The organism is Pseudomonas sp. NPDC087697, from assembly GCF_044743155.1.
Classification (GTDB): domain Bacteria; phylum Pseudomonadota; class Gammaproteobacteria; order Pseudomonadales; family Pseudomonadaceae; genus Aquipseudomonas.
Genome location: NZ_JBIUVW010000007.1, coordinates 99,001 through 156,671, shown reverse-complemented (window position 1 = coordinate 156,671; position 57,671 = coordinate 99,001). Strand labels below are relative to the sequence as shown.

38 protein-coding genes, 2 rRNA genes and 2 pseudogenes (1 of these 42 running past the window's edge) are annotated in these 57,671 nt (G+C 57.4%); 21 read left to right on the top strand and 21 right to left on the bottom strand.

Annotation, left to right across the window (positions count from 1 at the left end; genetic code table 11):
* The 8 genes and pseudogenes from ACIPIN_RS08025 to ACIPIN_RS07990 all read left to right on the top strand — a co-directional run.
* A pseudogene (locus ACIPIN_RS08025) lies at window positions 1-815 on the top strand (methyl-accepting chemotaxis protein) (its annotated part extends 247 nt beyond the left edge of the window); the annotation flags it as partial.
* Window positions 810-1,673: a methyl-accepting chemotaxis protein gene (locus ACIPIN_RS08020; RefSeq protein ID WP_401117352.1), complete on the top strand. Its 864-nt coding sequence runs from the start codon at window positions 810-812 to the stop codon at window positions 1,671-1,673. The pseudogene ACIPIN_RS08025 and the gene ACIPIN_RS08020, both read left to right, overlap by 6 nt.
* Window positions 1,674-1,887: 214 nt before the next feature.
* Window positions 1,888-3,429: a Tc toxin subunit A gene (locus ACIPIN_RS08015; RefSeq protein WP_401117289.1), complete on the top strand. Its 1,542-nt coding sequence runs from the start codon at window positions 1,888-1,890 to the stop codon at window positions 3,427-3,429.
* Complete coding sequence (locus ACIPIN_RS08010) at window positions 3,312-4,940, top strand: hypothetical protein (protein WP_401117288.1); 1,629 nt, start codon at window positions 3,312-3,314, stop codon at window positions 4,938-4,940. Before ACIPIN_RS08015 ends, ACIPIN_RS08010 begins: the two co-directional genes overlap by 118 nt.
* A 72-nt stretch (window positions 4,941-5,012) precedes the next feature.
* Entirely contained in the window at window positions 5,013-5,147 is a 135-nt protein-coding gene (locus ACIPIN_RS08005) for a hypothetical protein (RefSeq protein ID WP_401117286.1), read from the top strand.
* A gap of 26 nt (window positions 5,148-5,173) precedes the next feature.
* Window positions 5,174-9,031, top strand: coding sequence for a neuraminidase-like domain-containing protein (locus tag ACIPIN_RS08000; protein WP_401117284.1), 3,858 nt, complete (start codon window positions 5,174-5,176; stop codon window positions 9,029-9,031).
* Window positions 9,028-13,524 carry a SpvB/TcaC N-terminal domain-containing protein gene (locus ACIPIN_RS07995; protein ID WP_401117282.1) on the top strand — a complete coding sequence of 1,499 codons (4,497 nt, stop codon included), beginning with the start codon at window positions 9,028-9,030 and terminating at the stop codon, window positions 13,522-13,524. Before ACIPIN_RS08000 ends, ACIPIN_RS07995 begins: the two co-directional genes overlap by 4 nt.
* Window positions 13,521-16,343, top strand: a complete 2,823-nt coding sequence (locus ACIPIN_RS07990) for an RHS repeat-associated core domain-containing protein (protein WP_401117280.1) — start codon at window positions 13,521-13,523, stop codon at window positions 16,341-16,343. Before ACIPIN_RS07995 ends, ACIPIN_RS07990 begins: the two co-directional genes overlap by 4 nt.
* A gap of 67 nt (window positions 16,344-16,410) precedes the next feature.
* Here ACIPIN_RS07990 and ACIPIN_RS07985 read toward each other — a convergent pair whose 3' ends face one another.
* The 5 genes and pseudogenes from ACIPIN_RS07985 to ACIPIN_RS07965 all read right to left on the bottom strand — a co-directional run bounded on the left by ACIPIN_RS07985 (window position 16,411) and on the right by ACIPIN_RS07965 (window position 20,127).
* The gene (locus ACIPIN_RS07985; RefSeq protein ID WP_401117278.1) at window positions 16,411-16,779 is read right to left on the bottom strand and encodes a glyoxalase superfamily protein; all 369 of its coding nucleotides are present in this window, start codon (window positions 16,777-16,779) and stop codon (window positions 16,411-16,413) included.
* 208 nt (window positions 16,780-16,987) lie between these two features.
* Window positions 16,988-18,445 carry an amidohydrolase family protein gene (locus tag ACIPIN_RS07980; RefSeq protein WP_401117276.1) on the bottom strand — a complete coding sequence of 486 codons (1,458 nt, stop codon included), beginning with the start codon at window positions 18,443-18,445 and terminating at the stop codon, window positions 16,988-16,990.
* 1 nt (window position 18,446) lies between these two features.
* Window positions 18,447-18,524 (bottom strand): annotated as a pseudogene (locus tag ACIPIN_RS07975) (MurR/RpiR family transcriptional regulator); the annotation flags it as partial.
* A gap of 5 nt (window positions 18,525-18,529) precedes the next feature.
* Window positions 18,530-19,441, bottom strand: a complete 912-nt coding sequence (locus ACIPIN_RS07970) for a LysR substrate-binding domain-containing protein (RefSeq protein WP_401117275.1) — start codon at window positions 19,439-19,441, stop codon at window positions 18,530-18,532.
* Window positions 19,442-19,536: 95 nt separating this feature from the next.
* The gene (locus tag ACIPIN_RS07965) at window positions 19,537-20,127 is read right to left on the bottom strand and encodes an NAD(P)H-dependent oxidoreductase (protein WP_401117273.1); all 591 of its coding nucleotides are present in this window, start codon (window positions 20,125-20,127) and stop codon (window positions 19,537-19,539) included.
* A gap of 204 nt (window positions 20,128-20,331) precedes the next feature.
* Here ACIPIN_RS07965 and ACIPIN_RS07960 point away from each other — a divergent pair, with 204 nt between their 5' ends.
* Window positions 20,332-20,646 (top strand): putative quinol monooxygenase, encoded by a 315-nt coding sequence (locus ACIPIN_RS07960; RefSeq protein ID WP_401117271.1) that lies wholly within the window; start codon window positions 20,332-20,334, stop codon window positions 20,644-20,646.
* Here the strand turns inward: ACIPIN_RS07960 and ACIPIN_RS07955 are convergent.
* On the bottom strand, window positions 20,636-21,400 hold the full coding sequence (locus ACIPIN_RS07955) for a sulfite exporter TauE/SafE family protein (RefSeq protein ID WP_401117269.1): 765 nt from the start codon (window positions 21,398-21,400) through the stop codon (window positions 20,636-20,638). The two genes, ACIPIN_RS07960 and ACIPIN_RS07955, sit on opposite strands and share 11 nt — an antisense overlap.
* A 128-nt stretch (window positions 21,401-21,528) precedes the next feature.
* On the opposite strand from ACIPIN_RS07955, the gene ACIPIN_RS07950 reads away from it, so the two are divergent.
* Entirely contained in the window at window positions 21,529-22,428 is a 900-nt protein-coding gene (locus ACIPIN_RS07950; RefSeq protein WP_401117267.1) for a LysR substrate-binding domain-containing protein, read from the top strand.
* An 84-nt stretch (window positions 22,429-22,512) separates the two neighbouring features.
* Here the strand turns inward: ACIPIN_RS07950 and ACIPIN_RS07945 are convergent, their stop codons facing one another.
* Window positions 22,513-23,925, bottom strand: a complete 1,413-nt coding sequence (locus ACIPIN_RS07945; protein WP_401117265.1) for an amino acid permease — start codon at window positions 23,923-23,925, stop codon at window positions 22,513-22,515.
* 136 nt (window positions 23,926-24,061) lie between these two features.
* The gene (gene kynU, locus ACIPIN_RS07940; RefSeq protein WP_401117263.1) at window positions 24,062-25,312 is read right to left on the bottom strand and encodes a kynureninase; all 1,251 of its coding nucleotides are present in this window, start codon (window positions 25,310-25,312) and stop codon (window positions 24,062-24,064) included.
* 177 nt (window positions 25,313-25,489) lie between these two features.
* Between kynU and ACIPIN_RS07935 the strand changes: the two genes are divergently transcribed.
* On the top strand, window positions 25,490-25,963 hold the full coding sequence (locus ACIPIN_RS07935; RefSeq protein ID WP_401117261.1) for an Lrp/AsnC family transcriptional regulator: 474 nt from the start codon (window positions 25,490-25,492) through the stop codon (window positions 25,961-25,963).
* A gap of 34 nt (window positions 25,964-25,997) precedes the next feature.
* On the opposite strand, the gene ACIPIN_RS07930 is transcribed toward ACIPIN_RS07935, so the two are convergent.
* Window positions 25,998-27,011, bottom strand: a complete 1,014-nt coding sequence (locus ACIPIN_RS07930) for an AraC family transcriptional regulator (RefSeq protein ID WP_401117260.1) — start codon at window positions 27,009-27,011, stop codon at window positions 25,998-26,000.
* Between the two features lie 472 nt (window positions 27,012-27,483).
* Here ACIPIN_RS07930 and antA point away from each other — a divergent pair, with 472 nt between their 5' ends.
* From antA to ACIPIN_RS07910, 4 genes are all read left to right on the top strand, one after another.
* The gene (antA, locus tag ACIPIN_RS07925) at window positions 27,484-28,872 is read left to right on the top strand and encodes an anthranilate 1,2-dioxygenase large subunit (RefSeq protein ID WP_401117258.1); all 1,389 of its coding nucleotides are present in this window, start codon (window positions 27,484-27,486) and stop codon (window positions 28,870-28,872) included.
* A gap of 2 nt (window positions 28,873-28,874) precedes the next feature.
* Entirely contained in the window at window positions 28,875-29,366 is a 492-nt protein-coding gene (antB, locus tag ACIPIN_RS07920; protein WP_401117256.1) for an anthranilate 1,2-dioxygenase small subunit, read from the top strand.
* A gap of 18 nt (window positions 29,367-29,384) precedes the next feature.
* Window positions 29,385-30,407 (top strand): anthranilate 1,2-dioxygenase electron transfer component AntC, encoded by a 1,023-nt coding sequence (gene antC, locus ACIPIN_RS07915; RefSeq protein ID WP_401117254.1) that lies wholly within the window; start codon window positions 29,385-29,387, stop codon window positions 30,405-30,407.
* A 77-nt stretch (window positions 30,408-30,484) separates the two neighbouring features.
* On the top strand, window positions 30,485-31,888 hold the full coding sequence (locus ACIPIN_RS07910) for an amino acid permease (protein ID WP_401117252.1): 1,404 nt from the start codon (window positions 30,485-30,487) through the stop codon (window positions 31,886-31,888).
* Between the two features lie 225 nt (window positions 31,889-32,113).
* Here ACIPIN_RS07910 and kynA read toward each other — a convergent pair whose 3' ends face one another.
* Window positions 32,114-32,968 (bottom strand): tryptophan 2,3-dioxygenase, encoded by an 855-nt coding sequence (kynA, locus tag ACIPIN_RS07905; protein WP_401117250.1) that lies wholly within the window; start codon window positions 32,966-32,968, stop codon window positions 32,114-32,116.
* Window positions 32,965-33,630 (bottom strand): arylformamidase, encoded by a 666-nt coding sequence (gene kynB, locus ACIPIN_RS07900; RefSeq protein WP_401117248.1) that lies wholly within the window; start codon window positions 33,628-33,630, stop codon window positions 32,965-32,967. Before kynB ends, kynA begins: the two co-directional genes overlap by 4 nt.
* Before the next feature lie 293 nt (window positions 33,631-33,923).
* Between kynB and ACIPIN_RS07895 the strand changes: the two genes are divergently transcribed.
* Complete coding sequence (locus tag ACIPIN_RS07895; RefSeq protein ID WP_071551926.1) at window positions 33,924-34,268, top strand: cupin domain-containing protein; 345 nt, start codon at window positions 33,924-33,926, stop codon at window positions 34,266-34,268.
* A gap of 96 nt (window positions 34,269-34,364) precedes the next feature.
* On the opposite strand, the gene mmsB is transcribed toward ACIPIN_RS07895, so the two are convergent.
* Window positions 34,365-35,252, bottom strand: coding sequence for a 3-hydroxyisobutyrate dehydrogenase (gene mmsB, locus ACIPIN_RS07890; RefSeq protein WP_401117246.1), 888 nt, complete (start codon window positions 35,250-35,252; stop codon window positions 34,365-34,367).
* Between the two features lie 10 nt (window positions 35,253-35,262).
* Window positions 35,263-36,786 carry a CoA-acylating methylmalonate-semialdehyde dehydrogenase gene (locus ACIPIN_RS07885; protein WP_401117245.1) on the bottom strand — a complete coding sequence of 508 codons (1,524 nt, stop codon included), beginning with the start codon at window positions 36,784-36,786 and terminating at the stop codon, window positions 35,263-35,265.
* Window positions 36,787-36,951: 165 nt separating this feature from the next.
* Here ACIPIN_RS07885 and ACIPIN_RS07880 point away from each other — a divergent pair, with 165 nt between their 5' ends.
* Complete coding sequence (locus ACIPIN_RS07880; RefSeq protein ID WP_262115475.1) at window positions 36,952-37,899, top strand: LysR family transcriptional regulator; 948 nt, start codon at window positions 36,952-36,954, stop codon at window positions 37,897-37,899.
* Here the strand turns inward: ACIPIN_RS07880 and ACIPIN_RS07875 are convergent.
* From ACIPIN_RS07875 to ACIPIN_RS07865, 3 genes are read right to left on the bottom strand one after another with little or no spacing between them, the layout of a single operon-like run.
* Window positions 37,896-38,399, bottom strand: a complete 504-nt coding sequence (locus tag ACIPIN_RS07875; RefSeq protein WP_401117243.1) for an OmpA family protein — start codon at window positions 38,397-38,399, stop codon at window positions 37,896-37,898. The two genes, ACIPIN_RS07880 and ACIPIN_RS07875, sit on opposite strands and share 4 nt — an antisense overlap.
* A gap of 5 nt (window positions 38,400-38,404) precedes the next feature.
* The gene (locus ACIPIN_RS07870) at window positions 38,405-39,673 is read right to left on the bottom strand and encodes a diguanylate cyclase domain-containing protein (protein ID WP_401117241.1); all 1,269 of its coding nucleotides are present in this window, start codon (window positions 39,671-39,673) and stop codon (window positions 38,405-38,407) included.
* Complete coding sequence (locus tag ACIPIN_RS07865) at window positions 39,670-40,245, bottom strand: YfiR family protein (protein ID WP_401117239.1); 576 nt, start codon at window positions 40,243-40,245, stop codon at window positions 39,670-39,672. Before ACIPIN_RS07865 ends, ACIPIN_RS07870 begins: the two co-directional genes overlap by 4 nt.
* 347 nt (window positions 40,246-40,592) lie before the next feature.
* Here ACIPIN_RS07865 and ACIPIN_RS07860 point away from each other — a divergent pair, with 347 nt between their 5' ends.
* From ACIPIN_RS07860 to ACIPIN_RS07845, 4 genes are all read left to right on the top strand, one after another.
* Window positions 40,593-41,444: a sugar phosphate isomerase/epimerase family protein gene (locus ACIPIN_RS07860; RefSeq protein WP_401117237.1), complete on the top strand. Its 852-nt coding sequence runs from the start codon at window positions 40,593-40,595 to the stop codon at window positions 41,442-41,444.
* Window positions 41,445-41,456: 12 nt separating this feature from the next.
* Complete coding sequence (locus ACIPIN_RS07855; RefSeq protein ID WP_401117235.1) at window positions 41,457-42,515, top strand: isopenicillin N synthase family dioxygenase; 1,059 nt, start codon at window positions 41,457-41,459, stop codon at window positions 42,513-42,515.
* Window positions 42,516-42,557: 42 nt separating this feature from the next.
* A complete protein-coding gene (locus tag ACIPIN_RS07850) occupies window positions 42,558-43,358 on the top strand; it encodes an ABC transporter substrate-binding protein (RefSeq protein WP_401117234.1) in 801 nt (266 codons plus the stop codon).
* Between the two features lie 98 nt (window positions 43,359-43,456).
* Window positions 43,457-44,992 carry an amino acid ABC transporter permease/ATP-binding protein gene (locus ACIPIN_RS07845; RefSeq protein ID WP_401117232.1) on the top strand — a complete coding sequence of 512 codons (1,536 nt, stop codon included), beginning with the start codon at window positions 43,457-43,459 and terminating at the stop codon, window positions 44,990-44,992.
* Window positions 44,993-45,061: 69 nt separating this feature from the next.
* On the opposite strand, the gene recD is transcribed toward ACIPIN_RS07845, so the two are convergent.
* The 5 genes from recD to ACIPIN_RS07820 form a co-directional block, all read right to left on the bottom strand.
* Window positions 45,062-47,149: an exodeoxyribonuclease V subunit alpha gene (gene recD, locus ACIPIN_RS07840; RefSeq protein ID WP_401117231.1), complete on the bottom strand. Its 2,088-nt coding sequence runs from the start codon at window positions 47,147-47,149 to the stop codon at window positions 45,062-45,064.
* Entirely contained in the window at window positions 47,146-50,835 is a 3,690-nt protein-coding gene (recB, locus tag ACIPIN_RS07835) for an exodeoxyribonuclease V subunit beta (protein ID WP_401117229.1), read from the bottom strand. The genes recD and recB overlap by 4 nt, the downstream gene beginning before the upstream one ends.
* Window positions 50,832-54,284 carry an exodeoxyribonuclease V subunit gamma gene (gene recC / locus ACIPIN_RS07830; RefSeq protein WP_401117227.1) on the bottom strand — a complete coding sequence of 1,151 codons (3,453 nt, stop codon included), beginning with the start codon at window positions 54,282-54,284 and terminating at the stop codon, window positions 50,832-50,834. Before recC ends, recB begins: the two co-directional genes overlap by 4 nt.
* A gap of 155 nt (window positions 54,285-54,439) precedes the next feature.
* A 5S ribosomal RNA gene (rrf, locus tag ACIPIN_RS07825) occupies window positions 54,440-54,555 on the bottom strand.
* 153 nt (window positions 54,556-54,708) lie between these two features.
* Window positions 54,709-57,600: ribosomal RNA gene (locus tag ACIPIN_RS07820) — 23S ribosomal RNA — on the bottom strand.
* Between the last annotated feature and the right edge of the window lie 71 nt (window positions 57,601-57,671).

The following is a 57,671-nucleotide window of genomic DNA, read 5'->3' as shown; positions in this document are numbered from 1 at the left end:
TCGACGGCTTCAAGGCCCAGCAGCAAAAGCTGCTGTCGAGCCTCAAGAGCCCGGAAAACCTCAAACTGCTCAATGAGCAGGGCACGGTCATCGACGCCTACCAGCAGTCGTTGAACAAAATGCGCAACGCTTATCGGACCGCGGGCGCCGCGCGTCAGGCCATGGGCGAGAACGCCGAAAGCGCCAACACGCTGATCAATGACATCAACACCCGTGTGCGCCAGATGCCCTTGAGCGATCAACGCTTCGAGCAGTTTCAGGCCATTACCGAGGCCAAGGAACAGTTTCAGCTCGCCCGCTATGAAGTACGCGGCTACACCAACGACAGCACGCCGGCCACCGAGCAAAAAGCCGTCGCTCAACTGGACACGGCCATCGCCAGCCTGAAAATACTCAACACGCATTTCGCCGACACCCAGCAAGACGCGTTGCGCCAGCTGCAAAACGCCTTGCTGAATTACCGCAGCGCATTGCAGGCCTATAAAGCGGCCAACAGCGACGCGGTCCTGGCTCGCCAGGAAATGACCGCCCAGGGTAATGACATCGTGGCGCGCAGTGACGCGCTGTATCAGATTCAGCTGGATCGCCGTGACGCCGAAAGCACTCAGGCACGCACCCTGCAACTGATCAGTACATTGCTGGCGTTGCTGGTGGGCGTTCTCGCTGCCGTGATCATCACCCGGCAGATCACCCGCCCACTGCGCGAAACCCTGGCCGTGGTCGAGCGTATCGCCGGCGGCGACCTGACCCAGGATGTCCGCGTGACCCGTCGCGACGAACTTGGCGTGTTGCAGCAAGGCATCGCACGGATGGGTGTCACCCTGCGCGACTTGATCAGCGGTATCCGCGATGGCGTCACGCAGATCGCCAGCGCTGCCGAAGAGCTGTCGGCCGTGACTGAAGAAACCAGTGCGGGGGTCAACAGCCAGAAGATCGAAACCGATCAGGTCGCCACCGCCATGCACGAAATGACGGCCACCGTGCAGGAAGTCGCACGCAATGCCGAACAAGCTTCGCAAGCAGCAGCAGCGGCTGACGGTGAAGCCCGCGAAGGCGATAAAGTGGTCAACGAAGCGATCGCTCAGATCGAACGTCTGGCCAGCGAAGTGGTGCGTTCCACTGAAGCCATGACCGTGCTGCAACAGGAAAGCGACAAGATCGGCAGCGTCATGGACGTGATCAAGGCCGTCGCGGAACAGACCAACCTGCTGGCGCTCAACGCCGCCATTGAAGCCGCACGCGCCGGTGAAGCCGGTCGTGGCTTCGCCGTGGTCGCTGACGAAGTGCGCGGCCTGGCCCAACGCACGCAGAAATCCACCGAGGAAATCGAAGGTCTGGTCGCCGGTTTGCAGAACGGCACCCAGCAAGTGGCCGCGGTGATGAACAACAGCCGCAGCCTGACCGACAGCAGTGTCGAGCTGACCCGCAAGGCCGGTGTGTCACTGGAAAACATCACCCGCACGGTGTCGAACATTCAGTCGATGAACCAGCAGATCGCCGCCGCTGCCGAGCAGCAAAGCGCCGTGGCCGAAGAAATCAGCCGCAGCATCATCAACGTACGCGACGTCTCGGAACAGACCGCCGCCGCCAGCGATGAAACCGCTGCGTCCAGTGTTGAACTGGCGCGGTTGGGTAATCAGTTGCAGATGATGGTCAGCCACTTCCGCGTGTAACTCCCTTCGCGCGTCCTCTGCGCCAGCACCCGTGCTGGCGCAGAGGACTGACCTCGCCTACTCAGAACACGTTATTTCGAAGTCCTACAGATCGACAGGATTCGTCCCCAGCCAAGCTGCGATGTTTCCGTGATCCATAGATTGGAGAGCTGACGGCGCACTGCCTCCCCGCACAGTAATGTCGATAACTCCACTTCACAGGAGACTCATTGGCATGGACGACTATCCACTACTCCAGGCACTGATCAAGGCCAATAGCCCCGACATAACCGTCGAGCAGCAAAGAAGTTTCAAGGACACACTGAGGCTCACATCAGTGTTCGATATCACCCGACTCACCGAAGCCGGTTTCCTGGAAAAGCTCAAAGACTTTCGCCATATCAACGGTAGTGGGCTCTACGACAACGCCAAGTGTTTTGCCGCCCAGATCAGTCATCTCTATCGGGAGCATCAGCTCTCATCGGGGGAAGCCCAACACCACTGGCACCCCCCAGGCATTCGTGCAGTCGACAAAGAAGGCCCCACCTATACCAATCTGTTCAAGGAAAACTGGGACGAATCCTGCAAAATCGATTCGATCGCAGCCGTCGACTCGCCTGCTGCCTACCTTCGAGCCCTGTACCTGTTTGCCAAGCAACTGGAAACCAGCGCCTCACTATCAAATACTGAATCCTCCAATCGAATCCTTCTGGAAAAGCGAAGACCGGATCTCGCGACGCTATCAATTGATCAACAAAACACCTTTACCCCACAACCCATGCTCCAGATCGTCAATGACATCCTGGACAAGAACATTCAGGAGGCGCTGCAGAACACCAATGACAGAGGTAAATCGACGTATGAGGTACTGGCGCAGCGACGTTACCCGTTTGTTCTTCCCTATGAGATGTTCCATCACCAGTGCCTGTTGGGTCTCAGTGAAAAGAAACCATCGCTGGGGGAATTGAACTACCTCATCAGCACCAGCCTCCCCATAGCACAGACAGTCAACATTCAATACGGCCAGGTACTGACAGCCACTGTCGGCGATGCCCAACAGCTGTTGTCCGGACTCGGGCCGCAGCAGCAAACATTGCTGACAAAAGTCCCAAGAGAGGATGAGCAGTCCAAAGATGGATACTGGAAAAGTATCTACGGAACCGATGATTCTTCCAGCCTGAAGAACCTCAACACTTTTCTGGAGCAAACCAAGCTCAACGCAGAGCAGCTCGAAGCGCTGCTGTCACTAGGCAAACATACCCCACGTCAATCCAGTAACTACACCGCGCCAGTTTCACTGTCTGCCCTCTATGGCGCCCGCTATGTAAATGGCCCTAGCACCAGCGTCGTGCGCATGACGCTCACCACCAACCAGGGGATCAAGGAGATCGCCCAGACGACGCCCCAGCGGCTCGAACGTCTGCATCGGATGATCCGCTTGCAACGCTGGCTCGACATTCCTTTCGCCCGGTTGGACACGCTGATCGTCAGCGCCTTTAAGTCGAAAGTGCCAAGTAATCCGCTCATGCAACTCGACACCTACACCGTGCGCACCTTAGGGATCTATCGCTATTTGAACCGTCGGTACTCGATCAATGCCGACGAGTTTGCTGCTTTACTTCATCGAGTCGCCCTTTTGCGATCGGAGACGAAGCGTCCTTGTTCGACCGGGTGTTCAATCAGGTCCGACTGTTCGATACGCCGCTGTTACTCGATGGGCGCCCCTTCAGCACTGACGCTTCCGACCCGGCCTCGCATACCATCCTGCAGCACCTGAGTGCCTGCCTTGGCCTGCCTCTGACCGAAGACTCGCTATTACTGATCGTCAGGAACACGCAGCGGTATGTTGGTCCGCTCAAGTGTGATTTAGACACGCTGTCCTCGATCTACCGGCAGGCGCGAATTGCTCGGATGTTCGGTATCTCGATCACCGACAGCGCAACGCTGACGAACTTGCTGGGTGGGGAAAGCATCTCTAGATGTTTGGCAAAAGGAAAAAACTCAGACATCCGCACAATCCAAATAGAAGCCAGTGAGGGTGACGAGTCTTTCAATCTGGTAGCACGCTTCCATTTACCCGAGCAATTCGATCCCAATAATCCTCCCCTGCTGCTGCAAGGATCAACGCTGATACTCAATACTTCACGGTTCGCCAATACAAATACTCTCAATGAGATTAGCGTCCTTTTCCCCGCCATCTCGAGCAACGACGTCCAGCGAATCAGCATCGGCCTGATCCCGACCGTTTACGCTAATCTAAAGACCTCTCTAACGGATTGTCCAATAACACTGAACGGTGATCTCGATGCACTAATACATCGTGAAAGCCCGTTTGTGAAACTAACTGCGCAGCTCGATAACCGCGATCTAGAGCGTGTCTACACCAGTGTCACGCTCACACAGAGTGAGCCTCAGGGGCTCGACACACTCAACTTGCTTGATGTGCTGATGCAAATGGACTGGATCACTAACTGGCTCAGTGAATCCGCCTACGACATCCCCAAGCTGCGACGCCTCCTGGAGCCCATGGGCAACAACGATCATACGTTTCAGGATTTGCAGCGATACCTCACCAAACTGCATGACGATGCCCTCCAGTGTGTGGTCACTTCAGCGGAGCTGGCAAAGCTGGGGCTTCCAAAACAATTCAACTGGCGCAATTTATTGGCTGCGACGCTGCTTGATGAAAAAGGCCTGGTGAAAGACTTTGCGCCGGCCATCGAAGATGACGTGCCACAGCAACTGGTCATGGCACTGAACAGCGTGATTGACCCACTCCTCCTGGATAACGACGCCGGCGAAAATTCCAGGCTCAAAGACAACTGCAAGCGCAAACTCAAAGACCTGCTGTTGCTTGCCCATGATCGACAGCTACACCTGATCGAGAAGTTCTTGCAGGAAACCTCGCAGCTCCCCATGAACTGCGCAAAGGGAGTGCTGTCATGGGCAAGCACCTCGGCCCACCAGATCCTGGCCGATGCACATTCAACCAGGCTTTCCCAGGTGCTACACCCGGTTATGCGCCATGCCGAAGCTGCCGTTCAGCTGCATCTGAGCAACAGTGCCCTGCGCTTGTTCCTGCAGCATCCTGATTGGCTGGAAACACCCGGCACACAGCTGAAACTGACACTGAGCTGCTTGTATCTGCTGGATCGTTCCAACCATTGCATGACCAGCAATCAGCACCCCGAAGAAAGCCTGCTGAGCTACCTGCGCCTCGCCAATTCGGGCGCTGCCGTGACAGCAATACAGAACAGTTTCCTGGCCAAACTGCTGAACTGGACATAGGCTGAAGTCAGCGTTCTGACCGCAAATCTGCTGCATAGCCAAGCCCGAACAATGAAGGATGTGGATTGGGTAATGCGTTGCCATGCAACCTGCAAGGCCACGGGGCTGAGTGCCACCTCACTCCTCAGCGCAACCGCCCTGAACAACGCAAGCGCGTCAGACGCCTGGAAGAAAGTCTCTGAAGCCGTCATGGCCGCCAGTCATTGATCCCATTACATGCTCAAGGAATGAACATGTCTGCCTCGATTGAAAAGCATCTCAACGAAAGTCTGCGTGATGCTCAGCTCGCGCTCTACCTCTCAGCGATCGTGCCTGATGACGAAACACTGAAGGCACTGAAGATTGCAGAGCATCTCAAGACAGCCAACGACCTCTACCATTACTGGCTGCTCGATGTACTGGTCAGCCAGGACGTGCCCACCAGCCAGGTAGCCTGCGCCACTGCAAGCCTGCAGCAATACATCAACAGCATTCTGGCCAACATGGAGCCTGGATATCAAACCGCGGACATTCCGACGGACCAGGTAGAAACCTGGCGTAGCGCGATGCATCACTATCCGACCTGGGCGGCCAACCAGCGCCTGCATTACTTTCCGGCGATTTATCTGGACCCAACGCTGCGAAAAAACAGTACCGAGAGTTTTCAGCAACTGGAAAACGACCTCAACCAGAACCAGCTCACATCCGGGTCGGTTCAAACAGCAGTGCTGGCCTATCTGACAAAACTCGAAGAAGTTGCCAACCTGAAGACCCTCAATGGATACATCGACGGTAACGACTTCGCCAACAGCACTTATTACTTCATTGCCAAATCCCGCGCCGAGAACACCTACTATTGGCGCTCGCTGGACATGTCTCAGCGCCCGCTGACAGGGACGCCCGATTCAACACCTGGCTCTACCGCCGCAAAATACGATGCCCCCGAACCACAGGCCTGGTCAGACTGGAAACGCGCCAACCTGCCCATTTCCGAAAGCGCCATCGAACACACCATTCGCCCGGTCATGTTCAACAATCGCCTGTATGTGATCTGGGCCGAATGCGTCTTTCAGGACAAGACGGCAGTCACCAAGAGAGCGGACGACAGCAAAATCGAGCCAGAAAGCGCCAACGTCAATCCGCTGTTCCGATTGAACCTTTGCTACAAGAAATACGACGAGAGCTGGAGCACGCCGCAGACCTGTCTACAGGGTTACAGTTCAAATGTGCCGCTTCAAACATTGAAGCTGAGCGATATCAAGCAGAACACACACACCATTACCGTTCATGATCAGGCGTCCCCAGACTCACTGTTCATTGCTCTCTATGTTGCCCAAGAAGAGATGTCGGAAAGGTCTACTAAGTTTGTAATGTCTCAAGTCATCGATAAAGACTCCAATACCGCATCGATGCTTCTCCCGGATGGAGTGTTCGCCGACAAGGAGGATCGTGAACATCACATTCGCGTTAAAGCGCTTGTCGAATCGTTGAGCAAAATCGATACAGCAGCATTTCAATTCAAGCAGACACCTTCCACTTCAGATGAAAAACGACTGCTTTCCCCTCCTAAAATCGCGTCCCGTCTGGACAATTCTTTAGGTACCACCGAGTTCATTGATTTTTCAGGCTCATCAATAGAAAACAGCGACAACGAGACACGTCAGCAACGCCAACCGATCCGCATGAACATCACCTTTGCCCGGCATCTGATCGAGCGTGCCGAAACGAGCATGGAGAGGCTGCTGAGCTGGAGTTCACAACATCTTGAAGAGCCTGCTTTCAGAGAAGCTGATACAGCACAAACGATGGACTTCTATGGCGCCTATGGTCGCTACTTTGTCGAGCTGTTCCTGTACCTTCCATGGCTGGTAGCTCACCGTTTTAACCTGGAGCGTCAATACAGTGAAGCCGAACACTGGCTTAATTACCTGTTCAACCCCGGCCGTAAAAAGCTCTACAACGAGAACCCCGACTACTGGAATACCGTGCCGTTGATCAGCACCACTCCTGCACCAGGCCAACCCACCTACGCCATTCTCGGCCCGCAGGACCCGCATCAGATCGCCCTTAGTCATCCGGTGCACTTTCGCAAAGCCCTGTACATGCTCTACATCGATATTCTGGTCAATCGCGGCGACTTCGCCTACCGCACGTTAGCGCCTGACGGGTTAGCGCAGGCCAAGCTCTGGTACATCCGCGCACTGGACTTGCTTGGCCCGCGTCCGGATCTCAGACAAACCGACCTCTGGAGCGCCGTCACGCTGAAAAAATTCAGCGACGAGACCAATACAGCTCTACGAGTCTTTGAAAATAAACTGGGCAAAGATCTCAAACACAAGGCTCCAAAAGATTCGCCAGAACGTGTACCGCAACTCTGTGTGCGTCCTTATGCAGAGCCACCCTCTGTGCATACGATCGACACACCACATCTGCGCTTGCCGTTCAATCCTGTTCTGATCTCTCGCTGGGAGAAACTCGAAAGTCGCCTGCACAATCTCAGAAACAATCTCGACATTGTCGGCAAACCATTGGGACTTGCCCTTTTCGCAGCCCCCGCAGCACCAGGCGACCTGCTCGGTTCCCATCCCAAACCCGCCGCAGAACCCGGAATTTACCAAAGCCTGGGTTCAGAGATCCCGCCTTACCGCTTCAACACCCTGCATGCCCAGGCCATGAGCGCGGTGGACACTGTCATTCAGTTCGGCACGACTCTACTGTCCTTTATCGAACGCACCGAGCAAGCCATCTATCAGGAGATGCAACAGCAACACCTCTGGGATCTGGCAAACATGGCCGTGGACCTGCAGACCCAGGCGTTGAAAATCGACCAGAAAAACAAGGAAGCCTTGCTTGCCAGCAAAGCGATTGTCCAGGGGCGCATGGATTACTACAGTCAACGGGTGGACGAAATAGTCAATCCAGAAGAAGTGGCGGCCACCGCATCGCATCTAACCGGACGCATCGCGGAAGCCGCTGGTTATGCGGCCCAGGTTGCCGGTCACGGCATGAAGGTCATCCCCAACATTTTTGGCCTTGCGGACGGCGGCCATCGCCTGGAAGGGGTGCCTTTTGCCGTGATGGCCGGCGCTCAAGGCATAGCGGCCGCTGCCCATGGGGTTGGCGAAGCCCTCGAACGTGCAGCGCAATACCGTCGTCGCCATCAGGAATGGACACTCGCGCGTGATCAGGCGCGGCTCGAAATCGCACACCTTGATACACAACTGGCGCTTGAAACCGAACGGGAAACCGCCTCCCTGCTGGTATTACGACAAACTCAAACATCGCTGGCGCAAGCCCGGACTATGTACGCATTCCTGAGCAAGCGTTTCACTAACTCGCACCTTTACCAGTGGTTTACTCAACAACTGTCGAGCTTCTATTACCAGGTGTATGACGCAACCTTGTCGCTATGTCAGCACACTGAACTGTGTTGGCGCTACGAGATGGCCGACTACACCACGCAGCCGTTCTTTCAACCCAAGGCCTGGAACAGCACCTATCGTGGACTGGGACCTGGCGAGATGATGAAAGTGAGCTTGCTGAAGATGAAGAATGCCTACCTTTTGGGCAACGAGCGCGAACTGGAAATTCGCAAGACCGTATCACTGCGACAGCTCAAGGCGAAAACCAGAACCAGCACGATCAACAAAGAGTGGGTGGACATTCGCGCTGACCTGAAAAAGGGAAACTACGAGTTCGAGCTGACCCACGAGTTGTTCGAAGACGACTATAAAGATCAGAAACATTACCTGCGGCGCATCAAAACCGTCAGCGTCTCCTTGCCGGCCATTCTCGGCCCCTATGAAAACATCCGGGCAACACTCACCCAGACCTCCAGCAAGGTGGTCATGTCCGCCAATGACGAGACGCAGATCAAGGAAAGCCTGCGAGCCAATCAGCAAATCGCCCTTTCTACCGGATTCGATGACAACGGTCTGTTCACCCTGAACTTCAACGATGAACGCTACCTGCCCTTCGAATACACCGGTGCCATCTCCACATGGCGTCTGACCTTCCCGAACCCCAAAGCGCAGCAAGCCATGCTGGAGTCACTGACCGACATCATCGTGCACATGAGCTACACGGCCAGAGCAGGCGGAGGTTCGCAATGAGTGAACAAAGCGCATTGCCGGTTAGCGCGCCGTCACTGCCCAAAGGTGGCGGGACCATTCAAAGCATCGGCAAAGGAATGGGCGCAATCGGCTCACACGGAGCCGCTTCGTATGAGCTTGCGTTACCCATTTCGCCAGGCCGTGGCTTCGCACCATCGTTGTCGCTGAACTATGGCAGTTCGCTCGGCAATGGCGTGTTCGGTATCGGCTGGGGAATGGCATTGCCCACCGTCGGTCGACGCGCCAGCCAAGGTGTTCCGGTCTATACCGAGGATGACGAGATTGTCGGCCCCAACGGGGTCGTGTGGATGCCCGAACTCGACTCGAAAGGTGCCATCATTCGAACTCACATCGACAATTACAACGATCTGAAACTGGGGACGACCTATACCGTGGTGCGCCACTTCCCCAGAGTCGAAAGCACCTTCGACCGAATTGAACATTGGTCCTCAGAGAGCGACGAGCCGGGTTTCTGGCTGGTGCACGGCGCCGAGGGCAGCCTTCACTTGTTCGGGAAAAACCCGGCATCGCGTCGGACCGATCCGCAGAATTCGACGCATGTCGGCGAATGGCTTCTGGAGGAAAGTCTCAACGCCCACGGCGAGCACATCCTCTATCAATACACGGCAGAAAATCACAACAATGGCGCCACAGCCCAGCGCTACTTGAGCCGTGTGAGCTACGGCAACTTCAAGGCCGATGCGCACCTCTACCTGTGGCAATCAGACCGACTGAAACCTGTGCAATGGCACTTCGAGTTGGTGTTTGACTACGGCGAACGGGATACAGGGTACGAACAAAAACCGGCGTACACCGGGCAACAGTGGCAAAGCCGCAGCGACGGCTTTTCGAGCTACGCCTATGGCTTTGAACTACGCACGGAACGCCTGTGCCACCAAGTGCTGATGTTTCACTGTTTTCCCGATGAGCTGGGCGTCGCCCCCGTTCTGGTGCGACGCCTGCTGCTCGATTATCGTCAGACGCCTCTGGGCTATCACCACCTGAGCGCGGCCCATGATCAGGCGTATAACAACCGGGCAACTGCCGATAATCATCCGCCCGTTGAATTCAGCTACAGCGAGTTCAAGCTCCCCTCTGATACCCACACCTGGCAGCCGTTTCAGAACATGCCCGGTCTCAACGACGGTCAGCGTTACCAACTGGTAGACCTGTACGGCGAAGGACTTCCAGGGGTGCTGTATTCCAGTGAAAATGCCTGGTATTACCGCGAGCCCATGCGAGCCAACACCAAAAGCAATGAAGTGGCTTACGATCAGTGGCGCGCCTTGCCAACTATCCCGACCGCCGACACTGCCAAACCTGTGCGCCCGTCACTGAGCGATCTCACGGGCGATGGTCGACTGGACTGGGTCATCGCACAGCCGGGGCTGAGTGGTTTTTTCTCTCTCGGCCCCGACCGCAACTGGTCGGATTTCGCCACGTTCGATGCGTTCCCTACGGAGTTTTTCAATCCGCATGGGCAGTTGGCCGATCTGATGGGCGAAGGACTCAGCGACTTGACGCTGATAGGCCCGCGCAGCGTTCGGCTGTACGCCAATCAACGAGAAAAGGGCTTTGGCGCTGCTCGCGAAGTGGCTCGTGAAGAGGACGAAGACGCCCTTCCCGTACTCACTTCTTCACCCTGCGAGCTGGTGGCTTTCAGCGATATCCTGGGCAGCGGTCAACCGCACCTGGTGCGCGTTCGCCACAATGAAGTGAAGTGCTGGCCAAACCTGGGGCATGGACGTTTCGGTAAAGGCATCGTGCTGGGTTCGCCAAACCTTGCGTACGAGACATTCGACGCCTCGCGTATCCGCCTTGCGGATCTGGACGGCTCCGGCGCCACCGACCTGATCTATCTGGAAGCCGAGCAGGCACGGATTTTCATGAACCTCAGCGGCAACGGTTTCGCCCCTTCAGTTGCCCTGCACTGGCCGGAAGGTGTGCGCTACGACCGACTCTGTCAGGTGAGCATCGCCGATCTGCAAGGGCTTGGCTGCTCCAGCCTGATACTCAGCGTGCCGCACATGGCCCCTCAGCATTGGCGCTACGACTTTGTCAGTGAAAAACCGTATTTACTCACGGGTACCAATAACAACATGGGCGCCGCAGGCAGAATCCGCTACCGCAGTTCGGCACAAGAGTGGCTGGATGAGAAAACGGAGAAAATAAAAGCCGGCAGCCCCCTCACCTGTCATGTGCCCTTTGCCCTGCATCTGGTCGAGAAGCAGGCCCAACTCGACGAGATTACCGGCAATCGACTGACCCAGAGCCTTTCCTATCGCCAAGGCTTCTACGACGGAATCGAACGGGAATTTCGCGGCTTTGGCCTGTTACTGCAATCGGACAGTGAAACCAACCCCGGCGATACCGACTCGCCAGGTTTTACGATGCCGTGTCTGAAAAAGAGCTGGTTCCACACCGGGCAAGCAGTCGATGCGTCACGTAGCGGTTATCACCTTGCTGACAAACAAGCCGTAGTGCTGGGCAACGCGTTGTTGTTCCGCTACTCACCCGACACCCAAAGCGACACACTCATCGCCCCGCCAGACGTGGCGACCGCCCTTGAAATGGCTCGTTCCCTCAGCGGTCATTTACTGCGTACCGAGCTCTTCGGATTCGATAAGCATCTGAAAACCCGAACGCTGTATTCGATTGAGGAAAACCGCTACCGGGTACGCCTGCTGCAAGCGCCAAGGGACAACCAGCTCTACGCCCGAATGTTGCCACTGCTACTGGAGTCCATCAGATACCAATACGAAGGCATTATTGATGACCCGCAATGCCAGCACACCTTCAATCTGCAGCACGACACCTACGGTGCACTGACGCATGGCGCGAGCGTCCATTACGCCCGACGTAAAACCGGCAGCGATACTCCACCGTTCAGCGATGCCGACCAACAACAATGGTGGCGCGACGCTCACGATCCAGCGCAGCAGTTCTACTACCTGAACGAAACCCTTGCCGAATTCATTCATCTGGATAGCGCCCAAGGTTGGCGGCTGGGTCTGCCTTACCGTCAGCGCACCAACGCGTTGAGACTTCCCAAAGCACCCGAAGCCTTGGGGCTGTTCACAAAGGACATGACTTACGAAAAGCTCATCGAGCTCGTCAAGGGAACGGACTGGACGACCCAGAGCGTCCTGACTGGCCTGTCCTTGCAGCGCTACAAGAACACCACCGCAGAAACCCTACCGGACGGCGTCGCTCACTTCGAAGCCTTGGCCGACTATCTGGAAACAGCCGAGCTGGACGAAACAGCCCTGAAAGCCTTCAGCGTATTGCCGCAAGACGCTCGCCCCAAGGGAAAATTGCTCGAACGAAGTGGCTATCACCGCATGACCGATTTTCTCCCAGTGTCCACGTCCCCCAGAAAACTCTGGTCCGTCAAAAGCGCTTTCGTGACCTATGCCCTGCAGGAAGGCTTTTACCGGCCACAGACCTTACAGACGAGCAAAAGCCTCGATCCGACCGAGGTCAGCTACGACAACTACCACTGCTTTATCACCGAGTTCAAATTGCCCGATGGCTGCGTCACCAAGGCCATCTATGACTACCGCTCACTCCTGCCCCTGAGCGTTACCGATCCCAATGGCAACGTACAAGAAAGCCTCGTTGATGCTTTCGGCCAGGTGCTGGCCACCAGCTTTTACGGCTACAAGAGCGACAAGCTCGTCGGTTTCAAACCTATAGGTGAGTACAAACGGCCGCTATTCAAAAGCCCGGCAGACGCGATCAAACAGCACAAAGAAGCTCTGCAAGACGCCGCCACTGCCACCTATTACGCGCCGTTTAGCTGGATGGGTTGCGTATCGGCCGCAGCACTGAAGGACACAGACTGGCTAACGCGTTGCGTGATCAACCATGACTTGCTGCCGAGCGGGCATATCTGCGCTTCGGCCCGAGCCCGGTTGTCGGGTCTTCAAACCCTCATTGCCGATGAGGTGAAACTGAAAAGCGAACTCGATGCCTCGACACGTGAGCCCGTGCACGTTGCCGTACTGATCGCGGATCGGTTCCCCGATGACAACCAGAGGCAGATCCGTATCAGCGTTACCGACATCGACGGCTTCGGTCGGACGCTGCAACACAAGCAAAAGGTCGAGCCAGGAATCGCCCATGTCGTCAACGACCAGGGACAACTGACACTCGATGGATCATCAGCACGCCAGCAAGTCGCCGCACAGCGCTGGCGTGTCAGTGAACGGGTCGAATACAACAACAAGGGATTGGCGATCCGTACCTACCGCCCCTACTTCGCCGATCAACACCGCTCTATCGATGATGCGTCCTTGCGCACGTTCGGCCACCACGACCAGCAGTTTTACGATCCATTGGGGCGCCCTACCCATGCCCGTCAAGCCAAACAAAACGGTGTCTCCTATCTGCGACGACATACCCGCCACCCTTGGTACACCGTGGACGAGGACGAGAATGACACGCTGGAAGAAATCATGTCCGAATCCTCCACTACCGGAGGTGAGGCATGAACGCACGCCTTCACCGCAAGACCCCCACCATCAGCGCCATCGACAGTCGTGGCCTGCCGGTGCGGCAAGTCGCTTACTGGCGACGCAATGCAGATGACAGCGCTCAAGCGCGCATTACCCATCAGCACTACAACACTGCCGGGCACCTGATTGCGCAGTGGGACCCACGACTGTTTGCCGAAACATCAAAAGCCAATCTGACAACCGCCTACAGCCTGTCTGGCAAAGCGCTGTGGGTGGACAGCGTCGACGCCGGGTGGCGTCTGAATCTGCCAGGGGATGCCGGCCAGACGCTGCGCAACTGGGATCAGCGTGGCAGTCACTGGCAAACGAGCTTCGATAGACAATTGCGGCCGATAGCGATCCAGGAAGAGTCACCAGGGCATCCCTCACGCATCGTCGAACGCTTCAGTTACGGTGACAGCTCCTCGGATTGCGCCGAACTCAATCGGTGTGGCGCATTGATTCGCCACGATGACGGCGCCGGAACCCTGCTTATCAGTGAGTACGCACTCTGCGCCAAGCCCTTGAGCCAGACACGACACTTTCTCTTGAACGCTGAACAACCTGGCTGGCCGGCGGAGGAACAGGACCGGGAGCTATTACATGAGGAGGGAGATGGCCACGAAACGATCTGGCACTACGATGCACTGGGAGAAGTCCTCCGACAAATCGATGCCGGTCAACACCAACAGCGCTTTTCGTTTGACGTCGCCGGCCAGCTCAAAGCCGTGGGTCTGAAACTGAAAAACGCCGCGATCGAAAAAAACATCGTGAAGGATCTCGCCTACAACGCATTTGGCCAGGTTGAATCCCAGACAGCCGGGAACGACGTTATCAGCCGCGCCGTGTTCGATCCGGCCAGCGGTCGGTTGACCTCGCTCACCGCGTCCGTTTCCACCAGCACGTTACAGGCGCTGCACTACACCTATGACGCAGTGGGGAATGTGATGCGAATCGAGGACAAGGCCCAGCCCGTGCAATTCGGCAGTAACCAACGAGTCGAAGCCGTCAGCACATTCACCTATGACAGCCTCTACCAACTGATCAGCGCGACGGGCCGTGAAGCAGCGGGGCCGAACAGCCAACCCCACCTTCCCATCTCCAGCAGGACACCGATTGATGCCCGGCAACTGTTCAACTTTACCCAGCACTACGACTACGACGCTGGCGGCAACCTGACCGAACTGCGCCATGTTCGCGATCGCAACAACTACACCCGAACCCTGAATGTGGATAACGCAAGCAATCGCATCCTGTCCTGGAACCAGGGGGATGCATCGCCCGACGCTACAGCAGCCTTCGATACCAACGGTAACTTGCAATCACTGCAACCCGGCCAGTTGCTGCAATGGAATACTCGCAATCAGCTCAGCAGCGTGGTGCTGGTAAAACGCGAGGATGACCCTGATGACCATGAACGCTATTGCTATGACAGCAGCGGTCAACGCGTACGCAAGATACAAACAACCTATGCAGCGTCGGTGACTCACACCCGAGAAGTCCGTTATCTACCGGGCCTCGAAATCCGTACCCGCACTCATGAGCGCCTGGAAGTCATCACCGTGCAAACCGGGCGCTGCAGCGTTCGCTGCCTGCATTGGACCGAGGGCCAGCCGTCAGGTATCCCGAAAGATCAACTGCGCTATAGCCTTGACGACCATCTGGGCTCCAGCTCACTGGAACTCGACGACCAGGCCTGGCTGATCAGCCAGGAAAGTTATTTCCCTTATGGCGCAACTGCGTGGACGGCGTCTCGTTCGGCGGTGGAAGCCGATTACCGAACCATTCGTTATTCCGGTAAAGAGCGCGATGCCAGTGGCCTTTATTACTACGGGCACCGGTATTACGCACCGTGGTTACAGCGGTGGATCAGTCCTGATCCGGCGGGCGCGATTGACGGGTTGAACCTGTATTGCATGGTCGGAAACAACCCGCTGCGCTACACCGATCAACACGGCAACAACAAAGAAGAATTCAACCTCAAGGAAGAAATAGCGACCTACCCGAATATTTTGTCCGAAGTGCACAACAGGGTCAGTACGTTGAACTACCAGATCTATAACAGCATGCGTAAAAAAGACATCACCAAAAGACTCTTTCAAAGTTACGCCTACAACGCACTCAGGCACTTGATCTCGTTGGGAGCCGGCATACTGGCAGCGCCAGGCGGAGTAGTCGCCTCAGGGGCCGCCATGGTCAGCACCTCTTTAACGACTGACTCGATCGCCAGCAAAATTGATGCAACACGGCATCTGACGGCCGCGATATATCCACAAACTACTCGACTGGCGCCCGACGATATAGAACATGACGGCAGGACAGCCTTCTATGACCTGAACACAAAGTCCCGGAAAGCAATGAAAGATCTGGACCCACGCAACGCCAAAGGGCAAAAAAAACTATCGCTGGCGGTGACCAGTTTTATCCTGACAAAAGTGCTCAGGGTTCAAGGTGCGTGGATTCCCAACTTCGAATCGTCCACCCAGGCAACCAAAGCCTTGAACGGCATACCTGCACAGAAAATCGAACGATTGAACGATGCATTGCTTGTGCTCGATGGATATCTGGAACATGACGCCACTGCCATCAATGCTGCATTTGATACGTTGGGGGTAGAGGAGTTTTATGCCAACGGTGCGAAAGGTTCTCTGAGTCAAACCCTGGACCGGATGACGAATAATGTAGGCACGGCAGACGCCCGCACATTACGCCGCACAGAAATACAACACGAGATAACCAAAACCCGTGCAACGATACAGCGAGGAAGGGAACTGCTGTTCAGGCTTAACGAACACAACAAATCATTCGGCAGATAATCCAAACCCCATTTGAAACCAGTGAGGTCTATCAGGCCGCCGATAGACCTCGCTTTACCGAGCTCAATCAAGCACTGATCGCATTGGTAAACACCAACCGATTGCCGAACGGATCGCTGATGGTCATGTCCTGGCTACCCCAGGGCATGGCCTGAATCTGTGGGTGAGCAAAGCGGTAATTCTTGACCAGTAATTGCTGCTGGAACACTTCCAGTTCATCGGTCTCGATGCGTAGCGCCGAACCCGGCGTAGCGTCGCCGTGGTGCTCGGACAGGTGCAGCACACATTCCCCCCGCGACACCTGCATATAGATCGGGAAGTTCGCCTCGAAACAGTGCTGCCAGTCGAGTGTGAAACCGAGGAAGTCGACGTAGAACTCCAGTGCCTTGGCTTCATCGAAGATCCGCAGGATCGGGGTGGTTTTACCGAAGCTCATTGCACTACTCCCAAACTGAAAGACCCCACTATAGGTGGGTTGCATGACAGCGCTTCGGCTTGGTAATGGCTTTCTTTAATCTCACAGTGCCACTATGAGACTTGGATCAAAAGATCGCAGCCTTCGGCAGCTCCACAGAAGCATGCGTTCGGCGTAGGAGCTGCCGAAGGTTCGGGCCGCGTTCGGACGATCTTTTGATCGTCAACACTCAATGAAAGCCTGTACGCAAATCCCCTTCCCGCGTCAGAAAACGCCCAGCCCTGCCGTCATTCGCCCTGCCTTCGCGGTAACTCAAGACCCCATTGACCCACACCCCATCAATCCCCTCCGCCGCCCGTTGCGGGTCATTGAAGTCGGCCACGTCGCGAATGCTCAGAGGATCGAACAACACCAGATCCGCCCAATGCCCTTCGCGAATTTCACCGCGCTCTTTCAGGCCGAAACGCGCCGCCGACAGCCCGGTCATTTTGTGCACCGCCGTGTGCAGCGGGAACAATCCAAGATCCCGACTGAAGTGCCCAAGCACCCGTGGAAACGCGCCCCACAAACGCGGATGAGGAAACGGGTCTTCCGGTAAGCCGTCGGAACCGATCATCGATAACGGGTGGGCCAGAATACGCCGCACATCCGCCTCGTCCATGCCGTAATACACCGCCCCGGCCGGTTGCAAACGACGGGCCGCGTCCAACAGCGGCACGCCCCACTCGGCGGCAATATCCATCAAGTCGCGCCCGCCCACTTCAGGGTGTGGCGTCGACCAGGTGATGGTGATGCGGAACGCGTCGGTCACCTGCTTGAGGTCCAGGGTCGAGGAACTCGCCGCATAGGGATAACAATCGCAGCCCACCGGGTGGGTTTTCGCCGCCAGCTCCAGTGAGGCGAGCAGCTGCGGACTGCGCCCCCAGTTACCGGCGCCAGCGCATTTGAGATGGGAAATGATCACCGGGCTTTTCGCGTGGCGAGCGATCTGGAATGCCTCATCCATGGCCTCCAGCACCGGTTCGAACTCGCTGCGCAAATGGGTGGTGTAGACCGCGCCGAAGGCCGTCAGCTCTTCAGTCAGTTGCATGACTTCGTCGGTAGACGCCGAGAAAGCGCTGGCGTAGGCCAACCCTGTGGACAAGCCCAACGCACCGGCCTCCAGGCTCTCGCGCAGTTGCTCGCGCATCGCCGCAATTTCGTTCGGTGTGGCGGTGCGAAACAGATCGTCCAGATGGTTACTGCGCAACGCCGTATGGCCGACCAATGCCGCCACGTTTAACGTCGGGTTGGACGCTTCGACCGCGGCGCGGTAATCGCTGAAGCGTGGATAGACAAAGGCTGCGGACGTGCCGAGCAGATTCATCGGGTCCGGTGGATCGCCGCGCAAACTCACCGGCGAGGCGCTGATCCCGCAGTTGCCGACGATCACCGTGGTCACGCCCTGGCTGAGTTTGGGCAGCATCTGCGGTTGGCGGATCACCACCGTATCGTCGTGGGTGTGTACGTCAATGAAACCTGGCGCGAGCACTCGCCCGGCCGCATCGATTTCTTCATCGGCGCTGGCATCCTGCAAGTCACCGATGCGCTCGATACGCCCGTTCATAATCGCCACGTCGGCGGGATAACCCGGCGTGTTGCTGCCGTCGATGATCACGGCGTTGCGGATCAGCGTGTGGTAGTGCATGTCAGTCTCCCAGCGGCAGATGATCATCGCCGCCACGGTAGTCGTCGAGGGCGAGTTTGATCCGCCGCAAACGTTTTTGAAGGATCAGCCTTCGAACACCTCGCTCGCGTAACCGGCCAACTTGCTCTGGATAAAGTCCAGGAAGCATTGAATGCGCAAGGCCAGTTGCGAGTTGCGGTAGTACACCGCGTTGATCGGCTGGCGATAACCGCTGTTGGCCTGCGCCAAGAGCAACTTCAGCCGTCCGGCCTTGATGTCATCGATGGTCATGAAGTGCGACAGGCACGCAATGCCCTGCCCCTCCAGCGCCAGATGACGCAGGGTTTCACCGCTGGAGGCGCTGAGGCTCGGCTGAATCTGCCAGCGGTCGCCATGCACATGGCGCAGCGGCCAGTGGTTGAGGCTTTCAGTCTGGGTGAAGCCCAGCAGCGAGTGGTTGGTCAGGTCGGCAACAGTGGTCGGGGTGCCGTGTTTTTCCAGATACGCAGGACTGGCGAGGATGTGCAGCGGGCTGCATCCCAGCGAGCGCGCATGCAGGGTCGAATCCGCCAACGGCCCGATGCGGATCGCGATGTCGGTGCTTTGCTCAAGCAAGTCGATGATCAGGTCGTTGCTGTTGAGTTCCAGCTGGATGTCCGGGTACAGACGGCGGAACTCATCGATGTACGGCACGATTGCGTGCAGCATGAACGGCGACGCCGCATTGATCCGCAGTCGTCCGGAAGGTGTTTTATGACGCGAGGACAGACGCTCTTCGAGCTCGTCCATCTGGTCGAGAATCAGCTTGGCCTGTTCGAAGAAGTACTTGCCCTCTTCGGTCAGGTCCATGCGCCGCGTGGTGCGGTTGATCAGCGTGGTGTCGAGCTTGGCCTCCAGACGCGACAGCGTGCGGCTGACCGCCGAGGGCGTTTGCCCGACCTGTTCGGCCGCCGCAGAAATCGAACCGCACTCGATCACGCAGACGAAAATCTGCAACTCATCGGATCTGGCTTTCACGTATGTCCTCGTTTTCGGGGGCTTTGAAAAGATCGCAGGTTCATACGGTTTTGCAGCGTAGGAGCCTGCGATCTTCCCCCGATACTAGCTCATGCCTATGCCTTAAGATCGAACACCTGCTTGAGGTGCTGCTCGTAGCGCACGACGTCGGCCTCAACGTTCGGCCGCTTCATCACATCAACGCACAGGAAGGTCGGCAGGCCGCTCATGCCGAGGAAGGTATTGGCCTTGTGGAACGGGAAGTACACCGCGTCCACGCCCTTGGCTTCGAAGAAGTCGGTCGGGTCGTCGAAGGCTTGCTGCGGTGCGTTCCAGGTCAGCGACAGCATGTACTGCTTACCCTGCAACAGACCGCCGCTGCCGTATTTTTGCGAAGCATCGGAACGGGTCCGGCCGTCGCTGGCATAGAGGCTGCCGTGGCCTTTGGTGAAGACCTCGTCGATGTACTTTTTCACGGTCCATGGCGCGCCCATCCACCAGCCTGGCATCTGGTAAATAATCACGTCAGCCCAGAGGTACTTGGCGACTTCTTCAGCGATGTCATAGCCCTCGTCGATGTGGGTCACTTTCACGTCGACACCGCCACGATCCAGCACGCTCAATGCGGCTTCGTGCAGGGTGGCGTTATAGCGACCGTCGGAGTGAGCGAATTTCTTGCCACCGTTGAGCAACAGAACTTTTTTCATGGGAAGCCTCATCATCAGGGTCCGATGCGCCACGCTGTGGATAAGTCGCGGGATCGAGAAGTTTTAAAGTTGATGACGGCAGGGTATCGATGACCCTTCCCATGAATAAGCCCGAAGTCGGCAAAATACATTTGACCAAAACGCACGAATCACTAGCTGATTGTTGCCGTAGAGTTTTCTCAACCCTGACTTGAGGAGTTCTAAATGAGCGAACAACACGGTTTCATCCTGCACGCCAAAACCCGTCCGGAAAAAGCCGAAACCTTCGAAGCCCTGTTCCGCGCCTACGTCGAACCCAGTCGTGCCGAACCTGGCTGCATCGAGTACCACATGCTGCGCGATCAGCAGGACCCGACGCTGTTTATCTTCTACGAGATCTGGCAATCCCGGACTCATCTGGACGTGCACTCGAACCTGCCGCACATGCAGCAGTTTTTCGAGAACCGCATGGATTACCTGGAACGCGACTTCGATATCCGCCGCATCGACATGCTCAGCCCGTCTTCCGCTAGCCGCTGATCAGCAGATGGCCACCGAGCAATCCAACGCCAACGAAGAACACTCGCTTGAACAGCACGGCGCTGATCCGCTCTCGTAGCCATTGTCCCAGCAGCATGCCGAGCAGCGCCGGGATCAGCGCCAGCAGCGACGCACTCAGCGCGCCACCACCCAGCGCACCGCGCCACATCAGGCCGGCGGCCAGCGCCAGGGTCGACGCAGTGAATGACAGGCCGAGCGCCTGCACCAGTTGATCCTTGTTCAACCCCAACGCTTGCAGATAGGGCACCGCCGGAATCATAAAGACCCCGGTGGCCGAGGTGATGATGCCGGTCAACACGCCACAGAGCGGGGCGAGCCAGCGTTCGGTTGTGCTGCCAACCTGCAAGGTCGGCAGCAACAATCCGCTCAAGGCATAGAGCAACAACACCGCGCCAAGTCCCCGCACCACCCACTGCCCGCCGTCGACTCCCAGCCACAACGTGCCTGCGCCGGTGCCGATGACGATCGCCAACAGCATCGGCCACAGCCGTTTGACCAATGGACGCAAGTGCCCACCGAAGACCAGTTGCCAGACGTTGGTTAGCGTCGCCGGAATGATCAGCAGCGCCGCAGCCTGCGTCGGAGCCATAGCCAGACCAAGCAGGCCCATGGCAACGGTCGGCAATCCCATGCCGATCACCCCTTTGATCATGCCGGCCATCAGAAAGGTGACAACCACCAACAAAGACAAGGCCAGCCCGAGGTTTTGATAGAACGCGAGAAGTGTATTCATGGCGTTATCCTGAGCGTTCCGGGCCCCCGTGAAAATCTGCCATATACTGAGCCTGCCTCTTGTTTTGACAGAGCCTTGGTATCTGATCGTTCCCACGCAGAGCGTGGGAACGTTCTTTAGGAACTCCCATGCACTTCGACCTGATCGATCTCAAGCTTTACCTGAACATCCTCGACGCCGGCAACATCACCGCCGGCGCTGCCCGCAGCCATCTGTCACTGGCGGCGGCGAGTGCGCGAATCCGTGCGATGGAGGCTTCGCTGGGCACCGCGTTTTTCGAGCGCGGGCGCCGGGGCATCAGCCCTACACCGGCTGGAAAGGCGCTGGCGCAACATGCCCGGGTATTGCTGCAACAGGCCGAGCGCCTGCAACAGGATCTGGCGGAATACGCCAAAGGTGTCAAAGGTCAGGTGCGGTTGCTGTGCAACACCACAGCGATCACTGAATACCTGCCCGAGTTGCTGGCGGACTTTCTGTGCGAACACCCCAACCTCGACATCGACCTGCAAGAACTGCCGAGCCTGCGCATCACCCATGCCTTGCGTCAGGGGGCGGCCGACCTCGGTATCGTTTCCGATGCGGTGGACACTCACGACCTCGACACCCGAGCATTCCGCGATGATCCTCTGGTGCTGATCATGCCGAGCGATCATCCGTTGGCCGAGCATGAACCGCCGACGTTCAGCGAGACCCTGTCTCACGATTACGTCGGGCTGAATGCCAACAGCGCATTGGCGATCTATCTGGAGGAACAAGCGCTGCACGCCGGGTTGCGCATGCAGATCCGCATTCGTGCCGATGGCTTCGACGGGGTGATTCGCATGGTCACCCATGGCGCGGGATTGGCGATTGTGCCGTTGGCGGCGGTCGAGCGCTGGGCGGGTGGACAAGCGTTCAAACGCCTCGCGCTGAACGAGCCATGGGCCCAGCGAAAACTGCTGCTGTGCGCACGCTCGTTCGACGCCCTGCCCCGCTATGCCAAAGCCCTGCTGGACGCCCTATCAAAGGCGCCTGACACAACTCCGTAGGAGCTGCCGAAGGCTGCGATCTTTTGATCTGGCGCTTGCCGGCGATGGCGATTTTGCGGGTGCCATCGCGGGCTAGCCTTGCTCCTACGGTGCCGGGACGTTGTCGAAAGTGCCGGCTGATGCTTTGGCCTTTCGAAAGAACACTCCGTAGACCAACGAAAGGATCAGCAGAAAAGGCACACCAAACACCAAGGTCATCTTGAAGGCTTCGGTGAAGTAGGTGGTGATCATCACCGCGCCCATCAGCACCAGCCCCAACAGCGTGGTGTAAGGAAACAGACGCACGCGGAACGACAACTTCCGCTCGCCGTGACGCTGGTGATAGCGACGGAAACAGTAGTGCGTGAGGAAGATCATGAACCAGGTGAAGATCGCGCCGAACATGGAAATCGCCATCATCAAGGTGAAGGAGCTTTCCGGGTACATCACGTTCAACAGCGTCGCCAGCGCAATGCCCGAGCTCGACAGCAGCAAGGCGTTAAGCGGAATCCCGCTCTTGCTCAACGCGCCCATCGCCTTCGGTGCGTAACCGCCACGGGACAGGCTGAACATCATCCGCGTGGTGATGTAGAGCTGGCTGTTCATCGCTGACAAGGCGGCAATCAGGATCACGAAATTCATCACCCCGGTGGCACCGGGAATGCCGATGGTTTGCATGACCGTGACGAACGGACTCTGCGCATGACCTGCCTGAACCCATGGCACGATCGCCAACATCAGGGCCAGGGTCAGCAGGTAAAACACCACCAGCCGAACGATGGTCGCGCGAAAGGCTTTCTTCACTGCACGCTCCGGATCTTCTGCTTCACCGGCCGCTACCGCGATCATTTCCACGCTCAGGTAACTGAAGATCGACACGATGACCGCCACCCACATCCCTTGCAGGCCATTGGGGAAAAACCCGCCGTGGCTGGTGTAGTTATGCACGCCGTAATCCGGGTTGCCGGAACCAAACACCACGTACACCGCGAGAATGATGAAGCCAACAATCGCGCCGATCTTGATGGTCGAAAACCAGTACTCGAAGGTGCCAAAGGTCTTCACGCTGATGGCGTTGAGCACGATCAGAATGCTCGAGAACGAGACGATCCAGATCCATTCAGACACATTGGCGAACCAGTACTTCATGTACATCGCAACCGCCGTCACCTCAGTGCCGACCGCCAACACAATCGCCGCCCAATAGGCGTAGCGCACCAGAAACCCGGCCAGCGGGCTGATATAGAATTCGGCATACGCGCCGAACGAACCCGAGGTCGAGTGGGCCACGGTCATCTCCGCCAGACAGCCCATCAACAGCAGCGTGATGATCGCGCCAATCGCATAGCTGAGCAGCACGCTCGGCCCGGCATAGCCAATCGCATAGGCGCTGCCCATGAACAGGCCAGTGCCTATCGCACCGCCAATCGCGATCATGCTCATCTGCCCCGAAGTGAGCTGACGCCTAAGGCCATGCTCACGCTTGGAGATGGTTTCAAAACCGATGGTGTCGGTCATTTCTCTGTCCTCTGAATATTGTCTTTTTTGAAGAGAGCACATGGTTCGTAAACCGGGGGACCGTAAAAGATCGCAGCCTGCGGCAGCTCCTACACACACATTGCGTAGGAGCTGCCGCAGGCTGCGATCTTTTGTATCAGGTGACGCTGTGGCGAACCTGGAACTGCGCTTGCGCCCAAGTTTTCTGATCGAGAATCTCGCCAAGGATCTGCACCGCATCAAAGACTTCGGTAAAGCTGGTGTACAGCGGCGTAAAACCGAAGCGCATGATTCGCGGCTCGCGGTAATCACCGATCACGCCTCGGGCGATCAAGGCCTGAATCACTGCGTAACCTTCCGGGTGTTCGAAGCTGACATGACTGCCACGCTTGGCGTGTTCGCGCGGGGTGATCAGTTTCAGATCGTGAGCGGCGCAGCGCTGCTCGACCAACTGGATAAACAGGTCGGTCAGTGCCAGGGATTTGCGGCGCAGGCTGACCATGTCGGTCTGGGCAAAAATCTCCAGACCGCACTCGACCATGGCCAATGAAGTGATCGGTTGCGTGCCGCACAAGTAGCGAGCGATACCGCTGCTCGGCTCGTAGCCAGACGCCATGTCGAACTGTCGGGAATGACCGAACCAACCGGACAGCGGTTGCGTGACCAGATCGCACAGCTGTGGCGAAACCCAGACAAACGCTTGCGAACCGGGGCCGCCATTGAGGTACTTGTAGGTGCAACCGATGGCGTAGTCCGCGCCGGCCTGACGCAAATCGACCGGAACCGCACCGGCGGAATGCGCCAGGTCCCAGATCGCCAGCGCACCACATTCGTGGGTCAGCGCGGTCATGGCCTGCATGTCGTGCATGTAGCCGGTCTTGTAGTTGACGTGGGTGAGCATCACCACGGCGGTGTCCTGGTCAATCGCCTGCGCCAGTTCTTGCGGGCTGTCGACCAGACGCAAGCTGTAACCCTGTTGCAGCAAATCCATCAGCCCTTCGGCGATGTACAGGTCGGTGGGGAAGTTGCTGCTTTCACTGACGATCACCCGCCGCGTCGGCGCTCGCGTGGCCTGCACGCGCAAGGCTGCGCCGAGGACCTTGAACAGGTTGATCGAGGTGGTGTCGGTGACCACCACTTCACCCTCACCGGCACCAATCAGCCCGGCCAGTCGATTGCCCAGACGCTCCGGCAGATCGCGCCAGCCAGCGCTGTTCCAGCTGCGGATCAAACCATTGCCCCACTCCTCGGCGATCACTGCCGAAGCTCGCTCAAGCGCGGCAATCGGACGCGCACCGAGGGAATTGCCGTCGAGGTAGATCACGCCTTTGGGGAGCGCAAACTGGTGACGCAGATGAGCCAGTGAGTCTTGCGCATCGAGCGCCAGGCAATCGTTTCTTGTAGTCATTTCAGGTCCTGTTTTTTTGATGACATGCCGCCGTGTTTTGGGCATTTTTTGCGTCAGCACGATGAGCAGATAATGAACGAAGCTTTGGAGAATTTTCGTGCAAAGTGGACCGTCATATAGTAGTTATCTCGTAGATAATTCGAATCCAACTCCAAAAATCGCGGATTTATTCAAGCCATGACTCTCGACACGACAGACCTGCGGATCCTGCATTACTTGCAGCAGGATGGGCGTATCAGCAATCAGGAACTGGCGGAGAAAGTCGCACTGTCACCGTCGGCTTGCCTGCGCCGTTTGCGCCTGCTGGAAAGTGAAGGAATCATCACCGGCTATCGCGCAGTATTGAGCGCCGAACGGTTGGGCATCGAACTGGAAGCTATCGTCCATGTGTCGTTGCGACAGGACGTCGAGGACTGGCACGAGACGTTTATCAAGAAAGTACAAGGGTGGCCCGAAGTCGCCACCGCGTACGTGATTACCGGGGCCAGCAACTATGTGCTGCGAGTTCAGGCGCGCAACCTGAAGCACTTCTCGGATTTCATCGTCAACAAACTCAACCGCACCGCGGGAGTGACCGATATTCGCTCGGAAATCGTCCTGCAGAAAATCAAGGAACGAGACGAACTGCTCGATCTGGTCGCCCGCAAATAAGCCGTTGCTTAATCCCCCCCGAACACCACCCTCGTCAAAGCCCGCGCATGCGCCGGGCCTCGTTGCGCTGAAGGGTTGTGCTGGGGGATTCGTCGAATAACTTGCGGTACTCCGCGGAAAAACGCCCCATGTGGGTGAACCCCCAGCCCATGGCAATCTCCGAGATATTACGCGCCAGACCATGCTCAAGGATTTCCTGGCGCACCGCGTTCAACCGGTACTTTTTCAGATAGGCCATTGGCGACAAGGCGAAATACTTCCTGAACGCCTCGAACAACTTGAACCGCGAAACCCCCGCCGCCGCTTCGATGTCTTCCAGGTGCAGCGCTTCGCGAGCGTTGTCGTGAATGCACTGCTTGGCCCTGACCAGGTAGTGCGGCAACTTCACGCCCAGCACGTCCCGCAGCTCATCGGAGTAATTGTTCGGCTGGGCGAGGATCAGGCCTTTGATCAACGAGCTTTCAATGTCCCGCGTGAAGACGACCTGCTCAAACAGCGCGCTGCTGCGCTCAAGTTCAGCGATGAAATACCGCGCCATGCGCCACCACGAGGCCGACGCACCGTCCACCGCATCCATCACCGATTCGAAACGCAGTGGTGTATCCAGTGGGCGCTGCAACATCCCCTCCAGGGATTCACTCATGGCCGCGCGGGTGATCACCACCTGGACTTTGCGACAGTCGCCGGAGATCGCCAGCATCTGGTTTTCATTCGGCGAGATGATCACGCCTTGATCGCGATTGGATTTGAGTAGCGTGCCGTTCTTGCTCAGTTCCTGTTCACCGACCAATGGCAGGCTGAGGCTGTAGCTACTGAAGTGCTCGGCGTCTTCGATATCGACGGTCACATCGGTGCCGTATGAGAGAGTGCCCAGGGTCGTGGCCATCGACTTGAATACGTTGGCCGTGTGATGAAAACGGATCCGCTCGGGGGTCGCGGTTTCGAGACGGTGCGGCCCGCAGATACCCGACATCCAGGTCCTCGCGCCCTCAAGGTCATAGCGATCGATACGAATATCGCGAAACTGCGGATCAGTTTTGCTACTCATCACGGCGCACCCACGGCAATATTTTTTCAGCACGCTCTGACGGCGCGCCTGTGGCTTGAGTCGAGCAAGTTCCAGACCACTAAACGGCTATGCCAACTCGATGGATAGCAATCGTCTACTAAGCGGATAAAGCGCTCGCTTTAAAACCGGAGCTCGCCTTCGAACAGCACTCAAGGCTGCCCAAGACAGTACCTCAATGCTGCAAACAGGGGCGGCCGTTCATCGCTTGGTGCATGGGTCTTGAGTATTACCTGCCCACCTTGGTACACGCAGGTGTTACCCGCAAAGATCGCAGCCTTCGGCAGCTCCTACAGGTGTCCGCGTCCGGCGTAGGAGCTGCCATGGGCTGCGATCTTTCATGCCACCCTCGAACTTTGTGGACTGCCTTCGTCGACAAACCGGATAGACCCCTGCCCGCCCCACTCTCTCTAATGAGTGCACCGATTGACCTGAATAAAAAAGGTGCACACCCATGAGTGGCGAAAAAAACGTCGAGCAGTGGAAAGCGTTCATTGAAGGCTGCCTGGACTTCCGTCCGGCAGAAGGCGTGTTCCGCATCGCTCGGGATATTTTTACCGAGCCGCAACTGTTCGATCTGGAGATGGAGCTGATCTTCGAGAAGAACTGGATCTACGCCTGTCACGAAAGCGAGCTGGCCAATAACCACGACTTCATCACGATGCGCGCCGGCCGCCAGCCGATGATCATTACCCGCGATGGCGACGGCCAACTCAACGCACTGATCAACGCCTGTCAGCATCGCGGCACGACATTGACCCGCGTCGGCAAAGGCAACCAATCGACGTTTACCTGCCCGTTCCACGCCTGGTGCTACAAAAGCGACGGACGCCTGGTCAAGGTCAAGGCCCCCGGCGAGTACCCGGAAGGTTTCGACAAAGCCACACGCGGCCTGAAAAAGGCCCGCATCCAGAGCTACAAGGGCTTCGTGTTTATCAGCCTGGATGTTCACGGCGATAACAACCTTGAAGACTTCCTCGGCGATGCCAAAGTGTTCTTCGACATGATGGTCGCCCAATCGCCCACCGGTGAGCTGGAAGTGCTGCCCGGCAAGTCCGCCTACACCTACGACGGCAACTGGAAACTGCAGAACGAGAACGGCCTGGATGGCTATCACGTCAGCACGGTCCACTATAACTACGTGGCCACGGTGCAGCACCGCCAGCAGGTCGACAGCGAGAACGGCACCCGTTCCAGCGGCACGCTCGACTACAGCAAACTGGGGGCTGGCGACGCCGATACCGATGACGGCTGGTTCGCCTTCAACAACGGCCACAGCCTGTTGTTCAGTGACATGCCTAACCCGACGGTGCGCTCCGGCTACGCGACGATCATGCCGCGCCTGATCGAGGAACACGGTCAGGAAAAAGCCGAATGGATGATGCATCGGCTGCGCAACCTGAACATCTATCCCAGCCTGTTTTTCCTCGATCAGATCAGCTCGCAGCTACGGATCATCCGCCCGGTGGCCTGGAACAAGACCGAAATCATCAGCCAGTGCCTGGGCGTGAAAAACGAGTCGGACGCCGATCGCGAGAATCGGATTCGCCAGTTCGAAGACTTCTTCAACGTGTCGGGACTCGGCACCCCGGATGACCTGGTGGAGTTCCGCGAGGCCCAACGCGGTTTCCAGGCACGGCTGGAGCGCTGGAGCGATATCTCTCGCGGCAGCCACCAGTGGGCGACCGGCGCCACGCCTAACAGCGAGTCGATCGGCATCGCGCCGGCCATGACCGGCACCGAATTCACCCACGAAGGGCTTTACGTCAACCAGCACAGCAACTGGCAGAAATTTCTGCTCGACGGTCTGGACGCGAAATCCCTGAAGCTACGTGAGGTGTGAACATGAATCCGCAATTGCAGTACCAGATCGAGCAGTTTTTCTACCGTAAATCCGAACTGTGCGACGCCAAGGACTGGGACGCCTACCTCAAGCTCTTCGACGAGCAGAGTGAGTTTCACCTGCCGCAATGGGATTCCGAGCACGTCTACACTCGCGACCCCAAGCGCGAAATGTCGCTGATCTACTACGCCAACCGCTCAGGCCTGGAAGACCGCGTATTCCGCCTGCGCACCGGCAAAGCCGCGTCGGCCACGCCGATGCCGCGCACCCTGCATCTGATCAACAACGTGCGCATCAGCGAACTCGAAATGGGTGAGCTGGAAGTACGCCTGAACTGGCACACCTTGTTCTATCGCCTGGCCACGTCCGAGCAGTTTTACGGGACCGCGACTTATCGCCTCAAGCCGCACGACAACAGCTGGGTGATTACCCGCAAACACGTGTTGCTGCTCAACGACACCATCAACTCGGTGCTCGATTTCTACCACCTCTGAATCCATGGAGACCGGGGCATGAACCACAAGGTTGCGTTCAGTTTTGCCGACGGAAAAACACTGTTTTTTCCCGTGCAGGCCAACGAAATACTGCTCGATGCCGCACTGCGCAACGGCATCAATATTCCTCTGGATTGCCGCGAGGGTGTCTGTGGAACCTGTCAGGGCCGCTGCGAATCCGGCGATTACAGCCAGGATTATGTAGATGAAGAAGCCCTCACCAGCCTCGACCTGCAGCAACGCAAGATGCTGACTTGTCAGACGCGGGTGAAGTCCGATGCCGCGTTCTATTTCGACTTCGCCTCCAGCCTGTGCAATGCCGCGGGGCCTGCGCAGCTCAGCGGTACGGTCACGCATGTGCGTCAGGTCTCGGCCAGTACCGCGATTCTGCATCTGGATTTGGGGGCGGCCACCCAGCCACTGGATTTCCTGCCGGGGCAATACGCCCGCCTGTTGATTCCGGGGACCACGAACAAACGCTCCTACTCCTTCGCCAACCGCCCGAGCAGCAGCAATCAGCTGCAATTTCTGATTCGCCTGTTACCTGACGGGGTAATGAGCAATTACATTCGTGAACGCTGCCAGGTCGGCGATACAATTGGCCTGGAAGCACCGTTGGGCGCGTTCTATCTTCGCCACATCGCCCGGCCGCTGATTCTGGTGGCCGGTGGCACCGGGCTGTCCGCACTGCTGGGCATGCTCGACGAAATCGTTGCGCGCGGTAGCGAACAGCCTGTGCACCTGTACTACGGCGTACGGGACGCTACCGACCTGTGCGAAAGCGAACGGATCAATGCCTATGCTCAACGCATTCCGGGGTTTCGTTATACGCCAGTGGTGAGCGATCCATCTGCGGACTGGGATGGAAAACGTGGCTACATTGCCGAGCATTTCGATGCCAGCGAACTGCGCGACGCAGCGGTCGACATGTACGTCTGCGGGCCGCCACCGATGGTCGAGTCGATCAAGAGCTGGTTACAGGATCAAACCCTGGACAAGGTGCATCTGTATTACGAAAAGTTCACCGAAAGTAACGTCTGACGCTCACAAACGAGCGGTAATTGAATAAGCTATCGAAGTGAAACCGGGCCTGACCATAACAACTAGAAGGTAACCAGATGGCGGATGAAATACTGCAACAGGGCGTGCTCAAGCGGGGGCTGAAAAACCGGCATATTCAGTTGATCGCACTGGGCGGTGCGATTGGTACAGGGCTGTTTCTCGGCTCCGCCGGCGTGCTCAAGTCGGCAGGCCCTTCGATGATCCTCGGCTATGCGATTGCCGGTTTTATCGCCTTTCTGATCATGCGCCAGTTGGGAGAGATGATTGTCGAAGAGCCGGTCGCCGGCTCCTTCAGCCATTTTGCTCACAACTACTGGGGTGGTTTTGCCGGCTTCCTGTCCGGCTGGAACTACTGGGTGCTGTATGTGCTGGTGGGCATGGCGGAGCTGACTGCCGTGGGTAAGTACGTGCAGTTCTGGTGGCCGGAAGTGCCGACCTGGGTCAGCGCGGCGGTGTTCTTCGTATTGGTCAACCTGATCAACACGATGAACGTCAAAGTCTTCGGTGAAATGGAGTTCTGGTTCGCCATCATCAAGGTCGTGGCAATCATCGGCATGATTGCCCTGGGCTGTTACATGCTGGTCAGCGGTACCGGCGGCCCGCAAGCCTCGGTGAGCAACCTGTGGAGCCACGGCGGTTTCTTCCCCAACGGCACCAACGGTTTGCTGATGGCGATGGCGTTCATCATGTTCTCTTTCGGTGGCCTGGAGCTCGTCGGTATCACCGCCGCTGAAGCCAGCGAACCGAGGAAGGTCATTCCCAAGGCGATCAATCAGGTGGTTTACCGCGTGCTGATCTTCTACGTCGGCGCACTCACCGTGCTGCTGTCGTTGTACCCATGGGACCAACTGCTGCAGACACTGAGCGCTTCCGGCGATGCCTACAGCGGCAGTCCGTTTGTGCAGATTTTCGCCTTGATCGGCAGCAACACCGCGGCGCAAATCCTCAATTTTGTGGTGCTCACCGCGGCGCTCTCGGTCTACAACAGCGGCGTCTACTGCAACAGCCGCATGCTCTACGGCCTGGCGGAACAGGGCGATGCCCCCAAGGCGCTGATGAAGCTGAACAAACAGGGCGTACCGTTACTGGCGCTGGGCGTATCGGCGCTGATCACTATGCTGTGCGTGGTGGTTAACTACGTCGCCCCGAATGAAGCGCTTGAGTTGCTGTTCGCGCTGGTGGTCGCCTCGTTGATGATCAACTGGGCGATGATCAGCCTGACTCACCTGAAGTTTCGCAAGGCCATGGTCCAACGCGGCATCGTGCCGGGCTTCAAGGCATTCTGGTCGCCGTACACCAATTACCTGTGCCTGGCGTTCATGGCCATGATCATCTACGTGATGCTGATGATTCCCGGGGTACGCGCGTCGGTCTATGCCATCCCGGTCTGGGTGCTGATCCTGTTCGTGTTCTACCGGATTCGCTTAGCCAAAACTCGCTCGCTGTCGGTCGCTCAATAACCTTCAGCCAGTCGACAAAAAGCCCCGGCATTCGATGAATGCCGGGGCTTTTGCTTTCTGTAGCAGCTGGCGCAGCCTGCGTTCGAGCGCGCAGCGCTCGTAAATACAAACAACTCGGTGTACCTGATGCACCTCAGTGGATGATTTTACGACTGCTGCGCAGCCGAACGCAGCCTTCGGCAGCTGCTACAGGGTCCGTGCGCCGGGAATCCTCTAGCGCCTGGGTCAGAGCGTTGAACGCACGCGCCACAATTCCGGGAACAGTACGGTATCGAGCATCTTGCGCAGATAACCCACACCTTCAGTGCCGCCGGTGCCCGGTTGGAAACCGATGATCCGTTCGACCGTCGTGACATGCCGGAAGCGCCATTGACGGAACGAGTCCTCAAGGTCGATCAGTTTCTCCGCCAACTGGTAAAGATCCCAATACCGCGAAGGGTCGGTGTAGACCACACGCCAGGCGGCTTCGACCGAGGCGTCATAAGCGGTCGGGCTGGCCGGATCGCGCTCGAAGCGCTGTGGATCAATCGCCAACCCTGCGCTGACCATCAACCGAATGGCTTCGTCATACAGCGACGGTGTGGCGATGGCCTTTTCAAGCTCTGCCAACAGCTCGGGCCGGTGGGCATGCGGACGCAATAGCGTTGCACTCTTGTTGCCCAGAATGAATTCGATCTCGCGGTACTGAAACGACTGGAAGCCCGATGACTGGCCCAGAAACGGCCGGATCGCGTGGTACTCGGTCGGTGTCATGGTCGCCAGCACCGTCCAGGCATGCACCAGTTGATCGAAGATCCGCGAAACCCGCGCCAGCATCTTGAACGCCGGCGGCAACTCTCCCAGCCTGACGTGTTCACGAGCGGCCTTGAGTTCGTGCAGCATCAGCTTCATCCACAGCTCGGACGTCTGATGCTGGATGATGAACAGCATCTCGTTATGATCCGGGGACAAGGGGTGCTGAGCGCTGAGAATCTTCCCCAGGTCCAGGTAGTCGCCGTAGCTCATGGAGTCGGAAAAATTCAGCTCGGCGTTATGCCATTCTTCTGTCTGGTTGTCAGGTGAATAGGGACATTGGCTCATTGAGCAGGCTCCTCAAGTGGCGGTTTGTTCAGTGGACGCAAAATCGCTCTGACCGGACTCGCGTCCAGGTTGGCAAACCGCAGCGGCAGCGCAATCAGTTCATAGTCGCCTTCCGGCACGTCATCGAGCACGATGCCTTCAAGGATCGCCATGCCATGGCGGGCCACTGCGTTGTGCGAATCCATGGTCTTGGACTGTTGAGGGTCCAGGGACGGCGTGTCGATACCAATCAGCCGCACGCCGAGGCTCGACAGCAGGTCGACGGTTTCTTTGGCCACAGCGGTGAAATCCGGATCCCAGGCCGTCAGCGGCGCCTGTCTATAAGTACGCAGCAGGACGCGCTCGGGCAGATCCGCAAGGCGCCCGTCCAGTTGCTCGGGCCGAACCAGTGCGCCACTGTCCAGACAATGCAGTACGCGGCACGGTCCGATGTAGACATCCAGCGACACATCGCCAATAGCCGCACCATCAGCGCTGTAATGCAGCGGCGCATCGACATGGGCACCGGTGTGAGGAGACAGGGTGATGCGGCCGACATTCACCGGGCATTCAGGCCCGAAGGTCCAGACGCGCTCCTCCTGAAACGGCGTATCACCCGGCCACGTCGGCGTTGCGGTGCTCAAGGGCGGGCTGATATCCCACCACGACATTGTTTTTTTCATTGCATAGCTCTCGGCCAACTCACCCGTGGAATGATACGAGTGATGCCTGTGAATATTCTTGCGAAAACCTGCGGGAGCGCCTGAATATTTCGTACAAAGTTCTAAAAAAACGGAATTTATCAGGTGGAAATTTCAATCAGCGAAACAGACTCCTGAACGGCTTCCGAATATCCGCTTGAGCTGATTTGAACGATAGCGCGTTTCTGGATAGCTCAGTGTCGAGCACAGACAACTGACACCATGCCGGGCGCTATAGGGTGCGACTTCAGTCCTGCCTAACGCTCGGAGTCAGCATGTCCAAACCCATTACCGTTCTTCGCGATACCCATCCACTGCCGGTGCTTGACGCCTGCAAATGGGAAAAGCTCGAAGGTGACCCGCACACCGTCAACCTCAACGCCTACACCAGCGAAGACGGCAGCAAGATCATGGGCACCTGGATCTGCACGCCGGGTAAATGGCGAGTCGAGTATGTGAAGTGGGAGTATTGCCATTTCCAGGAAGGCTACTGCGTGATCACGCCAGACGGGATGGAGCCAATCCATCTGCGCGCAGGCGATATTTTCGTCATTGAACCGGGGATGACAGGCACCTGGGAAGTGGTCGAGACCGTGCGCAAGTATTTCGTTTTCGCCTGATAGAACAAAAGATCGCAGCCTACGGTGGCTGCGATCTTTTCTTTTTGCCGAATAAAAAAACGGGAACCCGCCCGACGCGGGTTCCCGGAAAAACCCCTAGTGGGGTTTGCGATAGCTGTTGATGATCGCCGAGAAGTCCTTGCCGCCTTCGCCACGTTGACTCATCGCCTGATACAACTGCTGAGCCACCGCGCCGAGCATCACCGGTTGATGCGCCTGACGCGCGGCTTCAGTGGCCAGCCCCAAGTCCTTGAGCATCAGCTCGGCACCGAAACCGCCGGTATAACCACGCGATGCCGGCGCCGTTTCAACGATGCCCGGCCACGGGTTGTACATCTCCGAACTCCAGCATCGACCCGTCGAACTGTTGATGATCCCCGCCAGCACTTGGGTATCGATACCCAGCGCATCGCCAAGGGCCATGGCTTCGCTGACGCCGACCATGGAAATCGCCAACAACAGGTTGTTGCAGATCTTGGCGATTTGCCCGGTGCCGACTTCACCGCAATGCACGATGTTGCGGCCCATCTGCGCCAATACCGGTTGCAGGGTGGCGAACAACTCCGGCGTGGCGCCGACCATGAAGGTCAGTGTCCCGGCCGCAGCACCACCGGTGCCACCGGAAACCGGCGCATCAGCCATGGCCACACCTTGTTTGGCCGCAGCGGCGGCGACATCGCGGGCGGTTTGCGGGTCGATGGTGCTGCAATCCACGGCGGGAACGCCCTTGGCGATCCCGGCCAGCACGCCGTCCTCACCCAGCCAGACGCTGCGCACATGGACAGCGGCCGGCAGCATGGTGATCACCAGCTCTGCGCCTTGCGCTGCCTCACGCGCAGAAGCGCTGATGCTACCGCCCAGTTGCGCCAGTTCGGCGAGCACGGCTTTGTTCAGGTCGACCAGGTTCAGCGAATGGCCAGCCTTGATCAGATTGCGCGCCATCGGCGCGCCCATGTTGCCGAGACCGATAAAAGCGATTTTCATGTCCGGCTCCTTAACGCAAGTTGATGGTTGTGTTCACACCGTCATTGACGCTGTCATCGTCGAACCAGCGACTGGTGACGGTCTTGGTTTGAGTGTAGAACTGCACCACTTGCTTGCCATACGGACCGAGGTCGCCGAGCTTGGAACCACGGGAGCCGGTGAAGCTGAAGAACGGAACCGGCACCGGAATCGGGATGTTGATGCCGACCTGGCCGACGTCGATTTCGTTTTGGAATTTACGCGCCGCCGCGCCGCTCTGGGTGAACAGGCCAGTGCCGTTACCGAACGGGTTGGCGTTGACCAGGGTAATGGCCTGATCGAGGGTGTCGACTTCCAGCACCACCAGCACCGGGCCGAAGATTTCCTGGGTGTAGATCTGCATGTCGGTGGTCACGCCGGAGAACAGGGTCGGGCCGACAAAGTTGCCTTTTTCGAACCCTGGAACGGTGATGTCACGGCCATCCAGCTCCAGTTTGGCGCCTTCCTTGATGCCGCTTTCGATCAGCTCAAGAATCCGTGCCTTGGCCCGTTTCGAAATCACCGGACCCACATCGGTGCCTGGCTCGCTGCCGGCATTCACTTTGAGTTTTTGCGCCAGTGCCTTGAGGTCTGGCAGCCACTGCTTGGCCGCGCCCACCAGCACCACCACCGAAGTGGCCATGCAGCGTTGACCGGCCGCGCCGAAACCGGCACCGACCAGCGCATTGAGGGCTTGCTCACGATTGGCATCGGCCAGCACCACCGCGTGGTTCTTGGCGCCCATCATCGATTGCACGCGCTTGCCGTGTTTACCGGCCAAGTCGTAGACGTGAGTGCCAACCGCGGTCGAACCGACAAACGAAACTGCCTTGATGTCTTTGTGGGTGCAGAGCGCGTCCACCACATCCTTGCCGCCGTGAACCACGTTGAGCACGCCGGCGGGAACGCCAGCCTCGATAGCCAGTTCCACCAGCAGCATGGTCGACATCGGATCCTGTTCGGATGGCTTGAGCACAAAAGTGTTGCCGCAGGCGATGGCCATCGGGAACATCCACAGCGGAATCATCGCCGGGAAGTTGAACGGCGTGATGCCGGCGCAGACGCCGATGGGTTGGCGCAAGGTGTAGGTATCAACACCGCCCGCCACGTTTTCAGCGAATTCGCCCATTTGCAGGCTGCCGATGGAGCACGCGTGCTCGACCACTTCCAGGCCACGGAAAATATCGCCTTCAGCGTCGGCAATGGTTTTGCCCTGTTCCGCACTGAGGACCACGGCGATGCGCTTGGAGTGCTCGCGAATCAACGCCTGAAGCTTGAGCATGATGCGCATCCGCGCGCCGATCGGTGTCAGCTTCCAGGTCTGGAAGGCACGGTGAGCGGCGCTGATCGCAGCGTCGACTTCCGCAGGCGTAGCGAACGGCACTTTTGCCAGCACTTGCTGGGTCGCCGGGTTGACGATGTCGTGCCACTCGGTGGTCTGGGACTCGACCCATTCACCGTCGATCAACAGCTTGACCTTTTGCACGGTGGTTTCTGGCGTGTGCGATGCGTTCATGTTCGTCTCCTGGCTTCTTGTGACTGAAGCGGTGTTGTTATCTTGGGAGCCAAGGCGAGAAAGTCGCCTTGCGATGAGGCGTGTGCCGTGAATTGGTTGTCGGACTGTTTTTGGAGTATAGATGTGCAAACTTCTAATAAGAACGCACATATAAGCCGGTCCAACATGCAAAAAAACATCACATCGTTAGGCTCATTGAACTGGGACGACCTGAAGTTTTTCCTCGAGGTCGCCCGCACCCGCAAGGCCAGCACTGCCGCCAAACGCCTGGCCGTGGATTACACCACCGTGTCACGGCGGATCAGCTCGCTGGAAGGCGCGCTGGGGACGTTGTTGTTCGAGAAGTCGCGGACCAATGGCTTTGTATTGACCGCCGAAGGCCAGCGTTTACTGGGATATGCCGAGTCCATAGAAAGCACGCTGCACATGGCGTGCGAGCAGGTGTCCGGCTCAGGCGTGGCGTTATCCGGCCACGTACGGATGGGTTGCACCGAGGGTTTTGGCAGCTTCTTCATCACCCCGCAGCTCAGCCACTTCGTCGATGCCTATCCGGCGATTTCGGTGGATATTCTGCCGCTGCCGCACTTCATCAGCCTGTCCAAGCGCGAGGCAGACATTGTCATCGCCCTGGAGCGCCCGGAACACGGCCCTTACGTCTGCTGCAAACTCTGCGACTACCGTTTGCAGCTGTACGCGACCCAGGACTACCTCGACCAACACCCACCCATCCGCCGCCCGGCAGACTTGGGCAAGCATCAATTCATCAGTTATGTCGACGATCTGGCGTTCAGCTCGGAGCTGTTGTACCTGGCCAATGTACTGCCCGGCGCCAGCGCGAACCTGCGCAGTACCAGTGTGATTGCGCAGTTCGTAGCAGCACAGCAGGGGCGCTCGCTGGCGATTCTGCCGTGTTTCCTGGCGGCCCAGGATCCACGGCTGCTGCCGGTGCTGCCGGAGGAAATCAACATCACCCGGCAGTTCTGGATGTACTGCCGCGAGGACCTGCGCAAGCTCAAGCGGATTACCCTGTTGTGGGACTACATCCGCGCCGTGACCGAGCAGAATCAGGCGTTATTGATGGGTGAAACCCGAACGATGCACTTCGCCGACTAGTCGGCGCTCACCACGATCGATACCCGGCGATTCTCGGTGCGCCCAGTAGCCGTATTATTAGGCGCGACCGGCTCGCCGCTGCCAAGACCGCGCAGTTGAATGTTCTCTTCGCGCATGCCAACGCTGGTCAGCACCTTGCTGACACTCTTGGCGCGGCGCAGAGAAAGTTGCTCGTTGTAGGCCTCTTTGCCCGACGCATCGGTGTGACCATCGATCCGCACGCGCTCAATGCCGGCACCGTGCAACGCCTTGCCGATTCGCTCGACGATTTCGGTACTTTGCGCGTTCAGGTGTTCAACGTCGCTGCCAAACAGCACCTTGCCCGACAAACCGAAGGCCCAGCCCTCCTCGGTCAACTCGAAACCCTGCTGTTTGAGCACCGCGATCTGCGCCGGGGAGAGGCCTTTTTGCGGTGCCGTTTGGCATCCGGTCAATGCCAGCACGGCCATGAACAAGGTAAGGGCGAAAAATCGCAGGGAACGTTGAGTCAGTGAAAACAAGGCTGTTAGCTCCTGGTTTGAACGTTAGCGACAAGGTGCTCCGCCCCTGCCATATATTGCCCGCCTCGAGAGAGACGTTTGGCTTGATACATTGCCGCATCGGCGGCATCGAGAAGGGCACTGGGTGTGGCGCCATGATCAGGGTAAATGGCGATGCCTACACTGAGTGAGGTCAAAACCTGGGTATCGCCCGGCAACTGAACCGGCAGTTCCATGCTGGCAATGATCTTTTCGGCAATTCGTTCGGCGTCCTCGGTTTTGTGCAGCGGTGTCAGCAGCACAGCAAACTCATCGCCACCCAGGCGCGCGACCAGATCCTCTTCACGCAGTTGCGCCCGGACCCGGGTTGCCACCGCAACCAGCACCGCATCGCCAGCGGCGTGACCGAAATTGTCATTGATGCCTTTGAACCGGTCACTGTCGAGAAACAGTACGGCAACCCGTTCATCGTGTTTGCTCGCATTACGCAACGCACGGATCAGCCGACCTTCGAAAAACGCCCGGTTCGGCAGACCGGTGAGACTGTCATGGCTGGCTTGGTGAGCCAGCGTTTCGTTTTCGTTTTGCAGGTGGGTTTGCCAGGACTCCAGCTCATCAAGCAAGGCATTGAAGTCGTTGCCCAGGCTGTCCAGCTCAGCGATTCGCGCCGGCGGCACGCGACGATCGAAGGCCCGCTCTCGGCGTGCTGCGTGAGCAACCTCGGCCAGGCTGCGCAGTGGGCCGGTAATCCCTCGTAGTTGACGGCGTGCCAGATATAGCGCGACCCAGGCACTGACCGCTGTACACAAGACAATCCCGGCCAGACCGCTCAGCAAAAAGCGCATCAGGCTGCCACCATGCCCGGTCAGCAAGATGCTGCCGACTTCCTGACCTTGATGAAGGATCGGTATGTTGATGGGCTTTTCCAGAAGTGATCGGGCGATCTGCATTTCCAATTCGGAAACCAGACCGGTTTCCGGTCGCTGCCAACGAGCGAGCAGTTGACCCTTTTCATCGAACACCTGAGCATCGGCCACTTCTTCAGTGGAAGCGATCAGCGCCAGCGCTTCGGTCGCCGCTATGTTGTCGTTGAACACTACCGCGGCTTCCACGGTGTAACTGATCGAACGGGCAATCAGGTGAAGGTTGTGATCGGCATACACCCGCAAGGCCAACACGCCAAGCAGGGTCAGGGACAAACTGGCCATGGCCACCCCAACCAGCGCGACGATCAGGTGTCCGCGACCAATGACCGAACGCAGGGTTGGGCGGTTACCGGACCTGAGAAAACTCATGGGGCCGCCGCTTTACGACGAGAGAGTTGCAAGACGCTGGGGTGAATCCGAACTCCACTGCGGGCCACCGAATCGAGGTTAACCTCGAACGACACTTGATGGTCACTGACCCGCAGGCAGAACAGGCTGCCCACCGTACATTGATCGCCTCCCTCGCTGATGCTCAGCACCGGATGGCCTATCAATGAAGCAAAGAGCGCGCTGCGCTCCTCATTGGTCAGTTTGCCGATGTAGACCGCGTCGCACTCACTGGCGATCGCCGGGTGATTGGCCAACAGTCGTCGAACGACTACGGGGCGACCCGTGGCTTGAGTGGTGCCTTTGAGCAAATCGTCGGTGTACTCGGTGGGACCGACCACACATAAACGCAATTGCGCTGGTTCTACGGGCCAGCGAGCGTAGCTGAGGATTCCCAGCACTACTTGTGTGACCGACTTCGCGCGCTGATCAGCCATGCTCACTGACGCCTCCGGTTGGGCGAAAACAGGGATGCTCAACAAACAGAAAATGCCGACCAGCAGTAGCTGCTTCCAGCCAATAATGCGTTCTGTCGTCCAGACAGCCAGCTTCATGCAGGAACTCTCGTTGATCGTTGGATGATGCCGCAACGATAGCATACCCGGTGAAATGCTCACGAAAACCGCGACCATAGATAGGCACCTAATTGTTTATAAAATCCTGAAGTAACAATTTGGGGTTTCCTATTTTTCTCTGTTTCACGCCATGTCTACCATCGGCGCCAACGTGACCTGTAACCGCACTGCGGTCCTAATAACAATAAAACTGACAGCGACGTAAATGAGAACGGATCCACCGAGATCCGACTCATGAAAACCTTTTGCTACTGCCAAAACAGCTCGACTCGGTCATGCACCGGCGTCGAACCTTGAGTAGTTGAAGGCGTCGCGGAGGTTCACCGATGAAACTGGAAATATTTCGTACCCTCTGGGGCTATAGCGCGAGCAAGGCCCAGGCACTCGATGAATTGCTGGAAGCCGGCTTCGACGGCATGGAGGCCCGCCTGCCGCTTGAGGCCAGTGAGCGAGCCGAGTTCGGTGCCTTTCTAAAGGCCAATCGAGTGGGTTACATCAGCACGGTTTTTACCGCCTACGATGTATTGCCGGAACAATCCGCGCCACCTGCCGAACACCTCCTCGATCTGGACAAAAAACTCGCTTGGGCTGCCGAGCTCAATCCACGCTTCGTCAACGTACTGGCCGGCAATGACCGCTGGCCGTTGGCGCAGCAGGTGGAGTTCTTCGGCCAGGCCATGACGCTTGCACGCAAGCACGGGCAAGTCTGCAGCTTCGAAACCCACCGCTCACGCTCACTGTTCAACCCCTGGCTGACCCTTGAGCTCATCCGGCAGCTACCCGACTTGCTGTTCACCAGCGATATCAGCCATTGGGTCGTCACCTGCGAACGTTTGTTGAATGACCCGGCGGATGACCTGAGTGCCTTCGTCGAGCGCGTGCACCATATTCAGGCCCGAGTCGGTTATGACCAGGGCCCGCAGGTTCCCCATCCTGCTGCTCCGGAATACGCCAGGGAACTGGCCTTCCATCAACAGCACTGGGAAGCCATCTGGCGCTCCCAACAGGCTCGCGGCTATCAGGTCAGCACCCTGACACCAGAGTTCGGTGCCGATGGCTACTTGCATCACCTGCCTTTCACCAATGTACCGGTCGCCGACTTGTGGTCGCTGAATATCTGGATGGCGAAAACAGAACGCGAACACTTCGATCGTTTCAACCACTCAACCCTTGCGTGAGGTGTTTGCAACATGCCTGAGAAGATAAATAACAGTGCGCCCCAAGCGAACTTCAAGAGCATTCCGGTGGTGGATATCGCCGGCCTGTTCAGTATCGAACGGGAACATCGACTAGCCGTTGCTGAACAGCTCGGTGTGGCCGCCAGTGACGTCGGCTTTCTCTACATCACCGGTCACGGCATTGAACCGCAGCTGATCGCCAACTTGCGCCAGGCGGCCAAGGACTACTTCGATCAGCCCTTCGACACCAAGATGCAGCATTACATCGGTACTTCGAAGACTCATAAAGGCTATGTCCCGGAAGGCGAAGAGGTGTACGCCAAGGGCAAACCGGATCACAAGGAAGCCTTCGACATCGGCTTCGAAGTCCCGGAAAACGACCCGCTGGTGCTGGCTAACACTCCGCTGCTCGGGCCGAATGAATGGCCGTCGCTGCCAGGTTTCAAGGAAGCAGTGCAGGCCTACTACGCGGCGATTTTCGCCCTCGGTCGACAGCTGTTTGGTGGCTTCGCTCTGGCCTTGGGCCTGGAGGAAGACTATTTCGACAGCATGGTCACCCGGCCGCCATCGAAGCTGCGTCTGATCCACTACCCGTTCGACGGTGCGGCTCAGGACGCGCCAGGGATTGGTGCACACACCGACTACGAGTGCTTCACCATTTTGCTGGCTGACAAACCCGGACTGGAAGTGATGAACGATCTCGGCCAGTGGATCGATGCACCGCCTGTTCCAGGGGCATTCGTGGTGAACATCGGCGACATGCTCGAAGTGATGACCGCGGGTGCATTCGTTGCGACCGCTCACCGCGTACGCAGCGTCAGCGAAGAGCGCTACTCCTTCCCGCTGTTCTATGCCTGCGATTTCCATACCCAGATAAAACCCCTGCCAAGCTTCGCCAAGGCAGAACACGAGTATGAGCAGATCACCATTGGTGAACACATGTACGGCCAGGCTCTGCAGACTTACCAATACCTGCGCAAGCGGGTGGAAAACGGAGAAATCACGTTGCCGGAAAAGGCGCGTAAGCCTTCGAGTTTCGGGCACCTGAAAAATCAGACACAACCATCCTGATCATTGCTGTCGGCCACTACTTTTCTAATCGGAGTCACCGAAATGCTCAACAAAAATAGCCGTGCTGCCCGTTTGTCCCTGCTTGCCGCCAGTCTGTTCTGCGCAACCGCCAGCATGGCTTCCACCGCCACACAGGGCCAGTTGAAGATCGGTATGGAAATCACTTATCCACCGTTCGAATCCTATGACAGCCAGAAGAATATTGTCGGCTCCGATCCAGAACTGGCTCAGGCCCTGGCCAAGCAGATGCAAGCCAAGGCAGAGTTCGTCGATACCAAGTTCCCTAATCTGATTTCCGGCCTGAATTCCGGGCACTATGACGCGATCATCTCCGGCATGTACATCACGCCCGAGCGTCAGACTCAAGCCATGACCATTGGCTACGCCGTGACTGGGGCGGCGATCATGGCACCGAAAGACAGCGGTTTGAATGCGCAAACCCCTGAGGAACTCTGCGGCCTGAAAGTCGGGCTCGAACAAGGCACCACCTGGGTCGCTCAATTGAAGAAACTCTCGACCGAATATTGCGTGCCGAACAACAAGGGCGCCATCACTGTCAGCGAGTTCCCGTCGGCACCGGAAGTGACCCAGGCCCTGCTGTCGAAAAACATCCAGGCCCAGATGGAAATCGCTGGCGCGGCGAAGATGATCGCCGAGCACACCAACGGCCGTGTAGTGGTCACCTCCCAGCATCTGGTCTATCCGCAAACCCTCGGCATCTTCGTCAAGAAAGGCAACGACGAGACCTATCAGGCGCTGCTCAAAGCGTTTGATGCCGCCAAAAAAAGCGGTGACTACGCAGCTATCCTGAAGAAGTACAACCTGGAAGAAGCGTCCAACTAAGGCTACGCCCCTTCGCGGCCAGCACGCGCCTACAAAAACACCGCTCCCCATGCGGGAGCGGCTTACCCGCGAAGATTTCACTGCGGTTTGAGGTACTTATGCAATTCGATTGGACGTATTTCTTCTCCCTGTTCGCAGATTCTGCCTTCTGGCAAGCCTGTATCACCGTGATCGAGCTCAGCTCCCTGGCCTGGTTCATCGGTATGTTACTGGGGTTTCTCCTGGCCTCGGCCAAGTTGTCTGCTTCCCCCTGGCTTAAATTACCGTCGGCGGTTTACATCTGGTTCTTTCGCAGCATCCCGCTGCTGGTGCTGGTGGTCTTCGTCTACAACCTGCCGCAATTATTTCCGATGACCGGTTCGGTACTGTCCAACCCGTTCTACTCCGGGTTGTTCGCACTGGTGATCACCGAAGCGGCGTATATGGCAGAGATCCATCGCGGAGGCCTTATCTCGGTAGCCAAGGGTCAGAAAGAAGCCGGGCGCGCGCTGGGTATCAGCTTCCTGGGCTTGCAGCGTTTGATCGTGATACCTCAAGCCTTTCGCATTTCCCTGCCCACGTTGATCAACGAATACATCACCGTGGTGAAACTGACTTCGCTGATCTCGGTGATATCCCTGACCGAACTGCTCACCGTCGGCCAGCGCCTGTACGCGCAAAACTTCCTGGTGATGGAAACCCTCGGCGCGGTAGCGGTGTATTACGTGTTTATCGTGAGCGTGTTCGGCTGGTTTTTGCACCGACTGGAACGCTATCTGGATCTGAACCAACGCAAACCACAGACCCTCGACGAAACTGCCGTGGCCCGACTCAAGGCACAAATCCAGCCTCTGACCGCCACGACTGGCCTCCCATCCAGCCACGGCGCTGCACCGGTTCTGCAATTGGAAAAAATCCACAAGCGCTATGGTAATCACGAGGTGCTCAAGGGCATCGACCTTACGGTCGGCAGTGGTCAGGTGATCTCGATCATAGGCCCGTCAGGCTCAGGCAAAACGTCGTTGATCCGAACCATCAACGGCCTGGAAAGTATTGATCAAGGGGAGATCAAGCTGTTCGGCGAAAGCTTCATCAGCCACGACGACACCCCCAACAGCGCCCGGGTTCGCAGTGGCGTGCGGCATATCGGGATGGTTTTCCAGAACTTCAACCTGTTCCCCCATCGCTGCATTCTCGACAACATAACCCTGGCGCCGCGCTACCACGGCAGTGCCAAGCCCTTGAGCGAACAACGCGCCTATGCACTGCTGGACAAGGTCGGACTGCTGGCCCACGCACACAAATACCCGCATCAGCTTTCTGGTGGTCAGCAGCAACGGGTAGCGATTGCCCGAGCATTGGCCATGGAGCCGAAGATCATGCTGTTCGACGAGCCGACTTCAGCCCTCGATCCAGAGCTGGTGGGCGACGTATTGAATGTGATCCGCGATTTGGCAAAAGAAGGTATGACGATGCTGATCGTGACCCACGAGATGGACTTCGCGATGTCGATTTCCGATCGGGTCATTTTCATGGAAAACGGGCATATTCAGCTGGATGCAAGCCCATGCGCCATACGCAATGAACGGGCAGGGGAACGGGTCCGACGCTTCATGGGCCTGCCCTCCCGGGAAATACTGCTGGCGGCGGAGTAGAAGGCGTGGGAGCGGGTCAAGTGTTGGTGACGGGAGGCCAAATCCCCTCGCCACCGTCACTGCACCGGCTCATCCCAGCTCCAGCATTAACCCGCTCAAGCGCTTGACCTTGCGTCGTACGGCTTCTTCAAAAATCCCGGTACGTGGCTCGATCAGGCTGAACCAGTCCTTGGCGCGGGTGATGCCGGTGTAGATCAGCTCTTTGGTCAGCACCGGGTTCAGCGCATCCGGAAGGATCAACGCCGTATGCGCGAATTCGGAACCCTGGGATTTGTGCACGGTCATGGCGTAGACGGTTTCCACGTCGTTGAGCCGACTGGGCAGAACAAACCTCACACCACCCTGACCATCATTACGCGCAAAAGCTACGCGCAGCACCTCGCGTCCTGCTTCCTGGCCATCACGCTCAGGCAATTTCAAAGCGATACCGATGTCGCCATTCATCAGGCCGAGGCCGTAATCGTTGCGCGTCATCAGCACCGGACGCCCTTCGTACCATTGCTGATCACTGTCGATCAGGCGCGCCTTGAGTAGCGCGCCGGTAATACGCTGATTCAACCCCTCGACACCCCACGGTCCCTTGCGCACGGCACACAACAGCTGGAAAGCGTCGAAGGCCTGCAAGACACTGCGCGCCCACTCAACCCAGCAGGAGTCGTCGGGAGGTGAGTTGAAGGACGGTCGCTGGTTTCGCAAAAGACTCAGGTAATGCCGATAACCCTGCGGTCCTTCGCCGTGGCCTTCGAGCAACAACCGCTCCAGTGCCCGGTCCTGCTCACCCTTGAGGGCCAGCGAAAACAGATCGGCATGACTGCGGGCAGCCAGCAACTTGCGAGCCTCATCGGCCTGCTGCTGATTGACCCAGCGCGCCAGTTGACCAATGCCGCTGCCTTCGCCAAATCGCCGCGAGTGACGCAGCATCACCACCTGCTGGGCCAACGGGTGACTGGCATCGACGTCTTCCTGCAGACCGCAGGAGCTGAGGTCTTCACCACTGACGGCCTCCAGCCAGTCGCGGGTCTGTGGACTGTACCAACCGGCCTCGGCATCGCGGCACAGATCACCGAGTACAGCGCCGGCTTCCACCGAGGCCAACTGATCCTTGTCACCGAGCAACACCAACCGGGCATGTATCGGCAATGCATCGAGCAGATTGGCCATCATTTCCAGATCGATCATCGAGGCTTCGTCGACCACCAGCACATCCAGCGGCAGGCGATTACCGGCGTGATGGCGGAAATGCCGGGTACCCGGCCGACTGCCGAGCAGGCGGTGTACCGTGGTCACGTCAGAGGGGATTTTGTCTCTGACATTATCGGCAACTTGCAGCGTGCGAACTTGCTGACTGATGGACTCTGTCAACCTCGCGGCGGCCTTGCCCGTGGGTGCGGCAAGTCGAATGCGCAGTGGCTTGCCCACCTCCACGGCAGGCGCCTGGAGCAGGGCCAGTAAACGCACGACCGTGGTGGTTTTGCCGGTTCCGGGCCCGCCTGTGACGATGCTGAATGCACCCCGGGTGGCCAGGGCACAGGCGAGTTTCTGCCAATCAATCTGCGCACCGGAACTGGCCTGGCCAAACAAGCCACTCAGGCGTTCGGACAGATCATCAGGCGCTGGCTCATGAGCGACAAGACGTTGGCGCAGCGCACTGTCAATGCGCCGTTCATACGTCCAGTAACGGCGCAAATAAAGTCGCTTGCCGGACAACACCAACGGACGCTGCATTGCTTCGTCACCCCCATCGGCAGCCAGCGCCACAAGACTGCTGGACGCCAGGACCTTGCACCAGTGAGCGCCCACCAATGCTTCAAGCAATTGCGACGGCAACAACAGAGTGCCGGTCTGCAGATCGCCTTCCGGCGGCAAGGAAAGCGCAAAGTCCGGCTCCTTGAGCGTCTCGAACAGATCGAGGCACACATGCCCGTGCCCCAGTTGATGGCTGGTCAAGGCTGCCGCCAGCAACACCAGCGGATCACCGTCGGGGGCCAGTTCGTGGAGGAAGGCGACAAAGGCTCTATCCAGCGCCCGCAGCCAGCCACGCTCGACCCAGCGCTCCAGCAGCAGCAACAAGTCGTCGGCACGGCTCAGTGGCGTCAGTAGCGCAAGGCTCTCGGCCGTCAACGGTGTGGGTAACAAATCGGCGAAGGAACGACTCATAGCAATACACCCTGCTCCCAGGCCGGTTCAGGCTTGGGTTCTGGTTTTCCCTGGAACAGCCGGTCCAGACGTTCGATCAATTCCCGTGGCGGACGGGTGAAATACACACCTTGGCTTGCAGCCCGGGTCCCCCGCAGGAACAGGTACAAGGCGCCGCCCATGTGCCGATCGTAATCGTAATCAGCGAGCCGAACCTTGAGCTGGCGATGCAGCGCCAGCAGATACAGCACATATTGCAGGTCGTAACGATGATCGAGAATCGACTGTTCCATTGCTTGCTCGGTATAGGTCGAATCGTCGGCACCAAGCCAGTTGGATTTGTAATCCGCTACGTAGTAACGCCCAGCGTGCTCGAACGTCAGGTCGATAAAACCTTTGAACATGCCGTTGAGCAACACTGACTCGACGAGCACGCGAGGGGCACCGTCGTGGGTGTATTGGCGCACCAGTTCGTCGAGTTTCAACACATCGACTTTGTGGCTGGCAAACCAGAACTCCATCTCGACCCGGTACTCGGTCAGTTGCTCGAACACCACGGGCGGTTGCTCAGCGCCGATGCGTAATGGTGCTTGCAACAAGTGCAGTAGCCAGTCGCTCAGGGTGGTAATCCAGCCCTCCCAACCACGGCGATTGCAGCGACGCGCAATGGCGTTTTCGATGGATTTCGGGTCTGCGGTGAAACCTTCGTCACCCGCCCACTCCAATAATCCATGGAGAAAAGTCCCAGGATTAGGCCCACGCGGGAAGCGATGGATATCGCCACCATTGGCGAACACTTCGCGTGGCGCATCCGGATCAAGTCGCTCATCGTCGAAGAGTTTTTGCGCTTGCGGACTTTCCGGCGCCTCGTCGCTGCCAGTACTCAGACTGTCGCCGATGCGCAATGCACTGTAGGAAGCGATCCACCAATTCTCGGCTGCCTTGCGCTTCGGTATCCGCGGTGCGAGCAACATTGCCTCATTGCGTGGTGGGTGAAAACGTTCGCCTGTGGCTTCAGGTATTTCGCCATAGTTCAACGCCGCGCAATTTTGCTGCAGATCTTCCAGCCAACGCTTCAGGCCCGCCGATTCGGCCAGCTTGTCGCCGCCGCCCAGCAGATAGCCCAGTGCCGACAGGTGCAGAACCGAGCTGTTGTTATTGCCGCGCTTGAGGTCAGTGACGCCCAGCCAGCAAGCGTGTTGGGCGCGGGTCAAGGCTACATAAAGCAGACGCAAGTCTTCGGCCAGACGCTCATCGTCAGCCTGAGCAATCAGCTCGGGGGTTGGGCTCAGGGTTACCTGGGCCTTGCCGGTCGCGTCGTGGTAATGCAGCGGTAGACGGCTGCCATCCACGGGTTTAGCTGAACAGATAAATGGCAGAAAAACCAACGGATACTCAAGCCCCTTGGACTTGTGGATGGTCACTACCTTGACCAGCTGTTCATCGCTTTCCAGACGTAGAATCTGCTCTTCGCCGGCCTGCCCCGACAACGCCAGATGCTCGGACAAATGACGGATCAAGGCTTGCTCTCCATCGAGCTCGGCGGCGGCTTGTTGTAACAGCTCCGAGAGATGCAGCAAGTTGGTCAGTACGCGTTCGCCATCGCTTCGAGCAATCAAGGTCTGAGGCATTTCGAAATCGTGTAGCAAGCGTCGCAACATTGGCAGGACGCCCTGACTGCGCCAGATCACCCGGTACTCGCGAAACTGCATAACGCGCTTCTCCCAAGCCAGCTCATCCTGGTTCAAGCGTTCCAGCTCTGTCAGTGACAGATTCAGCGTGATGCTGGCCAGCGCTGCACGCAGCGGCCGCTCAACATCCGGTTCGGCGCAGGCCTTTAGCCAACTCAACAGGTCGTGAGCCTCTTGGGCCGCGAATACCGAATCCTTGTCCGACAGATAAACACTGCGCACACCCCGCGCGGACAACTCATTGCGTACGGCCTGGGCTTCTTTACCATCGCGCACCAGAATCGCGATATCCGCCGGGAGCAGCCCCTGTAGATTCTCTGTCCCCCGAACAAAACCCGCACGCCCCTGCTGTCCGCCATTGAGCAATGCAGTGATTTCACTGGCGCAAGCCGCAGCCAGTTGCTGTCGGTATACGACACCGGACAATGGCTGCTCGCTGGGCAGTTGCCAGATATTCAGCGCCGGTACTGCCTGACCGTTGATCTGCAACGACTCTTTGCGACCCTGAGACTCGACCGGTAGAAATGGAACCGGGTTTTCGCCACTTTTCTCACGGAACAGAAACGCACCACGCCCCAGCTCACGGGCTTCGGCACGCTGGAACACGTGGTTCACCGCATCGACCATCCCATGACTGGAACGGAAGTTGGTACCTAGGGTATGCAAGCGACCACTCGTCGCCTGACGCGCGCGCAGGTAGGTGTAGATATCGGCACCACGGAAGGCATAGATCGCTTGCTTGGGGTCGCCGATCAGAAACAGCCCGCATTCCGGGTTGTTGTCTTCGATGCGATAGATGCTCTCGAAGATCCGGTACTGCACTGGGTCGGTGTCCTGGAATTCGTCGATCAGTGCGACCGGAAACTGCTCGCGGATCAACGTCGCCAGGCGCTCACCACCTTCGGCTCGCAATGCGGCGTCGAGCCTCAACAACATGTCGTCGAAACCCATTTCAGCACGACGACGCTTCTCTTCTTCAAAGCGTGCACCCACCCACTGCGCGGCATGTTTCAGGACAACTGCGTCCGGGGTCGGCAATGCATCGAGACTGGCTTTCAGGCCTGGCATGGCATCCAGGCCGGGGTGACTCGGTGCCTGGCCTTTCCAGGCCTCAGCCATGCCATCGGGCGTCAGACGATTGAAGCCGGTGCCGATATCCAGCTGTTCAAGGCTTTCATCCTCGGCCCAGGCGCCGATTTTCTCGAACCAGGGCTCGAAGTAACGCGCTTGCATCTTGCGTCCGTCGACAGACTTGCTGGCAACGCCTTGCAGACAGATATCACGCAACTCCTGCGCCCATTGGCGCCAAGGTGCCTTGAGTTCCAGCAACGCGTCACGCCGCTCTTGCAAGCACTCGGTGATCAAGTCGGCTGGCGCCTTCCCCTCGTCAGTGTCGCGCTCACTGGCGAACAGTCCGCGCACCCGTGGCAACAAGGCAGCCGGACCGCCCCAATGGGTGCGAACCCAGTTCAGCGCATCACCTTGCATTGGATAGCAAAATAGCCGCCAGTAATCGCGCAGTACTTCGCCGAGCAAATCGCTGTGGTCGGTTTCCAGGGTTTGGGTAAACAGGCTGCCACTATCGAATGCGTGCTCACGCAGCATCCGTTGGCACCAACTGTGGATCGTCGAAACCGCAGCCTCATCCATCCACTGTGCAGCGATATCCAAACGGTTCGCACAGCCGGACCACTGCTCGGGAACGAACTGCGCACGTAACTCGGCAATCAGGCTGTCTGGTGCTGGAGTTTCGTCGCGGAAAAACCGCGCAGCCTCTGCAAGGCGAGTACGGATACGTTCACGCAGTTCCTTGGTGGCAGCGTCGGTGAAGGTCACCACGAGGATTTGCGGTGGCAGGAGCTCACGACCAAATCCGGCAGACTCGTCACCGTGGCCAAGCACCAGGCGCAGATAGAGCGCGGAAATTGTAAATGTCTTGCCGGTACCGGCACTGGCTTCGATCAGCTGGCTACCGCGAAGCGGGAAGGCTAATGCCAGAGGGACTTTCGCCGTCATGAGTGCGACTCCTCGCTGGTCAATGAACACCAGGGAGCTTCGAGCAGAGGACGGTAGAGCGCGTCACACCAATCGACAAAGGTTTCATCGGTAACCAAGGCATTGTAATCGGCAAACTGGCGAGCCAGTGCTGGACTTTCACGGCGCTCGCCATCGGTAGTCTGACCGTCACCTTCATAGGCCTTGCGAGCGGCAGCCTCAGCTTTGACCGGATCAGTCTGCCCCAACCAGGCGAAAGCAGTTTTTGCCGCTACGGGCAGTGGCTGGCGCATACCTGATTTCCAGGCCTGCAACAGATTGCCGAGAGTTTTCAGCGCGGCGTCTTGCTCGACAGGTGCGAGCAGCAAGGTATCGTCACTGGCCACCAACCCTGTGGTCATCGACAAACCGCTCGCACAGGCCACCAAATGGTTAAGCCAAGGGCGGGTCAGACGATGCCATTTGCGAGTCTTGATCGAGCCAATGCTGTTGGGGATCGTAGTGACAGCCAGCAGCCCGCCATCGCCACGTTGATGAAGACCACTGAGCCAGCCTTCCAGGCTCACGCCCTGCAATTGAAGCGTCACCGGTAATGCACTGTTTTGCGGTGTCGGCCATAACACCAGCAGCTGTTGATAACGCTGCAGCAGATCCGGTAGCGGTTCGATCAACTCACGTTGCAAGCACTCACCGAAACCGGCCATCGGCAGCAGGCCGCTGTCCTGCAACCTTTTGGCCTGCGCATGCAGAGCTTGCTCAGGTTGATCCAGATTAGTCAGTGCTGCTTCAAGCAAGCTGTCGCTCAGACTGTAGCGTTGCAACGCGTCGAGCACGAATGGTTCTTCGTCTGCCAAGGGAGCTTCAGCCGCTTCGAAAAACACCTTGAGACGCTGACTGAAAAAATGGCGGACGGGGTTGCGCAGGAAATCCTGAAGCTGACCAAGACTCAGTGGCTCTTCCTGAACATAGGCATCAAGCATTGCCAATGCTGGAGCGCGGTCGTGGTGCTCATGCAACAGTTGCCATTCTCGGGCATAGCTGAACAGTTTATTGCCTTCATGGAAATAACGGGCACTGAATGGTTGTAACGGATGCTCCTGAGTCATCGCCTCAAGGAGTTCCTCGCTATCATCGGCGAGCTCCCAGCCGTTAGCCAGATGGTCACGCAGCTGACCGATCAATACCGATGCGGGACGCTCGCTATTGTCGCGAATACTGCGACCGACCCAGCTGATGTAAAGCTGATCTCGCGCCGAGAGCAAGGCTTCGAGCAACAGATAGCGGTCATCCTCTCGCCGCGACCGATCACCGGGGCGGTAATCGCTGCCCATCAGATCGAAGTCCAGTGGCGGTTGCGCACGCGGATAATCACCGTCGTTCATGCCCAGCAGGCAAACAAGTTTGAAAGGAATCGCCCGCATCGGCATCAATGTGCAGAAATTCACTGCACCTGCCAGGAAGCGTTGGGACAAGCGACCCTGGTCGAGACCCGCCAACCAGGCTTCACGAACCACCGTCAGCGGCAACTCGTCCTGTAAGCCAACCGATTCGCAGGTCTCCAGCCAGGTTTCGCGGAGCAACTCGAGCTGAGCCAGCAGATAGTCGTCGTGCTCATTGCTCGCGAGGAAAAATAGCTGCATCAACGCTTGAAGACGCACGCCCCATTGCTCGGGCGATGCCGGTTGCGTGAGCTCTTCGTGAGCGATCTGCAAAGCATCGAGTAAAGCTACCAACGGGCCGATCAGTGCGGCATCCAGACCGCCGATTTCATCATAAGGTTCGATGCCATCGCAGGAATGACCACTGCCAACGGCATAACCTAGAAGCATGCGACGCAAGCCAAAACGCCAACTGTTTTGCTCAAGCTCATCTGGTAAACCAAGACCGGCGCGCTGTTCAGCGTTCATCCCCCAGCGAATACCAGCCCCTTCGATCCAGCGATGCAATGTCGGCAGATCGCGCTCCTCTACTCCGAATCGAGCGCGCAATGCCGGAACGTCCAACAAGTCGAGGATCTCACTGACCGGGAAACGGCTATCAGGCAGCTTGAGCAAATGCTCGACTGCGATCAGCAGTGGATCGCGGCCACGCTGGCCCTGGTCAGTCAACGTAAAGGGGATAAAGCGCCGGTCTTCTCGCTCAAGTTGACCAAACACGGCACGGATGTGCGGGGCGTAACTGTCAATGTCTGGGACCATCACAATCACATCACGAGGGCGCAACTGCGGATCAGCGCTGAAGCGCGCGAGCAACTGATCGTGGAGTATCTCCACTTCACGCTGAGCGCTATGGGCAATGTGAAAACGGATCGACTCATCATGCTCCAGATCGACCGCTGGCCAGAGCAGGCGGGTTTCATTCAGCGGACGTAACTCGAGTATGTCGTCCTGTAATTGATTGAGCATATTCAACGGCCGGCTTTCGCTGAAAAGGTCGATGCGCCCGTCGCGAAAAGCTGATCGATAGCTGTTGGGATCGTCATAGCTGTCGAGCAGGTTGATGTAGTCGCGCCCTTGTTTGCCCCAGGCTGCCAACAGCGGGTGAGCATGTTGATGCAGGGTTTGAGGGTCAAGCACGACCGGCATGCCGGTCCTGCGCGCCTGCCGCTTGTATTGGTGCCTTAAAAGGTCTTTATCGGCGACGATGTCGGCCCAGTGGTGACGACATGGGTTGTGCACACAAAGCAGAACCTGGCTGAAGCGAGCCAATCCCGCGAGTGCTTCCAGAGCTTGAGCGGGTAGCGAAGAAATACCGAAAACGATCACTCGAGAAGGTAACCCTTTAGGTGCAGTGTCCAGGCCAGTGATTGTCTCTATGAAGCGTTGGTGAACGCCTGCGCGGCTTTGTGCCATGCCTTGCTCACCCACATCCAACAGCAATGCTCGCCACAACTCAGCTTGCCAACAGTTGGCCGACGTTAGCGGTTTGACCTCACCTCTGCCGTTACGCAGTTGATGGCGGCCTGCGGCCCAGTCTTCCAGCCAGTCCGCGCGGTACACCTGATATTGGTCAAACAGATCCGCGAGCCGCTCAGCTAGCTGATAGCGTTTACGCAGATCGGTATCGTGAGTCAGGAAGCGTTGCAGCGGTTCGAAGTACGGTTGATCGATCAGCTCCGGCAACAGGCGCATCAGACGCCAGGTCAGCGGTGCCTTGTCCAGCAAGGACTTCGCTGGAATCTCCTCACGTCCGAGCACCGATCGATAAAGTTGCCACATGAAGCTGCCGGGTAACTGCACATCAATGGCCGCGGCTATACCACAGCCACCCATATCGTCATCTTCAGGGTCTTCGGCCAACGCCAGCTTCAACCATTGGGCAATACCGTTGCTCTGCACCAGAGCGATTTCATTTTCCAGGGGAGCGAGCGGATAACGCCGCATCCAACTGACCACCAGACTACGTAGCTCGTCCAGGCGGTTGCCGTGAACCACCATAAAACCAGCACTGAGGAACGTAGCGTCCGCCATAAGGGTTTCCTTGGAAAATGCAAAAGCTAGGGCCGAACCTTAGCATTGTAAGGTGACGGTGACAGCCGGGAGCTGTCCGATGTTGCTGTACGAACTTTCTCGCAGGCAAAACAAAACCCCTACCTGCATACGCAGATAGGGGTTTCGGAATTTAATCTTGACGATGACCTACTCTCACATGGGGAAACCCCACACTACCATCGGCGATGCATCGTTTCACTGCTGAGTTCGGGATGGGATCAGGTGGTTCCAATGCTCTATGGTCGTCAAGAAATTCGGTAGCCAGGTCGTCACTTGCGCAACGCTCCAGCGAATGGGTATGTGATAGCTCGGTGTCTTTGTGAATCGCAAACTTTCGGTTTACTTCGTCTTCACACACCGCAATCTGGCGCCCTTTCGAGTCACTAAATTGCTTGGGTGTTATATGGTCAAGCCTCACGGGCAATTAGTATTGGTTAGCTCAACGCCTCACAGCGCTTACACACCCAACCTATCAACGTCGTAGTCTTCGACGGCCCTTCAGGGGACTCAAGGTCCCAGTGAGATCTCATCTTGAGGCTAGTTTCCCGCTTAGATGCTTTCAGCGGTTATCTATTCCGAACATAGCTACCCGGCAATGCCACTGGCGTGACAACCGGAACACCAGAGGTTCGTCCACTCCGGTCCTCTCGTACTAGGAGCAGCCCCTCTCAAATCTCAAACGTCCACGGCAGATAGGGACCGAACTGTCTCACGACGTTCTAAACCCAGCTCGCGTACCACTTTAAATGGCGAACAGCCATACCCTTGGGACCGGCTTCAGCCCCAGGATGTGATGAGCCGACATCGAGGTGCCAAACACCGCCGTCGATATGAACTCTTGGGCGGTATCAGCCTGTTATCCCCGGAGTACCTTTTATCCGTTGAGCGATGGCCCTTCCATACAGAACCACCGGATCACTAAGACCTACTTTCGTACCTGCTCGACGTGTCTGTCTCGCAGTCAAGCGCGCTTTTGCCTTTATACTCTACGACCGATTTCCGACCGGTCTGAGCGCACCTTCGTACTCCTCCGTTACTCTTTAGGAGGAGACCGCCCCAGTCAAACTACCCACCATACACTGTCCTCGATCCGGATAACGGACCTGAGTTAGAACCTCAAAGTTGCCAGGGTGGTATTTCAAGGTTGGCTCCACGCGAACTGGCGTCCACGCTTCAAAGCCTCCCACCTATCCTACACAAGCAAATTCAAAGTCCAGTGCAAAGCTATAGTAAAGGTTCACGGGGTCTTTCCGTCTAGCCGCGGATACACTGCATCTTCACAGCGATTTCAATTTCACTGAGTCTCGGGTGGAGACAGCGCCGCCATCGTTACGCCATTCGTGCAGGTCGGAACTTACCCGACAAGGAATTTCGCTACCTTAGGACCGTTATAGTTACGGCCGCCGTTTACCGGGGCTTCGATCAAGAGCTTCGCGTTAGCTAACCCCATCAATTAACCTTCCGGCACCGGGCAGGCGTCACACCCTATACGTCCACTTTCGTGTTTGCAGAGTGCTGTGTTTTTAATAAACAGTCGCAGCGGCCTGGTATCTTCGACCGGCATGGGCTTACGGAGCAAGTCCTTCACCCTCACCGGCGCACCTTCTCCCGAAGTTACGGTGCCATTTTGCCTAGTTCCTTCACCCGAGTTCTCTCAAGCGCCTTGGTATTCTCTACCCAACCACCTGTGTCGGTTTGGGGTACGGTTCCTGGTTACCTGAAGCTTAGAAGCTTTTCTTGGAAGCATGGCATCAACCACTTCGTGTTCTAAAAGAACACTCGTCATCAGCTCTCGGCCTTAGACTCCCGGATTTACCTAAGAGTCCAGCCTACCACCTTAAACTTGGACAACCAACGCCAAGCTGGCCTAGCCTTCTCCGTCCCTCCATCGCAATAACCAGAAGTACAGGAATATTAACCTGTTTTCCATCGACTACGCTTTTCAGCCTCGCCTTAGGGACCGACTAACCCTGCGTCGATTAACGTTGCGCAGGAAACCTTGGTCTTTCGGCGTGGGTGTTTTTCACACCCATTGTCGTTACTCATGTCAGCATTCGCACTTCTGATACCTCCAGCAAGCTTCTCAACTCACCTTCACAGGCTTACAGAACGCTCCTCTACCGCATCACCTAAGTGATACCCGTAGCTTCGGTGTATGGTTTGAGCCCCGTTACATCTTCCGCGCAGGCCGACTCGACTAGTGAGCTATTACGCTTTCTTTAAAGGGTGGCTGCTTCTAAGCCAACCTCCTAGCTGTCTAAGCCTTCCCACATCGTTTCCCACTTAACCATAACTTTGGGACCTTAGCTGACGGTCTGGGTTGTTTCCCTTTTCACGACGGACGTTAGCACCCGCCGTGTGTCTCCCATGCTCGGCACTTGTAGGTATTCGGAGTTTGCATCGGTTTGGTAAGTCGGGATGACCCCCTAGCCGAAACAGTGCTCTACCCCCTACAGTGATACATGAGGCGCTACCTAAATAGCTTTCGAGGAGAACCAGCTATCTCCGAGCTTGATTAGCCTTTCACTCCGATCCACAGGTCATCCGCTAACTTTTCAACGGTAGTCGGTTCGGTCCTCCAGTTAGTGTTACCCAACCTTCAACCTGCCCATGGATAGATCGCCCGGTTTCGGGTCTATTCCCAGCGACTAGACGCCCTATTAAGACTCGCTTTCGCTACGCCTCCCCTATTCGGTTAAGCTCGCCACTGAAAATAAGTCGCTGACCCATTATACAAAAGGTACGCAGTCACCCAACAAAGTGGGCTCCCACTGCTTGTACGCATACGGTTTCAGGATCTATTTCACTCCCCTCTCCGGGGTTCTTTTCGCCTTTCCCTCACGGTACTAGTTCACTATCGGTCAGTCAGTAGTATTTAGCCTTGGAGGATGGTCCCCCCATATTCAGACAAAGTTTCTCGTGCTCCGTCCTACTCGATTTCATGACTAAGAGATTTTCGCGTACAGGGCTATCACCCACTATGGCCGCACTTTCCAGAGCGTTCCGCTAATCTCAAAGCCACTTAAGGGCTAGTCCCCGTTCGCTCGCCACTACTAAGGGAATCTCGGTTGATTTCTTTTCCTCAGGGTACTTAGATGTTTCAGTTCCCCTGGTTCGCTTCTTAAGCCTATGTATTCAGCTTAAGATACCTAACTTATGTTAGGTGGGTTCCCCCATTCAGACATCTCCGGATCACAGTCTGTTTGCCGACTCCCCGAAGCTTTTCGCAGGCTACCACGTCTTTCATCGCCTCTGACTGCCAAGGCATCCACCGTATGCGCTTCTTCACTTGACCATATAACCCCAAGCAATCTGGTTATACTGTGAAGACGACATTCGCCGAAAATTCGCAATTTAACTCACAAG

What these genes read in the sequence shown, in the direction of transcription:
- ACIPIN_RS08020 (WP_401117352.1), top strand. Translation starts at nt 810, where the DNA reads ATGGGTGTCACCCTGCGCGACTTGATCAGCGGTATCCGCGATGGCGTC.
- ACIPIN_RS08015 (WP_401117289.1), top strand. Translation starts at nt 1,888, where the DNA reads ATGGACGACTATCCACTACTCCAGGCACTGATCAAGGCCAATAGCCCC.
- ACIPIN_RS08005 (WP_401117286.1), top strand. Translation starts at nt 5,013, where the DNA reads ATGCGTTGCCATGCAACCTGCAAGGCCACGGGGCTGAGTGCCACCTCA.
- ACIPIN_RS08000 (WP_401117284.1), top strand. Translation starts at nt 5,174, where the DNA reads ATGTCTGCCTCGATTGAAAAGCATCTCAACGAAAGTCTGCGTGATGCT.
- ACIPIN_RS07995 (WP_401117282.1), top strand. Translation starts at nt 9,028, where the DNA reads ATGAGTGAACAAAGCGCATTGCCGGTTAGCGCGCCGTCACTGCCCAAA.
- ACIPIN_RS07990 (WP_401117280.1), top strand. Translation starts at nt 13,521, where the DNA reads ATGAACGCACGCCTTCACCGCAAGACCCCCACCATCAGCGCCATCGAC.
- ACIPIN_RS07985 (WP_401117278.1), bottom strand. Translation starts at nt 16,779, where the DNA reads ATGAGCTTCGGTAAAACCACCCCGATCCTGCGGATCTTCGATGAAGCC.
- ACIPIN_RS07980 (WP_401117276.1), bottom strand. Translation starts at nt 18,445, where the DNA reads ATGCACTACCACACGCTGATCCGCAACGCCGTGATCATCGACGGCAGC.
- ACIPIN_RS07965 (WP_401117273.1), bottom strand. Translation starts at nt 20,127, where the DNA reads ATGAAAAAAGTTCTGTTGCTCAACGGTGGCAAGAAATTCGCTCACTCC.
- ACIPIN_RS07960 (WP_401117271.1), top strand. Translation starts at nt 20,332, where the DNA reads ATGAGCGAACAACACGGTTTCATCCTGCACGCCAAAACCCGTCCGGAA.
- ACIPIN_RS07955 (WP_401117269.1), bottom strand. Translation starts at nt 21,400, where the DNA reads ATGAATACACTTCTCGCGTTCTATCAAAACCTCGGGCTGGCCTTGTCT.
- ACIPIN_RS07950 (WP_401117267.1), top strand. Translation starts at nt 21,529, where the DNA reads ATGCACTTCGACCTGATCGATCTCAAGCTTTACCTGAACATCCTCGAC.
- ACIPIN_RS07945 (WP_401117265.1), bottom strand. Translation starts at nt 23,925, where the DNA reads ATGACCGACACCATCGGTTTTGAAACCATCTCCAAGCGTGAGCATGGC.
- kynU (WP_401117263.1), bottom strand. Translation starts at nt 25,312, where the DNA reads ATGACTACAAGAAACGATTGCCTGGCGCTCGATGCGCAAGACTCACTG.
- ACIPIN_RS07935 (WP_401117261.1), top strand. Translation starts at nt 25,490, where the DNA reads ATGACTCTCGACACGACAGACCTGCGGATCCTGCATTACTTGCAGCAG.
- ACIPIN_RS07930 (WP_401117260.1), bottom strand. Translation starts at nt 27,011, where the DNA reads ATGAGTAGCAAAACTGATCCGCAGTTTCGCGATATTCGTATCGATCGC.
- antA (WP_401117258.1), top strand. Translation starts at nt 27,484, where the DNA reads ATGAGTGGCGAAAAAAACGTCGAGCAGTGGAAAGCGTTCATTGAAGGC.
- antB (WP_401117256.1), top strand. Translation starts at nt 28,875, where the DNA reads ATGAATCCGCAATTGCAGTACCAGATCGAGCAGTTTTTCTACCGTAAA.
- antC (WP_401117254.1), top strand. Translation starts at nt 29,385, where the DNA reads ATGAACCACAAGGTTGCGTTCAGTTTTGCCGACGGAAAAACACTGTTT.
- ACIPIN_RS07910 (WP_401117252.1), top strand. Translation starts at nt 30,485, where the DNA reads ATGGCGGATGAAATACTGCAACAGGGCGTGCTCAAGCGGGGGCTGAAA.
- kynA (WP_401117250.1), bottom strand. Translation starts at nt 32,968, where the DNA reads ATGAGCCAATGTCCCTATTCACCTGACAACCAGACAGAAGAATGGCAT.
- kynB (WP_401117248.1), bottom strand. Translation starts at nt 33,630, where the DNA reads ATGAAAAAAACAATGTCGTGGTGGGATATCAGCCCGCCCTTGAGCACC.
- ACIPIN_RS07895 (WP_071551926.1), top strand. Translation starts at nt 33,924, where the DNA reads ATGTCCAAACCCATTACCGTTCTTCGCGATACCCATCCACTGCCGGTG.
- mmsB (WP_401117246.1), bottom strand. Translation starts at nt 35,252, where the DNA reads ATGAAAATCGCTTTTATCGGTCTCGGCAACATGGGCGCGCCGATGGCG.
- ACIPIN_RS07885 (WP_401117245.1), bottom strand. Translation starts at nt 36,786, where the DNA reads ATGAACGCATCGCACACGCCAGAAACCACCGTGCAAAAGGTCAAGCTG.
- ACIPIN_RS07880 (WP_262115475.1), top strand. Translation starts at nt 36,952, where the DNA reads ATGCAAAAAAACATCACATCGTTAGGCTCATTGAACTGGGACGACCTG.
- ACIPIN_RS07870 (WP_401117241.1), bottom strand. Translation starts at nt 39,673, where the DNA reads ATGAGTTTTCTCAGGTCCGGTAACCGCCCAACCCTGCGTTCGGTCATT.
- ACIPIN_RS07865 (WP_401117239.1), bottom strand. Translation starts at nt 40,245, where the DNA reads ATGAAGCTGGCTGTCTGGACGACAGAACGCATTATTGGCTGGAAGCAG.
- ACIPIN_RS07860 (WP_401117237.1), top strand. Translation starts at nt 40,593, where the DNA reads ATGAAACTGGAAATATTTCGTACCCTCTGGGGCTATAGCGCGAGCAAG.
- ACIPIN_RS07855 (WP_401117235.1), top strand. Translation starts at nt 41,457, where the DNA reads ATGCCTGAGAAGATAAATAACAGTGCGCCCCAAGCGAACTTCAAGAGC.
- ACIPIN_RS07850 (WP_401117234.1), top strand. Translation starts at nt 42,558, where the DNA reads ATGCTCAACAAAAATAGCCGTGCTGCCCGTTTGTCCCTGCTTGCCGCC.
- ACIPIN_RS07845 (WP_401117232.1), top strand. Translation starts at nt 43,457, where the DNA reads ATGCAATTCGATTGGACGTATTTCTTCTCCCTGTTCGCAGATTCTGCC.
- recD (WP_401117231.1), bottom strand. Translation starts at nt 47,149, where the DNA reads ATGAGTCGTTCCTTCGCCGATTTGTTACCCACACCGTTGACGGCCGAG.
- recB (WP_401117229.1), bottom strand. Translation starts at nt 50,835, where the DNA reads ATGACGGCGAAAGTCCCTCTGGCATTAGCCTTCCCGCTTCGCGGTAGC.
- recC (WP_401117227.1), bottom strand. Translation starts at nt 54,284, where the DNA reads ATGGCGGACGCTACGTTCCTCAGTGCTGGTTTTATGGTGGTTCACGGC.